This is a genomic window from Xanthomonas sp. BRIP62418 (genome assembly GCF_003993495.1).
Taxonomy (GTDB): domain Bacteria; phylum Pseudomonadota; class Gammaproteobacteria; order Xanthomonadales; family Xanthomonadaceae; genus Xanthomonas; species Xanthomonas euroxanthea.
The window spans coordinates 1-57,671 of sequence record NZ_QEZG01000021.1 but is presented as its reverse complement, the minus strand read 5'-3'; the positions used below and the strand labels follow the sequence as shown (position 1 = coordinate 57,671).

At 66.0% G+C, this 57,671-nt stretch carries 49 protein-coding genes, 1 tRNA gene and 1 other RNA gene (1 of these 51 running past the window's edge); 30 read left to right on the top strand and 21 right to left on the bottom strand.

Annotated features, from left to right (window positions below; genetic code table 11):
- Together EO174_RS01435 and EO174_RS01430 are read right to left on the bottom strand one after the other, a co-directional pair.
- Positions 1–429 carry the 5' portion of a carbonic anhydrase gene (locus tag EO174_RS01435; RefSeq protein ID WP_016902474.1) on the bottom strand. Its footprint begins 252 nt before the window's first position, so 429 of the gene's 681 nt are visible here — the first part of the coding sequence; its start codon is at positions 427–429; its stop codon lies beyond the left edge, outside the window.
- A 113-nt stretch (positions 430–542) separates the two neighbouring features.
- Positions 543–863, bottom strand: a complete 321-nt coding sequence (locus tag EO174_RS01430) for a hypothetical protein (RefSeq protein WP_181116173.1) — start codon at positions 861–863, stop codon at positions 543–545.
- Positions 864–1,199: 336 nt separating this feature from the next.
- Between EO174_RS01430 and EO174_RS01425 the strand changes: the two genes are divergently transcribed.
- The 9 genes from EO174_RS01425 to rnt all read left to right on the top strand — a co-directional run bounded on the left by EO174_RS01425 (position 1,200) and on the right by rnt (position 9,901).
- A complete protein-coding gene (locus EO174_RS01425) occupies positions 1,200–2,450 on the top strand; it encodes an OprO/OprP family phosphate-selective porin (protein ID WP_126941756.1) in 1,251 nt (416 codons plus the stop codon).
- A gap of 193 nt (positions 2,451–2,643) precedes the next feature.
- A complete protein-coding gene (gene pstS, locus EO174_RS01420) occupies positions 2,644–3,663 on the top strand; it encodes a phosphate ABC transporter substrate-binding protein PstS (RefSeq protein ID WP_164740043.1) in 1,020 nt (339 codons plus the stop codon).
- A 187-nt stretch (positions 3,664–3,850) separates the two neighbouring features.
- The gene (pstS, locus tag EO174_RS01415) at positions 3,851–4,942 is read left to right on the top strand and encodes a phosphate ABC transporter substrate-binding protein PstS (RefSeq protein WP_104648424.1); all 1,092 of its coding nucleotides are present in this window, start codon (positions 3,851–3,853) and stop codon (positions 4,940–4,942) included.
- A gap of 112 nt (positions 4,943–5,054) precedes the next feature.
- Complete coding sequence (pstC, locus tag EO174_RS01410; RefSeq protein WP_006450306.1) at positions 5,055–6,029, top strand: phosphate ABC transporter permease subunit PstC; 975 nt, start codon at positions 5,055–5,057, stop codon at positions 6,027–6,029.
- A complete protein-coding gene (gene pstA / locus EO174_RS01405) occupies positions 6,029–6,892 on the top strand; it encodes a phosphate ABC transporter permease PstA (protein WP_039511726.1) in 864 nt (287 codons plus the stop codon). Before pstC ends, pstA begins: the two co-directional genes overlap by 1 nt.
- A 22-nt stretch (positions 6,893–6,914) precedes the next feature.
- The gene (gene pstB, locus EO174_RS01400) at positions 6,915–7,745 is read left to right on the top strand and encodes a phosphate ABC transporter ATP-binding protein PstB (RefSeq protein WP_104582775.1); all 831 of its coding nucleotides are present in this window, start codon (positions 6,915–6,917) and stop codon (positions 7,743–7,745) included.
- 129 nt (positions 7,746–7,874) lie between these two features.
- Positions 7,875–8,585: a phosphate signaling complex protein PhoU gene (phoU, locus tag EO174_RS01395; RefSeq protein WP_005994733.1), complete on the top strand. Its 711-nt coding sequence runs from the start codon at positions 7,875–7,877 to the stop codon at positions 8,583–8,585.
- A 129-nt stretch (positions 8,586–8,714) separates the two neighbouring features.
- Complete coding sequence (locus EO174_RS01390) at positions 8,715–9,113, top strand: RcnB family protein (protein ID WP_104648422.1); 399 nt, start codon at positions 8,715–8,717, stop codon at positions 9,111–9,113.
- Between the two features lie 140 nt (positions 9,114–9,253).
- On the top strand, positions 9,254–9,901 hold the full coding sequence (rnt, locus tag EO174_RS01385; protein ID WP_104582773.1) for a ribonuclease T: 648 nt from the start codon (positions 9,254–9,256) through the stop codon (positions 9,899–9,901).
- A 210-nt stretch (positions 9,902–10,111) separates the two neighbouring features.
- On the opposite strand, the gene EO174_RS01380 is transcribed toward rnt, so the two are convergent.
- The 5 genes from EO174_RS01380 to rnr form a co-directional block, all read right to left on the bottom strand.
- Entirely contained in the window at positions 10,112–13,144 is a 3,033-nt protein-coding gene (locus tag EO174_RS01380; RefSeq protein WP_126941754.1) for a ligand-binding sensor domain-containing diguanylate cyclase, read from the bottom strand.
- Between the two features lie 260 nt (positions 13,145–13,404).
- A non-coding RNA gene (locus EO174_RS01375) (sX9 sRNA) lies at positions 13,405–13,479 on the bottom strand.
- A 67-nt stretch (positions 13,480–13,546) separates the two neighbouring features.
- Positions 13,547–14,296 carry a 23S rRNA (guanosine(2251)-2'-O)-methyltransferase RlmB gene (gene rlmB / locus EO174_RS01370; RefSeq protein ID WP_126941753.1) on the bottom strand — a complete coding sequence of 250 codons (750 nt, stop codon included), beginning with the start codon at positions 14,294–14,296 and terminating at the stop codon, positions 13,547–13,549.
- 173 nt (positions 14,297–14,469) lie between these two features.
- Positions 14,470–14,943: a GFA family protein gene (locus EO174_RS01365; RefSeq protein ID WP_126941751.1), complete on the bottom strand. Its 474-nt coding sequence runs from the start codon at positions 14,941–14,943 to the stop codon at positions 14,470–14,472.
- Positions 14,944–15,080: 137 nt separating this feature from the next.
- Positions 15,081–17,627, bottom strand: a complete 2,547-nt coding sequence (rnr, locus tag EO174_RS01360; RefSeq protein WP_126941749.1) for a ribonuclease R — start codon at positions 17,625–17,627, stop codon at positions 15,081–15,083.
- Between the two features lie 121 nt (positions 17,628–17,748).
- Here rnr and EO174_RS01355 point away from each other — a divergent pair.
- Positions 17,749–17,835: transfer RNA gene (locus EO174_RS01355), tRNA-Leu, on the top strand.
- Positions 17,836–18,055: 220 nt separating this feature from the next.
- On the opposite strand, the gene EO174_RS01350 is transcribed toward EO174_RS01355, so the two are convergent.
- From EO174_RS01350 to EO174_RS01335, 3 genes are all read right to left on the bottom strand, one after another.
- A complete protein-coding gene (locus tag EO174_RS01350) occupies positions 18,056–19,579 on the bottom strand; it encodes a platelet-activating factor acetylhydrolase IB subunit (protein ID WP_164740042.1) in 1,524 nt (507 codons plus the stop codon).
- Positions 19,580–19,913: 334 nt separating this feature from the next.
- A complete protein-coding gene (locus EO174_RS23320) occupies positions 19,914–20,027 on the bottom strand; it encodes an acyl-CoA dehydrogenase family protein (RefSeq protein WP_126941743.1) in 114 nt (37 codons plus the stop codon).
- Positions 20,028–20,053: 26 nt separating this feature from the next.
- Positions 20,054–21,202: an acyl-CoA dehydrogenase family protein gene (locus EO174_RS01335; RefSeq protein WP_119129088.1), complete on the bottom strand. Its 1,149-nt coding sequence runs from the start codon at positions 21,200–21,202 to the stop codon at positions 20,054–20,056.
- A gap of 122 nt (positions 21,203–21,324) precedes the next feature.
- Between EO174_RS01335 and EO174_RS01330 the strand changes: the two genes are divergently transcribed.
- The 3 genes from EO174_RS01330 to metH all read left to right on the top strand — a co-directional run bounded on the left by EO174_RS01330 (position 21,325) and on the right by metH (position 26,457).
- Positions 21,325–22,320 (top strand): metalloregulator ArsR/SmtB family transcription factor, encoded by a 996-nt coding sequence (locus tag EO174_RS01330; protein ID WP_164740041.1) that lies wholly within the window; start codon positions 21,325–21,327, stop codon positions 22,318–22,320.
- Complete coding sequence (locus EO174_RS01325; RefSeq protein WP_126941741.1) at positions 22,317–23,456, top strand: homocysteine S-methyltransferase family protein; 1,140 nt, start codon at positions 22,317–22,319, stop codon at positions 23,454–23,456. Before EO174_RS01330 ends, EO174_RS01325 begins: the two co-directional genes overlap by 4 nt.
- Before the next feature lie 175 nt (positions 23,457–23,631).
- Positions 23,632–26,457, top strand: coding sequence for a methionine synthase (gene metH / locus EO174_RS01320; RefSeq protein ID WP_126941739.1), 2,826 nt, complete (start codon positions 23,632–23,634; stop codon positions 26,455–26,457).
- A 131-nt stretch (positions 26,458–26,588) separates the two neighbouring features.
- Here the strand turns inward: metH and EO174_RS01315 are convergent, their stop codons facing one another.
- From EO174_RS01315 to EO174_RS01270, 10 genes are all read right to left on the bottom strand, one after another.
- Positions 26,589–27,794 (bottom strand): AGE family epimerase/isomerase, encoded by a 1,206-nt coding sequence (locus EO174_RS01315; protein WP_115676657.1) that lies wholly within the window; start codon positions 27,792–27,794, stop codon positions 26,589–26,591.
- Complete coding sequence (locus EO174_RS01310) at positions 27,791–28,777, bottom strand: carbohydrate kinase (protein WP_164740039.1); 987 nt, start codon at positions 28,775–28,777, stop codon at positions 27,791–27,793. Before EO174_RS01310 ends, EO174_RS01315 begins: the two co-directional genes overlap by 4 nt.
- Positions 28,774–30,084 (bottom strand): L-fucose:H+ symporter permease, encoded by a 1,311-nt coding sequence (fucP, locus tag EO174_RS01305; RefSeq protein WP_104648410.1) that lies wholly within the window; start codon positions 30,082–30,084, stop codon positions 28,774–28,776. The genes EO174_RS01310 and fucP overlap by 4 nt, the downstream gene beginning before the upstream one ends.
- A gap of 13 nt (positions 30,085–30,097) precedes the next feature.
- Positions 30,098–31,270 carry a LacI family DNA-binding transcriptional regulator gene (locus EO174_RS01300; protein WP_164740044.1) on the bottom strand — a complete coding sequence of 391 codons (1,173 nt, stop codon included), beginning with the start codon at positions 31,268–31,270 and terminating at the stop codon, positions 30,098–30,100.
- A 105-nt stretch (positions 31,271–31,375) separates the two neighbouring features.
- On the bottom strand, positions 31,376–32,116 hold the full coding sequence (locus EO174_RS01295; RefSeq protein WP_343132540.1) for a transporter: 741 nt from the start codon (positions 32,114–32,116) through the stop codon (positions 31,376–31,378).
- 341 nt (positions 32,117–32,457) lie between these two features.
- A complete protein-coding gene (locus EO174_RS01290) occupies positions 32,458–33,195 on the bottom strand; it encodes a DUF2058 family protein (RefSeq protein WP_343132539.1) in 738 nt (245 codons plus the stop codon).
- 18 nt (positions 33,196–33,213) lie between these two features.
- Complete coding sequence (locus tag EO174_RS01285; RefSeq protein ID WP_024939344.1) at positions 33,214–33,450, bottom strand: SlyX family protein; 237 nt, start codon at positions 33,448–33,450, stop codon at positions 33,214–33,216.
- Entirely contained in the window at positions 33,443–34,792 is a 1,350-nt protein-coding gene (locus EO174_RS01280) for a UDP-glucose/GDP-mannose dehydrogenase family protein (protein ID WP_024939343.1), read from the bottom strand. Before EO174_RS01280 ends, EO174_RS01285 begins: the two co-directional genes overlap by 8 nt.
- Positions 34,793–34,816: 24 nt before the next feature.
- Entirely contained in the window at positions 34,817–35,788 is a 972-nt protein-coding gene (locus tag EO174_RS01275; protein ID WP_016901531.1) for an FKBP-type peptidyl-prolyl cis-trans isomerase, read from the bottom strand.
- Between the two features lie 90 nt (positions 35,789–35,878).
- On the bottom strand, positions 35,879–36,436 hold the full coding sequence (locus EO174_RS01270; protein WP_104648406.1) for a glutathione peroxidase: 558 nt from the start codon (positions 36,434–36,436) through the stop codon (positions 35,879–35,881).
- A 135-nt stretch (positions 36,437–36,571) separates the two neighbouring features.
- Here EO174_RS01270 and EO174_RS01265 point away from each other — a divergent pair, with 135 nt between their 5' ends.
- The 7 genes from EO174_RS01265 to EO174_RS01235 all read left to right on the top strand — a co-directional run bounded on the left by EO174_RS01265 (position 36,572) and on the right by EO174_RS01235 (position 41,066).
- Entirely contained in the window at positions 36,572–36,820 is a 249-nt protein-coding gene (locus EO174_RS01265) for a hypothetical protein (RefSeq protein WP_104582755.1), read from the top strand.
- A 2-nt stretch (positions 36,821–36,822) separates the two neighbouring features.
- Complete coding sequence (locus EO174_RS01260; RefSeq protein WP_003483692.1) at positions 36,823–37,185, top strand: GntR family transcriptional regulator; 363 nt, start codon at positions 36,823–36,825, stop codon at positions 37,183–37,185.
- The gene (locus tag EO174_RS01255; RefSeq protein ID WP_126941733.1) at positions 37,182–38,057 is read left to right on the top strand and encodes an ABC transporter ATP-binding protein; all 876 of its coding nucleotides are present in this window, start codon (positions 37,182–37,184) and stop codon (positions 38,055–38,057) included. The genes EO174_RS01260 and EO174_RS01255 overlap by 4 nt, the downstream gene beginning before the upstream one ends.
- Positions 38,054–39,040, top strand: coding sequence for an ABC transporter permease (locus EO174_RS01250; RefSeq protein ID WP_126941731.1), 987 nt, complete (start codon positions 38,054–38,056; stop codon positions 39,038–39,040). The genes EO174_RS01255 and EO174_RS01250 overlap by 4 nt, the downstream gene beginning before the upstream one ends.
- Positions 39,041–39,050: 10 nt before the next feature.
- Positions 39,051–39,875 carry a DUF4097 family beta strand repeat-containing protein gene (locus EO174_RS01245; protein ID WP_126941729.1) on the top strand — a complete coding sequence of 275 codons (825 nt, stop codon included), beginning with the start codon at positions 39,051–39,053 and terminating at the stop codon, positions 39,873–39,875.
- Positions 39,876–39,909: 34 nt separating this feature from the next.
- A complete protein-coding gene (locus EO174_RS01240; RefSeq protein WP_126941727.1) occupies positions 39,910–40,440 on the top strand; it encodes a DUF2884 family protein in 531 nt (176 codons plus the stop codon).
- A gap of 203 nt (positions 40,441–40,643) precedes the next feature.
- Positions 40,644–41,066, top strand: a complete 423-nt coding sequence (locus tag EO174_RS01235; protein WP_104574109.1) for a hypothetical protein — start codon at positions 40,644–40,646, stop codon at positions 41,064–41,066.
- Between the two features lie 118 nt (positions 41,067–41,184).
- On the opposite strand, the gene EO174_RS01230 is transcribed toward EO174_RS01235, so the two are convergent.
- Complete coding sequence (locus EO174_RS01230; protein ID WP_126941725.1) at positions 41,185–42,591, bottom strand: class II fumarate hydratase; 1,407 nt, start codon at positions 42,589–42,591, stop codon at positions 41,185–41,187.
- A gap of 289 nt (positions 42,592–42,880) precedes the next feature.
- Between EO174_RS01230 and EO174_RS01225 the strand changes: the two genes are divergently transcribed.
- The 10 genes from EO174_RS01225 (at position 42,881) to EO174_RS01180 (ending at position 57,576) form a co-directional block, all read left to right on the top strand.
- Entirely contained in the window at positions 42,881–44,203 is a 1,323-nt protein-coding gene (locus EO174_RS01225) for a hemolysin family protein (RefSeq protein WP_126941723.1), read from the top strand.
- A gap of 36 nt (positions 44,204–44,239) precedes the next feature.
- A complete protein-coding gene (gene purB, locus EO174_RS01220) occupies positions 44,240–45,607 on the top strand; it encodes an adenylosuccinate lyase (protein ID WP_126941721.1) in 1,368 nt (455 codons plus the stop codon).
- Between the two features lie 416 nt (positions 45,608–46,023).
- Complete coding sequence (locus EO174_RS01215; RefSeq protein WP_164739911.1) at positions 46,024–47,502, top strand: cupin domain-containing protein; 1,479 nt, start codon at positions 46,024–46,026, stop codon at positions 47,500–47,502.
- Positions 47,499–48,422, top strand: a complete 924-nt coding sequence (locus EO174_RS01210; RefSeq protein ID WP_126941719.1) for a GNAT family N-acetyltransferase — start codon at positions 47,499–47,501, stop codon at positions 48,420–48,422. The genes EO174_RS01215 and EO174_RS01210 overlap by 4 nt, the downstream gene beginning before the upstream one ends.
- Before the next feature lie 105 nt (positions 48,423–48,527).
- A complete protein-coding gene (locus EO174_RS01205; protein WP_180496936.1) occupies positions 48,528–51,431 on the top strand; it encodes a 2-oxoglutarate dehydrogenase E1 component in 2,904 nt (967 codons plus the stop codon).
- 42 nt (positions 51,432–51,473) lie between these two features.
- Complete coding sequence (gene sucB, locus EO174_RS01200; RefSeq protein WP_104582743.1) at positions 51,474–52,688, top strand: dihydrolipoyllysine-residue succinyltransferase; 1,215 nt, start codon at positions 51,474–51,476, stop codon at positions 52,686–52,688.
- A 111-nt stretch (positions 52,689–52,799) separates the two neighbouring features.
- Positions 52,800–54,242, top strand: a complete 1,443-nt coding sequence (lpdA, locus tag EO174_RS01195) for a dihydrolipoyl dehydrogenase (protein WP_126941717.1) — start codon at positions 52,800–52,802, stop codon at positions 54,240–54,242.
- 218 nt (positions 54,243–54,460) lie between these two features.
- On the top strand, positions 54,461–55,054 hold the full coding sequence (locus tag EO174_RS01190) for a TIGR00730 family Rossman fold protein (RefSeq protein ID WP_126941715.1): 594 nt from the start codon (positions 54,461–54,463) through the stop codon (positions 55,052–55,054).
- A 153-nt stretch (positions 55,055–55,207) separates the two neighbouring features.
- On the top strand, positions 55,208–55,810 hold the full coding sequence (locus EO174_RS01185) for a YigZ family protein (RefSeq protein ID WP_164740038.1): 603 nt from the start codon (positions 55,208–55,210) through the stop codon (positions 55,808–55,810).
- On the top strand, positions 55,807–57,576 hold the full coding sequence (locus EO174_RS01180; RefSeq protein ID WP_104582740.1) for an ABC transporter transmembrane domain-containing protein: 1,770 nt from the start codon (positions 55,807–55,809) through the stop codon (positions 57,574–57,576). The genes EO174_RS01185 and EO174_RS01180 overlap by 4 nt, the downstream gene beginning before the upstream one ends.
- Positions 57,577–57,671 lie beyond the last annotated feature (95 nt).

Below are 57,671 nucleotides of genomic sequence, written 5' to 3'. Positions count from 1 at the left end.
CTGGCTGTGCGGGTCGTGTCCGTGATGGGCCGTGACGTGACGCGCCGCATCGGTGTGCTTGAGCCAGGCCGCCACGGACGGCACGTCCTCCAGCGATTCCGGCTTGAGCACGGCCTTCATCGCGCCGCAGTCGGTATGGCCGCAGATCACGATATGCCGCACGCCCAGTACGGCGATGGCGTACTCGATCGCCGCAACCACGCCGCTGACGTGCTGGGAGTAAGGCGGCACCACATTGCCGATATTGCGATAGACGAACAATTCGCCCGGTTGTGCGGAGAAGATCAGCTCCGGCATGACGCGCGAGTCGGCGCAGGTAATGAACAACGTGTGCGGACTCTGGCCGCCGGCCAGTTCCTGAAAGCGCGCACTCTGGCGCGGATACACTTCCTTACGGAAATGACGAAAACCTTCTAGCAAACTTTCCATGGGAGATACCTCTAGGCAACGAATGGCCATCCGCGGCGCAGGCCGCGAATTGCAAAGACGAACAAATCAAAGGAAGCCGGTGCGCTGCACCGGTTGACGCGACTAACGAAGGATCAGGCGCGCGCTGCGTTGGGAGGACGCAGTTGCGGGATCAGGTCGCGTTTTTGAGTTGCCGGCGCGTAATGCGCGTACCAGGAGGGGAAATAACGTGCGACCACCGGCCATGCCTGGGAGAGCAAGGGGATGTCGTCTGCAGAGTGCGTATCGACCTGGGTCTGTGCGTCCCCATCATCCTGCAGATCATCGGCTGCGTCGCGTTCTTCACCAGCATCCGCCATCACCGCCACGCCATCGCCCACAAGCGCATCGTGGATGCGGTCGTGCGCATCGGCCGCCGACCACGCAGTGAGCGCGAGCAGGCAGGCCAACAGCAATTGGAGGAATCGGGGAAACATGGCCTCGAAACTAACAATTTAGAACGCGCCTGTGCAAGTGGTGCGACGCACAAAGCGCCTGATACGCCGCCGTTCCACCTGGTTGGTTCAGGTCGCAATAAGCTTGAGCTCGCTGAAACGGTGAACCACGCCACTGTCACATCTGTCATACGAGGCAGCCCGTTCAGACTCATGACACACACTGACAAAAGACAAACACGCGTAAATCTTTGTCTTTGTTGACAAAAATCAGATTGCAACGCGATCCGAAGTTGTCACATTAACGCAACTTTCACGCCATAGCCTGCGCTCACTTTCTCAGGTCGCAAGGCACATATGAAACTTTCTCCCACCCTGCTGGGCGCTGCCCTGTTGCTGGCGCTGGCCGCACCCGCCGCGCATGCCGAAATCGCCATCGACGTGATCGGCGGCTCGGAGATGTCGCTGGAAGGCCTGGTCCAGGCTGATGGCAACTGGTTCCACAACGATGTGCAGGATCTCAATGGCCCGATCGGAGCCAATGGCGACAATTCCGAATTCAGCATCCGCCGTGCCGAGCTGGTGCTCAAGGGCAAGGGCCCGGGCAATTTCGAATGGGTGGCCGGTTACGACCCGAGCGTGCTGAAGGAGGTCACCATCCGCGGCACCACCATCCGCAGCACCGGGCGTTTCCTCGACAACAACATCAAGTACAAGTTCGCCGGCAACGCCAACAACTATCTGCAGATCGGCCAGTTCAAGCAGCCCAACAGCCTGGAAGAGCTGTCCAGCACCAAGAACAACGACTTCGTCTCCAAGGCCGCAGTGACCAACACCTACGGCATCTCGCGCCGGCTCGGCGTGGCCTACGGAATGGGCGACAACGACTGGAGCATCACCGCCAGCGCGTTCGGCCGCGAACTGACCCGCAACCAGGCACATGGCAGCGGCTACGGCGCACGCGGCACCTGGGCGCCGATCAACGAGAGCGGCAATGTGCTGCACGTTGGCCTGAGCTACCTGGGGTACGACACCGACGACGACACCCTGCGCCTGCGCGCGCGCCCGGACGCCGACCTGACCACGGTGCGCCTGATCGACAGCGGCGCCATCACCAACGTGGACAGCGTGGGTGTGGCCGGAGCCGAGGCGATGTGGATCACCGGCCCGTTCAAGCTGCAGGGCGAGTTCTTCCAGGAAAACGCCAAGCGCATCGGCAACAACGCCAACGACTACAAGAGTGATGGCTGGTACGTCAGCGGTGTCTGGAACATCACCGGCGAGACCTGGGGCTACAAGGCCGGCGTGCCGACCACCCCGCTGCCGAACGCGCCGGCCTCGGGGATGTGGCAGCTGGCAGTGCGCTACGACACCCTGGACCTCAACGACGGCCACCTGGTCTCCAACGGCACCACCCCGTTCGTGGACGGCGTGCTGGGCGGCAAGATGGACGTGTGGACGGTCGGTGCCAACTGGTACTGGCGCTCCAACTTCAAGTTCGCACTCGACTACGCCAAGGTGGAAAGCACCCGCTACAACAGCGCCACGCGTGGCCTGGTCGACGACAACCCGTCGATCATCGAGGCACGTGCGCAGTTCTATTGGTAAGTGCGCGATCGATCCGGCCGCCCTGCCGCGCTGCTGTGAGCGCGCCATGGCGGCGACCCGCCTGGCCCGGCAATGCGCCCGGCCGCAACGCCGTCATCTGCATGTCATCTCCCGGACACCGCGCGGTCATGCCCCTGCCCTGCAATGGCGCGACCGCGGGACGTCCTCATCCCTTCGCTACAGGAGCTGTTCCGTGATCCACTCTCTGAAGACCCGTCTGGCCGTCGGCGTGCTCACCGCCTCGCTGGCCTTGTGCGCCGAGGCCGCCGATGTCACCGGCGCCGGTGCCTCGTTCATCTACCCGGTGATGTCCAAGTGGTCGGCCGACTACAACGCGGCCACCAAGAAGCAGGTCAACTATCAATCGATCGGTTCGGGCGGCGGCATTGCCCAGATCAAGGCGGCCAGCGTGGACTTCGGCTCGTCCGATGCCCCGCTCAAGCCGGAAGAACTGGCCGCTGCCGGCCTGGCGCAGTTCCCGTCGGTGATCGGCGGCGTGGTGCCGGTGGTCAACGTGCCCGGCGTGGCCGCAGGCGCCCTGAAACTGGACGGCAAGACCCTGGGCGACATCTTCCTGGGCAAGGTCAGCACCTGGAACGACCCGGCGATCGCCGCGCTCAACCCGGGCGTGAAGCTGCCCGAGGGCAAGATCACCGTGGTGCATCGCTCCGACGGTTCGGGCACCAGCTTCAACTTCACCAACTACCTGTCCAAGGTCAACCCGGACTGGAAGAGCAAGGTCGGCGAAGGCACCGCGGTGCAGTGGCCGACCGGCATCGGTGGCAAGGGCAACGAGGGCGTGGCCGCGTACGTGAAGCAGATCAAGGGCGGCATCGGCTATGTCGAGCTGTCGTATGCGCTGCAGAACAAGATGGCCTACACCGCGATGAAGAACGCCGCCGGCAAGTTCGTGCAGCCGTCCGACGAGACCTTCGCCGCCGCCGCCAACAGCGCCGACTGGGGCAACAGCAAGGACTTCTACCTGGTGATGACCAATGCCTCCGGCGACAACGCCTGGCCGATCACCGCGACCAACTTCATCCTGGTGCAGAAGAAGCCCAAAAACCCGGCCGGCCTCAAGAACACGCTGGAGTTCTTCCGCTGGGTCTACAGCAAGGGCGATGCGCAGGCCAAGCAGCTGGACTACGTGCCGCTGCCGGACAGCCTGGTGACCCAGATCGAAGGCTACTGGGCCAAGAACCTGCCCAAGTAACGCCACGCACAGCAACAGGAACGACGCCGTCTCTCTCCCCGGCGTCGGTACCGGGACGCGGCCCCACGGGGGTCGCGTCTTTTTTGTGATGCCTTCTCCAAAAGGCACTGTCATGCACGTGTAACAAAAACATCATTTCATAGCGTGGTCTGCCGGGTCCCCCGGCCAATCCAGCCTCGGAGCTTCCATGAAACTGCAGTCGGCCAGCCTGACCGCCCTGTCCCTCACCATCGCCCTCGCCCTGGCCGCCTGCTCGCCCGGCAAGGATGCGCAGTCCGGCGATACCGCTAAGGGCGCGCCCAGCGCGGGCGCCACCGCCAGTGACAGCAAGAGCGCCGAGATCTCCGGCGCCGGTGCATCCTTCATCTATCCGCTGGTCTCCAAGTGGTCGGCCGACTACAACGCCGCCACCGGCAACAAGGTGAACTATCAGTCGATCGGCTCCGGCGGCGGCATCGCGCAGATCAAGGCCGGCACGGTGGACTTCGGTTCGACCGACAAGCCGCTGGACAGCGCCGAACTGCAGCAGGCCGGCCTGGGCCAGTTCCCGTCGGCGATCGGCGGCGTGGTGCCGGTGGTGAACCTGGAAGGCATCGCACCGGGCAAGCTGCGCCTGACCGGCGCGCTGCTGGGCGACATCTTCCTGGGCAAGGTCACGATGTGGAACGATGCGGCGATCGTGGCGGCCAATCCGGGCGTGACCCTGCCGGCCACCAAGATCAACCTGGTGCATCGCTCCGATGGCTCGGGCACCACCTTCAACTTCTCCAACTACCTGTCCAAGGTCAGCCCGGAGTGGAAGAGCAAGGTCGGCGAAGGCACCTCGGTGCAGTGGCCCGGCGGCGTCGGCGGCAAGGGCAATGAAGGCGTCGCCTCGTACGTGCAGCAGATCAAGGGCTCGATCGGCTATGTCGAACTGGCCTACGCCCTGCAGAACAAGATGCCGTACGCCTCGCTGCAGAATGCCGCCGGCCAGTGGGTGGAGCCGAACGCGGAAAGCTTCGCCGCCGCTGCGGCCAGCGCCGACTGGGCCAACGCCAAGGATTTCAACCTGGTGATCACCAACGCACCGGGCGAGAAGGCCTGGCCGATCACCGCGACCAACTTCATGCTGATGCACAAACAGCCCAAGGATGCGGCGCGCAGCAAGGCGACGCTGGACTTCTTCAAGTGGGCGCTGGACAACGGCCAGGCCCAGGCCAGCGAACTGCATTACGTGCCGCTGCCGCCGGAGCTGGTGCAGCAGATCCAGGCCTACTGGGCCAGCGAGTTCAAGTGATGCCCTGCACCCGCTGTCGTGGCGGGATGCGCTGCGGTGAGGTGCCTGCGGGCGCCTCGCCGTTCCTGCTGTCTCACGCTCCCGCGATTGCGCGGGTGACGAGTCCAATCGAATGAATGCCACCGCCATTCCCGAAGCGATGACCGCCCCGCGCGGCCGCGACCTGCGCGATGCGCGTGCCGATCGCCTGTTCAAGCTTGCGCTGGCCGCCACGGTCGTTTTCGTCCTGTTGGCGCTCGGCAGCGCCGCGCTGTCGATGCTGTGGGGCGGACGCCATGCCTTGCAGATGCAGGGCCTGAGCTTCTTCTATTCCGCCGACTGGAATCCGGTGGAAAACAAATACGGCGCGCTGGCGCCGATCTACGGCACCCTGGTCACCGCCCTGATTGCGATGGTGATTGCGGTGCCGGTGAGTTTCGGCATCGCATTCTTCCTCACCGAGGTGGCGCCGCGCTGGTTGCGTGGCCCGGTCGGCACTGCGATCGAACTGCTGGCCGGCATCCCGTCGATCATCTACGGCATGTGGGGCCTGTTCGTGCTGGTGCCGGTGATGACCGAGCACGTGACGCCCTGGCTCAACGATCACCTGGGCACGCTGCCGCTGATCGGCCCGTTGTTCCAGGGCCCGCCGCTGGGCATCGGTCTGCTGACCGCAGGCTTCGTGCTGGCGATCATGGTGATTCCGTTCATCTCCTCGGTGATGCGCGAAGTGTTCCTGACCGTGCCGACGCGCCTGAAGGAATCGGCGTACGCGCTGGGGTCGACCAAGTGGGAAGTCAGCTGGGACATCGTGCTGCCCTACACCCGCTCCGCAGTGATCGGCGGTGTGTTCCTGGGCCTGGGCCGTGCGCTGGGCGAGACCATGGCGGTGGCGTTCGTGGTCGGCAACACGGTGCGGCTGTCGCCGTCGCTGCTGGAGCCCGGCACCACCATCGCCGCGTTGATCGCCAATGATTTCGGCGAGGCCACCGAAACCTATCGTTCGGCATTGCTGCTGCTGGGGTTTGTGCTGTTTATCGTGACCTTCATCGTGCTGGCGATCGCGCGTTTCATGCTGATGCAGCTGTCGCGTCGGGAGGGCAACTGATGTCCTCGGTCTCGCAATCACTGTACAACCGCCGCCGCGTGACCAACGCGATCGCCCTGCTGCTGTCGTGCGTCACCGCGGTGTTCGGCCTGTTCTTCCTGGCCTGGATCCTGTGGACCCTGTTGTCCAAGGGCGTGCCAGGCATCGACGTCAACCTGTTTACCAAGATGACACCGCCGCCGATGCAGGAAGGCGGCCTGCTCAACGCCTTCTTCGGCAGTGCGGTGATGTGCGGCCTGGCACTGGCGATCGGCACGCCGCTGGGCATTGCCGCCGGTACCTGGCTGGCCGAGTACGGCAATGCACGCAAGGCCGGGCTGGTGGTGCGTTTCGTCAACGACATCCTGTTGTCGGCACCGTCGATCGTGCTGGGCTTGTTCGTCTACACGCTGTACGTGATGCAGACCGGCGGGCGCTTCTCCGCGTTTGCCGGCGCGCTGTCGCTGGCCTTCATCGTGCTGCCGGTGGTGGTGCGCACCACCGACGAAATGCTGCGCCTGGTGCCGGCGCAGATGCGCGAAGCGGCGCTGTCGCTGGGCATTCCGCAATGGAAGGTGACCGTGCAGGTGCTGTATCGCGCCGCCTCGGCCGGCATCCTCACCGGCATCCTGCTGGCCCTGGCCCGCATCAGCGGCGAAACCGCGCCATTGCTGTTCACTGCCTTCGGCAACCAGTACTGGAACAGCAATGTGTTCCAGCCGATGGCCAGCGTGCCGGTGATCATGAATCAGTTCGCCGGCAGCCCCTACGAGACCTGGCAGACCCTGGCCTGGTCCGGCGCGCTGGTGCTGACCGTGTTCGTGCTGCTGGTGAGCCTGGGCGCGCGTGCCCTGCTATTGCGCAACAAGATCTCCAATGACTGACCTCTCCCTCCGGACACCCCACATGAACGATCTCCAAAACGCCATGCCGATGCATCGCATCGCCGTTCCGGCCGCCAAGGGGGCACCGACCGCACAGGCGCCGGTGAAGGTGGCCGCACGCAACCTGGATTTCTATTACGACAAGTACCACGCGCTCAAGGGCATCAACATCGAGATTCCGGAAAAGCGCGTCACCGCGTTGATCGGGCCGTCCGGTTGCGGCAAGTCGACCCTGCTGCGCATCTTCAACCGCATCTATGCGCTGTATCCGAAGATGGAGGCGCGCGGCGAAGTGTTGCTGGACAACGAAAACATCCTCTCGCCGAAGTACCCGATGAACCGGCTGCGCAGCAAGGTCGGCATGGTGTTCCAGAAGCCTGTGCCGTTTCCGATGACGATCTTCGAAAACGTCGCCTACGGCATCCGTCACCACGAAAAACTGTCCAAGGCCGACATGCAGAACCGTGTCGAGCAGGCGCTGCGCCAGGGCGCGCTCTGGGACGAGGTCAAGGACAAGCTGGGGCAAAGCGCGCTGGGCCTGTCCGGCGGCCAGCAGCAGCGGCTGTGCATTGCACGCGCCGTGGCGCTACGGCCGGATGTGTTGCTGCTGGACGAACCGACCTCGGCGCTGGATCCGATTTCCACCAGCCGCATCGAGCAACTGGTGGAAGAGCTCAAGCGCGAATACACCATCGTGATCGTGACCCACAACATGCAGCAGGCCGCGCGCGTGTCCGACTACACCGCCTTCATGTATCTGGGCGACCTGATCGAACACGACCGCACCGAAACGATTTTCTCCCAGCCGTCCAAGCAGCAGACCGAGGACTACATCACCGGTCGTTTCGGTTGATGTAAGGCGGGCGCCGCATCCCGCATCGACGCCGCTTCGCCGCGCCCTTGCCCGGCACGACATCCCCCTCACCTGCGATGTCGCCAAGGTGAAGGCGGACACCCACCACCGCCACGAATCGAGACCACGATGAACCAGCACCTCAACGACCATATCGTCAAAAGCTACGACGAGGAGCAGCACCGTCTTGTCGCCGAGATCGTGCGCATGGGCGACACGGCGGTGGCGCAGCTGGAAGCCGCACTGGATGTGGTGGAACGTCGCGACGACAACGCCGCACATCGCATCGTGGTCAACGACGAGGCGATCGATGCGCTGGAGCATGCGATCAGCCACGACGTGATGCGGCTGGCGTTGCGTGGCCCGATGGCGCGCGACCTGCGCGAGATCCTGGCCGGCCTGCGCATTCCGGCCGATATCGAACGCATCGGCGATTACGCGGCCAATGTCGCCAAGCGCTCGATCGCGCTCAATTCGGCACCGCCGCTGCCGCAGACGGTGGGCCTGCGTGCACTGGGCCAGATGGCGGCCGACGCCGTGCGCGAGGCGGTGCAGGCATACCGCAACAAGGATGCCGATGCGGCCATCCGCGTACGCGATGAAGATGCACGCCTGGATGCGCAATACACCGCGCTGTTTCGCGAGTTGCTGACCTACATGATGGAAGACCCTCGCAACATCACCCCGTGCACGCACCTGCTGTTCATGGCCAAGAACCTGGAGCGCATCGGCGACCACGCCACCAATATCGCCGAGAACGTGTGGTTCCTGGTCCATGGCGAGCAGCCGCTGCCGCCGCGCCTGAAGCGCGACGACACCAGCACCACCGGCGTCATCTGATCCGCCCCCGGCCTGCGACACCTGCAGGCACGCTGCGAACACGCGCAGAGGCCCTGATCATTACGTATTCAGCAAATTGCGCCTAGGGTGCAATCACACAGGCTGTTCCTGTGACGCAGGAGTACGCAGATGAAACGCATCATCGGATCCCTCATGGTTGTGTCGCTGCTGACGTCCGGTGCAGCGTTCGCTGCACCGCAACAGCATGACGACCGCGATCGGCGCGCGCAGCACCACGACGCGCGTGGTCCGGACCGTGGCGATGAGCATCGCGACGACAGGCACGATGACAGGCGTGACCACCGCCCTGGCGCGCACAACGACGACCACCGCAACGATCGTCGTGGCCCGCCCTATCGGCGCGGCGAACGTCTGGCACCGGACCATCGCGGCACGCGCGTGGCCGACTACCGCAAGCATCATTTGCATGCGCCGCAGCGCGGGCACGAGTGGCGCCGCGTGGACAACAACTACGTGCTGATTGCAGTGGCCACCGGCCTGATCGCAAGTGTGGTTGCCGCCCGCTGAGGCCAGTGCTTGCGATGCGAGGTTATCGGGCCCGATCCGTGGCAACACGGGTCGGGCTTTTGTTTGCCCGATCGCCAGTGCGGACGTGCGGGCAAGCTGCCGACTGCCACGATCGGGTCGGTCGTGCGACCTGCTAGGCTATGCCGATGAACGCACCGGTCGACCTGCCACCTGCCCCCTCCTTCCTGCCCATGTCGCGGCGCTTTCGCGGCTACCTGCCCGTGGTGGTGGATGTGGAAACGGGAGGATTCGACTGGAACAGGCACGCCTTGCTGGAAATCGCCTGCGTGCCGATCGAGATGGATGCCGACGGGCGGTTCTTCCCCGGCGAGACCGCCAGCGCACATCTGGTGCCGGCGCCGGGGCTGGAGATCGACCCGAAGTCGCTGGAGATCACCGGCATCGTGCTCGACCATCCGTTCCGTTTCGCCAAGCAGGAAAAGGACGCGCTGGACCACGTGTTCGCACCGGTGCGCGCGGCAGTGAAGAAGTACGGCTGCCAGCGCGCGATCCTGGTCGGGCACAACGCGCATTTCGATCTGAACTTCCTCAACGCTGCGGTTGCGCGCGTCGGCCACAAACGCAATCCATTCCATCCGTTCAGCGTGTTCGACACCGTGACCCTGGCCGGCGTGGCCTACGGGCAGACCGTGCTGGCGCGCGCGGCACAAGCCGCGGGCTTGGACTGGAACGCCGCCGACGCGCATAGCGCGGTCTACGACACCGAACAGACCGCGCGGCTGTTCTGCACGATTGCCAATGCGTGGCCGGGGCCTAGCGCGGGCTGATCGAGCCGGGAATCGGGAATCGGGATTGGGGAATCGCAAGAGCAGCGAGGCTTCCTGCTCGAGAAATCAGCAGTTAGTGGCGCCGCCGTGTGGCCGTGCCCTCATCCGCCCTTCGGGCACCTTCTCCCGCAGGAGAAGGAAAGCGCCAGGCACCTTGCTCTGCGATTCCCGATTCCCGATTCCCGATTCCCGACTCCCCAATCCCAGCACCTAACCCACGCAGATCCGGTCGCGCCCCGCGCTCTTGGCCTGATACAGCGCCTGATCGGCGCGCTGCATCAGCGATGAGCCGGTGTCGTCATCGCGCAACTCGGCCACGCCGGCACTGAAGGTCACCTGCAGGCCGTCCACGCCGCCCCAGTCGTGGCGCGCATGGAACAGCTCGCGGATGCGCTGGCATAGCGCCTGCGCATCGTCCAGCGTCGTATCGGCCAGAAGCAGCGCGAACTCTTCGCCGCCCAGGCGTGCCGGCAGGTCCGATGCGCGCGCGGCGGCCGTCAGCAGCACGCCGACGTCGTGCAGTACCGCATCGCCGCTGGCGTGCGAGTAGTGGTCGTTGATGCGCTTGAAGTGGTCGATGTCCAGAATCGCCAGCACCAACGGGCGCGTGCTGCGGCGTGCGCGGCTGATGTCGCGCGCCAGCGCCTCGTCGAAATGCCGGCGGTTAGGCAGCCCGGTCAGGGCGTCCTCGTGCGCCTGGCGCTCGAACACGTCGGACTTGATGCGCAGCCGCGTCAGCAGCTCGCTTTTTTCCTGGTTGGCCTGCAGCAGGCGCTGTGCCTGCAATTGCAGATCTTCGGTGCGTATGCGCACCAGTTCGGCCAGGCGCGCGTTATGGGTCTTGTAGCGGCGCAACAGGAATCGATACACCAGCGCCAGCAATAAAATCGCACCCAGCACCGCGGCCAGGCGCACGTCCTGGCGCTGCCACCACAGCGGCAGCACCTCGAACGCCCACATCGCCTCGTGCGTGCTCCAGGCACCGCCGGGATGACGGGCTGCCACATGCAGACGGTAGCGTCCCGGCGGCAGGCCGATGAACTCCACGCTGCGTTGCCGGCCACGCTCGATCCAGTCGTTGTCCAGCCCTTCCAGGCGCGTGCGGTACTCGATGCGCTCCGGCAGCAGGAAGCTCATGCCGACGTAGGACACGTTCAGCCGATGCCCGCCCGGTAGCCGTGCCTGCTGCCGCCATGTCAGCGGACGTGCGTCCTGTTGCACGCTCTCGATCACTGCAGGCGGTGCGGGCCGCTCGCGAAAGCGCTGCAGGCGCGCCGGGTCGACCGTGCTCACGCCGCCGGCTGTGACCACCCAGATCGAGCCATCGGCACGCTTGATCATGCTCGGCCCGGAGCTGCCGTTGGCCTGCGCGTTGCCCATGCCGTCGATCTCGCCATAGCGTTCGATGACCAGCCGGCCGCGTCCATCGGCAACCGCGTCGAGCAGCGTCAGTGGCGTGCGCAGCACGCCGCGATTGCTGCTGATCCAGGCGTTGCCGAATCGGTCGTCGACCAGCTGGAACACCGTATCGACCGGCATGCCCTGCTCCAGGCCCACGCGTGCGAGCCTGCCGTTGCGCATGCGGTACAGGCCGCGATCGGTGGAGATCCAGACAGCGTCACCGATGCGCTGAAAACCGAACACACTCCGCGCGCCGCCCTGGGCTTCCAGATCCAGCTGCTGCAGCTTTCCGTTGCGCAGCACCGCCGCGCCGTCGACCGAGCCGATCCACAGCGCGCCATCGATGCTGGCCAGTGCGGTCACGACCCCGTCGGGCAGGCCTTCGACGGCCAGGGACTGGCGCCTGCCGTCGACCAGCTTCACCACCCCGCGCTGCGTGGCCAGCCACACCACGCCGGGGTCTTCGGTCACGATGGCGCGGATATGCCCGCTGGGAATGCCCTCGGCATCGCCGTAATGTTGCAGCAGACGTCCGTTGCGCAAGACGAAGACGCCATCGGCATAGGTGCCCACCCACAGATCGCCGCGCCGATCCAGCGCCAGGCTGAGCACCGAGAGCTTGCGCCCGGATGGTGTGGCCACCGCCACCGGCACGATGCGTCCGTCCGGCAGCATGCGATCCAGGCCGGCGGTGCCGGCGATCCACAGACTGCCGTCGTGGTCTTCCAGCACGGCACGGGCGTAGTCGCCGCTCAGGCCATCGCGCTGGCTGTAGCTGCTGAACAGGGTTTCGCGCAGGCGAAACAGCCCGCCGTTGGCACCGACCCAGATGCTGCCTTCGGCATCCTCGCGCAGGCTGACGATGCGCCCGGTCGGCAGGCTGCGACCGGCCGGCAAGTGCTCCACCCCATGACTGCCGATGCGCAGCAGCCCCTGATTTTCGCTGCCCAGCCACAGGTCGCCGTGGCGATCCTGCAGCATCGCAGTGAAGTGGCCTTGCCCGGGCACACGATGCACCAATTCGGCGGACTCGCCCTGCAGCCGGTACAGCTGCTCGCCGGCGACGACCCACAGCGTGCCGTCCGCTGCGCGGTACGGCCATGCCAGCCCTGGCGGCAGGCCGAATGCGGCCGGGGCACGATGCATGCGCCCGTCCGGTTCGCGGTAGATCAGGCCGTCCAGCGTGCCGATCAGCAGCCGGCCCTGGTCATCGAACGCCATGCGCGGAAAGCTGCTCTGCAGCGGCACGCCATCACGCGGCGGAAAGTACTCAAAGCGCCCATCCGGCCACAGGCAGCCCAGCCCGTGTCCCTCGAACAGCAGCCACATGCGACCACGCGCATCCATGGTCATCGCATGGATCAGCGCCTGCGGCCACTGCCCTTGCCGCTGCCAGTGCCGCCACTGCCCATCGCTGCCATGACGCACCAGATTGCCGCGCGCATCGCTGAGCCACAGCGCACCATCGCGGTCGACGTACAAGGCACCGACGCCGTTGTCGGGCAAGCCCGGACGCGTGCTGCGGTCGATGATGCTGAATTCCAGGCCGTTGTAACGCACCAGCCCTTCCCAGGTGGCGAACCACAGGTAGCCGTCGCGGGTCTGGGCGATATCGCGCAGCGAGTTGTGCGGCAGGCCGTTACGCGAGCTCCAGCTGTCGATTGCGTAATCGCGCAGTGGCGCCGTGCCGGCCGGTGCAGCCAGTGCCGCGAGCGAGCACAGCGCCAGCAGCATGCAGACAACGGCGCCGAGCCAGCGCTGCGGCCGCTTGTCTCCCCGTGCCGACGCCTTGGCATCGCATCCGTTCTCGCCCGTCGACCAGGCCCCCGCCCCATCTCTCATCAGACATAACACGCCGTTCGCTGGCGATATGGTAGGCAAAAACGGGCACGCGCGCCGGTGGATCTCCACATGCCTGGACGAAAGTCATATGCAGCGCGCTACCTGCGCGCCCGGCACTGCAGCGGCAAGTGCACCGGCGCCATGGTTTGCGCAGATCGGCTGCTGCGTGAGTGCGCGGATCGCGCCGCGCCGCACGCGCGATCTCGCCATGCCGATCGACCTGCGCGGTTCGCCATTGGCACGCACGTGCAATTCAAAGTGGTTTGCAACACAGGGCGAACAGTCGCCAGCTGGATGCGGGCGACGCGCAGCAAGCGCAGTGCACGTTGGCGCATGCCGAGTCAGGGCATCGGCCGCTTCCGCGCCCACCTAGCGGTGAGCGCAGTCGTTTCGGTCGCCGCTTCAGGCGCCCAGGCGCTGGCGTACCGCTTCGAACAGGGTCACGCCGGCCGCCACCGACACGTTGAGGCTTTCGATATCGCCCGGCATCGGAATCTTGACCAGGCCGTCGCAGTGCTCGCGGGTGAGACGCCGCAGGCCATCGGCCTCGCCACCAAGCACCAGCCCGACGTTGCCGCGCAGGTCCACGCTGTACAGCGAGGCCTCGGCTTCGCCGGCCAGGCCGTACAGCCACACGCCCTGCTTCTGCAGATCGCGCAGGCAACGCGCCAGATTGGTCACCGCAACCACCGGAATACGGTCGGCCGCACCGGCCGAGGTCTTGCGCACGGTTGCGTTGACCGTGGCCGACTTGTCCTTGGGAATGACCACTGCCGTGACGCCGGCGGCGGCAGCGCTGCGCAGGCATGCACCGAGATTGTGCGGGTCCTGCACGCCGTCGAGGACCAGCAGCAGCGCGCGTCCCTCGGCCGCGGTCACCAGCGCCTCGAGCTCGTTCTCGGCCCACAGGCGCGCTGCCGCATAACGCGCGACCACGCCCTGGTGGCGCACCTGGCCACCGACGCCATCGAGTGCCTGGGTGTTGACCCGGCGCACGTCGATACCCTTGCGGCGGGCCTGCTCCTCGATCTCGATCAGGCGCGGATTCTTGCTGCCGGCCTCGATCAATACCTCGCGCACGTTGTCGGCGTCGTTCTCGACGGACGAGGCGACGGCGTTGACGCCGACGATCCACTGATTCTGCTTGCTCATTGCGCGGGAATACGAAGCGATAAAGGGAGAATGGTAGGGCCTGCGGCCTGCCACGTCACGGCCGGACCCTGGCTACGAGCACCACATGCCAGTCGCGGCGCAACGGAAGTGGCCGTCGCCGCGACGCGCAGTTCAACGCGCCAGCTCGACAAACGCCGTTGCGGCTGCCAGGGTCACGCAGGCCAGCGGTCGGTATCGTGATCCGGATGCTGGCGCGACACCAGTGCAGCCAGAAACGCCGGCGCCTGCGGGTCGTCCTCGGTGCGATGGGCCGGCAACGCGCCCAATGTGTCGACAAACGGCAGTTTGCCCTCGACCCCATACTGGATCACCGGCGGCAGCAACGCGGGCGTGTCGAAGCTGCCGGCGGCAATGGCCAGGCCGTCGGGCGCCTCGTAGGTCAGCGGCGTTCCGCAGTCGGCACAGAATCCACGCTGCACCAGCGACGAAGACGCGAAGCGCCGGGGCTCGCCGCGTGTCCAGGCGAACTCGGCGCCGCGCACCGACACCAGCGGCGCGTAATACGCACCGAAGGCCTTCTGGCACATGCGGCAGTGGCAGATCGAGGCGTCCGACAACCGGCCGCGCACGTGGAAACGCACCGCACCGCATTGGCAACCACCGCTGTACCCGATTGCTGTGTCCATCGTTGCCTCTGTGCCGTTGAAGACGGGTGACCCGTGCGCATTGCGCGCTTTTGCACGCAACACCCTGCACGCGTGGCCAGCGATCCCGACGCATCGCGAGCGGCCGCCAGGCGACGGCTCGCGACAATGCCACCGTGCTAGTGCTGCTTCTTCCTGCGCTTGGCCGGCTGATCGCGCGGCGGCAGCGGCGCTTCGGGCGAATCGCCACGGTCCTCGGCCAGGCGGAAGTCGATCTTGCGTTCTTCCATGCTGGCCTTGAGCACCAACACCCGCACCGGGTCGCCCAGGCGGAATGCGCGGCCGCGGCGCTCGCCACTGAGCGTCTTGCGGATCGGATCGAACTGGTAATAGTCCTGCGGCAACTGGGTGACATGCACCAGGCCGTTGACCTTGGATTCGTTCAATTCCACGAACAGGCCGAATCCGGTCACGCCACTGATCACGCCGTCGAACTGGCCGCCGACATGCTTTTCCATCCACGCGGCGCGATAACGCTCGTCGACTTCGCGTTCGGCTTCGTCGGCACGCCGGCCACGCTCGGAACACTGCAGCGACAACGCCGCCATCTGACGCGGGGTGTAGATGTACTTTTCAGGGCTGGCGCCGGTCAAGGCGTGCTTGATCGCGCGGTGCACCAGTAGGTCCGGATACCGGCGGATCGGCGAGGTGAAGTGCGCATACGCCTCCAGCGCCAGACCGAAGTGACCGTTGTTGTCGGGCGAATACACCGCCAGGCTCTGGCTGCGCAGCAGCACCGACTCCAGCAGCGCCGCATCGGGGCGCGCACGCACCTTCTTCAGCAACTTGGTGTAGTCGCCGGGACGCACCTTGCTCCATGCCGGCAGGCTCAGCTGGAATTCCTTGAGGAACTCCAGCAGGTCTTCGTACTTGCTCTCCGGCGGCCGCTCATGCACGCGGTACGGTGCCGGCACATGCATGCTCAGCAGGTAACGCGCGGCTTCGACGTTGGCGGCGATCATGCATTCTTCGATCAGCTTGTGCGCGTCGTTGCGCACCAGCATGCCGGCCTGGGTGACCTCGCCGGTGTTGTCGAGCACAAAGCGCACCTCGGAGGTTTCGAACTCGATCGCGCCGCGCTGCGTGCGCGCCTTCGACAGCACGTTGTACAGCTGATGCAGGCGCTGCACCTGCGGCAGCAACGGGCCGATGAAGGCCTTGGTATCGGCATCGTCTTCGCCGACCGCCTTCCAGACCTGGTTATAGGTCAGGCGCGCATGCGAGTTCATCACCGCTTCGTAGAAACGCGAGCCGGTGACTTCGCCGTCGCGACCGACCTGCATGTCGCAGACGAAGCACATGCGGTCGACCTTGGGCATCAGCGAGCAGATGCCGTTGGACAGCGTCTCCGGCAGCATCGGCACCACGAAACCCGGGAAGTACACCGAGGTGGCGCGCTTTTGCGCCTCGTCGTCCAGCGGCGTGCCGGGACGCACATAGTTGGACACGTCGGCGATCGCCACCACCAGACGGAAGCCGTCGGCGTTGGGTTCGCAATACACCGCGTCGTCGAAATCCTTGGCGTCCTCGCCGTCGATGGTGACCAGCGGCATCTGCCGCAGATCCACACGCCCGCCGATCATCTGCGGCTCGACCACCAACGGCACCGCCGCGGCTTCGTCCAGCACTTCCTGCGGGAATTCGTGCGGCAGCTCATGGCCATGGATGGCCATTTCCACCACCAGCGACGGCGTCAGCTTGTCGCCGAGCACCGCGATGATCTTGCCGATCGCCGGGCGCCGGGCGTCCGGCGGCGCGATCAGTTCGCACACCACCAGTTGCCCCTCGCGCGCCTCGCCGATGCCGTCCGGTGCGATCTGCACGTTGCGTTGCACGCGCTTGTCGTCCGGGTCGACATAGGCCACGCCATGCTCGTAGAAAAAGCGCCCGAGCATGCGTGACATGCGGCGCTCGAGCACGCGGGCAATCGCACCTTCGCGACGGCCGCGGCGGTCGATGCCGGTGACATTGGCCAGCGCACGATCGCCGTGCATGACCTTGCGCATTTCGTACGGCGGCAGGAACAGGTCGTCCCCACCTTCGTCCGGCTTGAGGAAGCCGAAGCCTTCCGGGTTGGCGATCACCACACCTGCAATCAGGCTGGTCTGCTGCACCGGCGCGTAGCCGCCGCGGCGGTTCTGCACCAGCTGCGCTTCGCGCACCATCGCCGCCAGGCGCTTGCCCAGCGCGTCGATGCGGTCGCTGAGGTTGAGTTGTTCGGCAATTTCCTCGGCGGTCTGCGGGCCGTCGCAGGCGTCGAGCAGCTGCAAGATGGCCTCGCGGCTGGCGATCGGCTCGGCGTAGCGCAGTGCTTCGCGATCGGCATGCGGGTCCTTGAACCCGGCCGCCGGCGCAGGCGCTTCGGTCGGCGCCTGTTGGAAGCGTTCCGGCGGCGGCGCCGGCGGGCCGCTCTTGCGCGGATGCGGTGCACGTGGTGCCGGCGGCGTGGGCAGCGCGGGCGCTACCGGCAGCTCGGGCGAGGCGTTGGCGGCCTTGTCGGCAGCGCGTTTGTTCGCGGACTTGGTCGACGCGCCGGCGGCGGCGCGGACCAGGAAGTCCGGCATCCAGCCCGGCAACTTCTGTTTTTCGGCGGTGGTGGCATCGCCCGGGCTGGTGGACTTGCGGCGACTGGGCCGATCGGAATCTGGGGTGTTTTTCTTTGTCATTGCTTACATGGTACCCCTTGCGGCCGCGACATGGGCAGCACGCCTTGCCCGGCCGGTCGCAATTGCTGCGTGCCAGGCATTGACAAGCCTGCCGGGAGTCTGCAAAATTCGCGGCTCACCTGCCCAGGTGGCGGAATTGGTAGACGCACTAGCTTCAGGTGCTAGCGGGGGCAACTTCGTGGAGGTTCGAGTCCTCTTCTGGGCACCAGTTTAAAAAGACCTCCGAGCAATCGGGGGTCTTCTGGTTTCTGGGGTCTGGAAAGTCGTGATCGGGGACGGTGCGCCAGCGTTACCGGCCGCCGGGAGCCTGCCGTTGATCGGCGGCCGAAGCTTGATTCCGCCTGCGCCGTGCTCGGCAACGCCGCAACAGGCCGGCCTGCTGCTGACGGTGGCGCCCTCTTCGACACCACCGTCAGCAGCGGAGGCCGTTATGGCACCGCCGTAATACCCGCCTCGCGCAGCGCCGTCGCCCAGATCGCATATCCGGTCTCACTGGGATGGGTGCCGTCGGGCATCAGCGCCTCGGGCAAGGTTCCGTCCGGCTGCAGCATCCGAGGGCCGATATCGAGCAGACGCACCGACGGATCCTTGCCGTAACGCGCGGCCAGCAGCCGGTTGGTCTCGGCAATGGGTGCGCGCTGCGCGTCCCCGGCATGGCGACCGCGCGGCATGATCGCCATCAGGATCAGCTGGCTCCTGGGCAAACGACGACGCACCTCGCTCACCACCGCCTCCACGCCCTGTGCGGTCTCGGCCGGCGTGGCCGCGCGCGCTTGCGCGGTGCCGGTGAGGTTGTTGGTACCGATATGCAGCACCACCCAGCGCGGGTCCAGGCCGTCGAGCTCGCCCTGGCGGATCCGCCACAGCACATTCTGGGTGCGATCCCAACCGAAGCCCAGATTCAGTACCGGGCGCCGGCCGTACAACCAGCGCCAGGACTCGGGCCCGCTGACACGCGTGGCCAGCGGCGGGCCCGCCCAGAAATGCGTGATCGAATCGCCGATCATCACCACCTGGGGCGTAAGCGCGCGCGCTTCAGCCAGCGCCGCATGGTGACGTGCATCCCAGTCGTAGGAATCCTGCTCCAGCCGGTCGACCGGAATCAGCGAGGTCGCAAAGTCGCGGCCCAGCTGTGCAACCGGCTTGACCGGCGGCTCGCCGAGCAGGCGCGCCAGAGTCGGTTCGATCGCCTCGGCCAGCATGCGTTGACCCTGCGTGTCCGGATGCAGGGCACCGGCCGGCGGACGGAAGCGGGTGTCGTAGAACAGCTCGCTGCGCAGCTTGCCATCGCGCTGGAAGATCGACCCCACATCCAGATAGGTCACGCGCGGATTGTCGCCGTAGCGCACCGCCAGGCCCTGGTTGATCTGCGCATCGCGGCGCGACTTCTCGCTGGAGATGTCGCTGGGCAGCACGCCCACCAACAGGATCTGCGTGCGCGGCAATTTCTGTTCGATCGCCGCGACCACCGCATCGATGCCGAGCTGGGCCTGCTCTGCGGTCTGGCCGAGATGGCCGGTGTTGTTGGTACCGATCAGCACCAGCGCGACCTTGGGTTGCAGACCGTCGACCTCGCCATTGGCCAGCCGCCACAGCACGTTCTCGGTGCCGTCGCCGCTGAAGCCCAGGTTGAGCGCGCCACGGCTGCCGTAGAAGGTCTGCCAGGTCGGCTGGAAATCTTCGTCAGGCGCCTTGGCTTTTTCGTAGTTCTGGGTGATCGAATCGCCGATCAACAGCAGCGGGGTGTCAGGGTGCTGGCGCACCTGCTCCAGCACCTGCGCATGTCGCTGCGCCCACCACGCCTCCTGCAGGCGGTCGGTGGGCACGATCGAAGGTGGCGGCGTCTGTGCGCTTGCCGCGGCGCAGACCAGCAACAGGCCACAACACACCAGCACCGGCGCGATGGCAGACAGCAAAAGACGAGGAAACACAGCGTGCAAAGACCGGAGCATGCGCGCACCAGAGGCTGGAGAAGCCACGATTGTGATCCGCGCGCGCCGCGCACCACAAGCGTGGACGCAGCCACCCGCCATGTCAGGCTGCGACGTGCTTGTGGTATGTCGGCGCCAGGCCACTGATACGGCGCATCTGTGATGCCGGATCGCTCATGCTTGCGTAGGAGCGCGCTTACGCGCGATGCGGCGTTATCGGTAACGCTTCATCGCGCGCAAGCGCGCTGTTACCTGGCAGTGGGAAGCAATCGCCTCCATCAAGGCACCGGATCGAGCACTGCGTGCCTCGGGCCAATGGAATCGGCACCCGGCGGCGCGCTGCCGAACTAGTTATTCAGCGCAGGCCGGTCTCGCCGCGCGCGATCACCAGGCGCTGGATTTCCGAGGTGCCTTCGTAGATTTCGGTGATCTTGGCGTCACGGAGAACGCTCCAGCGTTGCCGCGCCATGCGGCAGCGCTGGAGCGCGGCCGACCTCAGCGCAGGCCGGTCTCACCACGCGCAATCACCAGGCGCTGGATTTCCGAGGTGCCCTCGTAGATTTCGGTGATCTTGGCGTCGCGGAAGTAACGCTCCAGCGGCATTTCCTTGGAATAGCCCATGCCGCCGTGGATCTGTACCGCCTGATGGGTGATCCACATCGCCGCCTCCGAGGCGGTGAGCTTGGCCACGGCCGCTTCGGTGCCGAACTTCTGGCCCTGCCCCTTCAACCAGGCCGCGCGTAGCGTCAGCAGCAACGCTGCATCCAGCTTGCACTTCATGTCGGCGATCTTGGCCTGGGTCATCTGGAAGGTACCGATGGCCGCGCCGAACGCCTTGCGCTCCTTGACATACGCCAGCGTGGCTTCGTACGCCGCACGCGCGATGCCAACCGCCTGCGAGGCGATGCCGATGCGCCCGGCATCGAGCACGCTCATGGCGGTCTTGAAGCCCTCGCCCTCCACGCCCAGCACTTCATCAGGCTGGGCGATGTAATCGGCGAACTCGATCTCGCAGGTGGCCGAGGCGCGAATGCCGAGCTTGGGCTCGGTCTTGCCGCGATGGAAACCGGCGCGATCGGCATCGACCATAAAGGCGGTGATGCCGCGCGCGCCCTTGTCCGGCTCGGTCACCGCAAACAACACGATGTACTTGGCGACCGGGCCGGAGGTGATCCAGCTCTTCTTGCCGTTGATCACGAAGCTGCCATCGGCCTGCTTGACCGCGCGGCACCGCATGGCCGACGCATCCGAGCCGGACTGCGGCTCGGTCAACGCGAATGCGCCAATCTGCGCACCTTCGGCAATCGCGCGCACGTACAGCTGTTTCTGCGCTTCGCTGCCGTTCTTCAGGATACCGGTGCAGAACAGCGAGTTGTTGACCGACACGATGGTGGAATGCGCGCCGTCGGCAGCAGCGATCTCGATCATCGCCAGTGCATAGCTGATCGGGTCCATGCCGGCGCCACCGTACTCGGCCGGCACCTCGATGCCCATCAGGCCGTTCTCGCCGAGCAGGCGGATGTTCTCCAGCGGGAACTCGCCGCTGCGATCGAACTGTTCCGCGCTGGGCGCGATCTTTTCCTGGGCGATGCGGCGCGCCACATCCTGGATCATCAATTGTTCTTCGGTAAAGCTGAAATCCACGTGGCACCCCTCCAGGCCTAGGCTGAGCGCCCATTGTAGCCCCAACCATTCGCATGCGTATGTAGTTGACCCCACACCCTGCCCGGTCGAAAATATCTCCATATCGCGATATAGAGATATTCATGGATCTGGAAGACTGGTCGGCGCGCCTGAAGGTATTTGCCGACGCCACCCGCGTCCGCCTGCTGACCTTGCTGGAGCAGGAAGAACTCACCGTGGCCGAGCTGTCGGCGATCACCCGCCTGGCGCAGCCGCGCGTGTCCACGCATCTGGCCAAGCTCAAGGAAGCGGGGCTGGTGCGCGACCGCCGCGCCGGCGTGTCGGCCTATTACCGTTTCGACGAGGTGTCGCTGGACCCGGCGCAGCGGGCCCTTTGGCTGGCGCTGAGCACCGGCAGCGACGATCCGCTGCTGCGCCAGGACGCCGAGCGGGTGGCCGCGGTGCTGGCCAACCGCGCCGCCGACCAGAACTGGGCCGATTCGGTGGCCGGCGACATGGAGCGGCATTATTCCCCCGGTCGCACCTGGGAAGCGCTGGCGCGTACCGCCCTGCCCTTGCTGGAAACCGGCGACGTGCTCGACATCGCCTCCGGCGACGGCGTGCTGGCCGAGCTGGTGGCACCGCATGCCACCCGCTACATCTGCATCGACACCAGCGCGCGCGTGGTCGCCGCGGCCAGCGAGCGCCTGCGCAAGCTGCGTAATGTGGAAGTGCGCGAAGGCGACATGCATGCGCTGCCGTTTCCCGATGCCAGCTTCGACCTGGTGGTGCTGATGCATGCGCTCACCTACGCAGCCAAGCCCGCGCAGGCGGTGGCCGAATCCGCGCGCGTGCTGCGCCCCGGCGGCCGGCTGCTGCTATGCAGTCTGGCCAAGCACGAACACCGCGCCGCGGTGCATGCCTATGGCCACGTCAATCTCGGCTTTGCGGCCAAGGAACTGCGCAAGTTCGCCGAGAAAGCCGGGCTGGACGTGTCCAGCCTGGAGACGGTGACGCGCGAGAAGCGCCCGCCGCATTTCGAGGTGATTTCATTGATTGCGGTGAAGCCGGGAATCGGGAGTCGGGAATCGGGATTGGTTGAAAGCAAAGGCGCTGCTTTGCGGAGAGCTGAATCATGACGAATGTATCCAATCCCCAACCTCCAATTCCGTTTGCACTGCCCTGGCTGCATCCCGAGCGCGCCGCCAAACTCACAGCCGCGCTTGCCGAACGCATCCTCATCATCGATGGCGCAATGGGCACCATGATCCAGCGTCACGGGCTGCAGGAGCCCGACTATCGCGGCACCCGTTTTGCCGACGGGTACGACAGCATGCAGGTACACGTGCATGGCCCGGGCTGCGATCACGCACACGCGCCGCAAGGCCACGACCTGAAAGGCAACAACGACCTGCTGTTGCTGTCGCGCCCGGAGATCATCGCCGGCATCCACCGCGCCTATCTGGACGCCGGGGCCGACCTGCTGGAAACCAACACCTTCAACGCTACCTCGGTGAGCCAGGCCGACTATCACCTGGAACATCTGGTCTACGAATTGAACAAGGCCGGCGCACAGGTCGCTCGCGCGTGCTGCGACGAGGTCGAGGCGCTGACCCCGCACAAGCCGCGTTTTGTGATCGGCGTGCTCGGCCCCACCAGCCGCACCGCCTCGATCAGCCCGGACGTCAACGACCCCGGCTATCGCAACACCAGCTTCGACGCATTGCGCGACACCTATCGCGAGGCCATCGACGGCCTGATCGACGGCGGTGCCGACACGCTGATGGTGGAAACCATCTTCGACACGCTCAACGCCAAGGCCGCAATGTATGCGATCGAGGAAGTGTTCGAAGCGCGCGGCGGGCGCCTGCCGGTGATGATCTCCGGCACCATCACCGACGCATCCGGACGCACCCTGTCCGGGCAGACGGCCGAAGCGTTCTATGCCTCGGTCGCGCACGGCAAGCCGCTGTCGGTGGGCCTGAACTGCGCGCTGGGCGCCAAGGATCTACGCCCGCATGTGGAAACCTTGTCGCAGATCGCCGACGCCTATGTCAGCGCGCATCCCAACGCCGGCCTGCCGAATGCCTTCGGCGAATACGACGAAACCCCGGAAGAAATGGCGCAGACTTTGCGCGAGTTCGCGCAGGCCGGCCTGCTCAACCTGGTCGGCGGCTGCTGCGGCACCTCGCCGGATCACATCCGCGCCATCGCCGAGGCAGTGGCCGACCTGCCGCCGCGGCAGTTGCCTGACGCGCAGGAGCTGGCCGCGTGATGCGGCAGGCACACCCTCATCCGCCCTTCGGGCACCTTCTCCCGCAAGCGGGAGAAGGGCAGCGCATGGCTTGGCTTGCCACGAAGACGCTCCGTGCGCAGCACAGCACCCTTCTCCCGCCTGCGGGAGAAGGTGGCGCGCAGCGCCGGATGAGGGCCGCAGTGTCTCGCGCCCCATGGCCAGGCCGCGAGGAACGCCCACGCACCAACACCAATCGCGCCGCCGTCAACGTCCAGCAGAGCCTCGCATGAGCACTCCCCGCTACACACGCCTGTCCGGCCTGGAACCGCTGGTCATCACGCCGGACCTGTTGTTCGTCAACGTGGGCGAGCGCACCAACGTCACCGGCAGCGCGCAGTTCCGCAAGCTGATCAAGGAGGGGCGCTACGAAGAAGCAGTGGAAGTGGCGCGCCAGCAGGTCGCCAACGGCGCGCAGATCCTCGACGTCAACATGGACGAGGGCCTGATCGATTCGGAAAAGGCGATGACGCGCTTTCTCAACCTGATCATGTCCGAACCTGACATCGCGCGCATTCCGGTGATGGTGGATTCGTCCAAGTGGAGCGTGATCGAAGCCGGCCTGAAGTGCCTGCAAGGCAAGAGCGTGGTCAATTCGATCTCGCTCAAGGAGGGCGAAGCGCAGTTCATCGAACAGGCACGCAAGGTGCTGCGCTACGGCGCCGCCGCGGTGGTGATGGCCTTCGATGAAGTGGGCCAGGCCGACACCTGCGCGCGCAAGGTCGAGATCTGCACCCGCGCCTACAAGGTGCTGACCGAACAGGTGGGCTTCCCGCCGGAAGACATCATCTTCGACCCGAACATCTTTGCCGTGGCCACCGGCATCGAGGAGCACGACAACTACGCGGTGGACTTCATCGAAGCCACCCGCCAGATCAAGCGCACATTGCCGCATTGCCATATTTCCGGCGGCGTTTCCAACGTGTCGTTCTCGTTCCGCGGCAACGAGATGGTGCGCCAGGCGATCCACTCGGTGTTCCTGTTCCATGCGATCAAGGCCGGCATGGACATGGGCATCGTCAACGCCGGCGGCATGCCGATCTACGACGAGCTGGACCCGGAACTGCGCGAACGCGTGGAGGATGTGATCCTCAACCGGCGCAAGGACGGCACCGAGCGGCTGCTGGACATCGCCGAACGCTACAAGGGCAGCAAGGGCGCGGCGAAAGTCGAGGATCTGGCCTGGCGCGAGAAGCCGGTGCGCGCACGGCTGGCGCATGCGCTGGTGCATGGCATCGACGCATTCGTGGAAACCGATACGGAGGAAGCGCGCCAGCAATCCACCCGCCCGCTGGATGTGATCGAAGGGCCGCTGATGGACGGCATGAACGTGGTCGGCGACCTGTTCGGTGCCGGCAAGATGTTCCTGCCGCAGGTGGTCAAGTCCGCGCGCGTGATGAAGAAGGCGGTGGCGTATCTGCTGCCGTTCATCGAAGCGGAAAAACTGCGTACCGGCGATGTGGGCAAGTCCAACGGCAAGATCATCATGGCCACCGTCAAGGGCGATGTACATGACATCGGCAAGAACATCGTCGGCGTGGTGTTGGCCTGCAACAACTTCGATGTGGTGGATCTGGGCGTGATGGTGTCGGCGCAGGTGATCCTGGACCGGGCGCGTGCGGAAAATGCCGACCTGATCGGCCTGTCCGGCCTGATCACGCCGTCGCTGGAAGAGATGTCGCATGTCGCGCGCGAGATGCAGCGACAAGGTTTCGAGATTCCGCTGTTGATCGGTGGCGCCACCACTTCGCGCGCGCACACCGCATTGAAGATCGACCCGCATTACACCGCCCCCACCGTGTGGGTGAAGGACGCCTCGCGTGCGGTGGGCGTTGCGCAATCGCTGATCTCGCGCGACCTGCGCCAGGCCTTTGTCGCCGCCAACGATGCCGACTACGCGGAGATCCGCGCGCGCCATCGCAATCGCGGCGACGCCAAGCGCCTGGTGCCGCTGGAAAAGGCACGCGCACAGCGTTTCGATGGCGACTGGGACAGCTACACACCGCCCGCCCCGCGCCAGCCCGGCCTGCACGTGTTCGACGATTACCCGCTGCAGGAGTTGATCGAGCTGATCGACTGGACCCCGTTCTTCCAGGCCTGGGAACTGGCAGGCAAGTTTCCGGCGATCCTCAGCGACGCGGTGGTCGGCAGCCAGGCCAGCGAGTTGTACCGCGACGCACGCAAGATGCTGCGCACCATCGTCGCGGAAAAATGGCTGACCGCCAAGGCCGTGTTCGGGCTATGGCCGGCCAATAGTGTGGGCGATGACGTGGAAGTGATCCTGCCGGACCATCGGGATTCGGCAAGCGGGATTGGGGATTCGCAGCAGCCCAGCCAATCCCCAATCCCGAATGCCCAATCCCGGCATTCACTGCACTTCTTACGCCAGCAGGTCGACAAACCCATCGGCCGCCCCGACTTCTGCCTGGCCGATTTCATCGCGCCCAAAAGCAGCGGCAAACAAGACTGGATCGGCGCGTTTGCGGTCACCGTCGGCATCGGGATCGACCCGCATGTGGCGCGCTTTGAAGCCGCGCACGACGACTACAACGCGATCTTGCTCAAGGCCCTGGCCGACCGCCTGGCCGAGGCGTTGGCCGAGCGCCTGCATCAACGCGTGCGTACCGAGTTCTGGGGCTATGTGGACGACGAGACGCTGGACAATGAGGCACTGATCGCCGAACGCTATCGCGGCATTCGCCCGGCACCGGGGTACCCGGCCTGCCCCGAGCATAGCGAAAAGCGCACCCTGTTCGACCTGCTCGATGCCGAGCGCCACACCTCAATCACGCTGACCGAAAGTTTCGCGATGCTGCCTACCGCAGCGGTTTCCGGCTATTACTTCAGCCACCCCAGGAGCCAGTACTTCGTGGTCGGGCGCCTGGGCAAGGAACAGGTGGCCGACTACGCCAGGCGCAAGGGCATCACCTTGGCAGTGGCCGAGCGCTGGCTGGCATCGAACCTGGATTACGACCCGGAATAAGGGCCGCCGCAAACCCCGTAGGAGCGCACCCGGGCGCGACAGGGCGTTACCAGTAATGCCCTGTCGCGCCCGGGTGCGCTCCTACGGTGGGGCCGCCGACCTTCGACGGCGCCGCTTCGATCACACCAACATCAGGCAGCCGGGCGCAACACGTTCAGGACCTCGTAGCACGCGCCCATGGTGTGGTAATCGGTCTTGCCGGCGGGGCTTTTTTCATCGCTGTACTTGCGGTTGTCCGCATCCAGGATGCGATACCACGCGCCATAGCGGTGGTCGACCATGTGTTCCCAGGAATACGCCCACAGCTTGTCGTACCACTGCCAGTAGCGCTCCTGGCCGCTGCGCTGGGCCAGCAACGCCGCCGCCGCCAGCGATTCGGCCTGCACCCAGAAGTACTTGTCGTCGTCGCAGACCTTGCCGTCCGGGTCGAAGCCGTAATACAGCCCGCCACGCTGCGCATCCCAGGAGCGCTCCACCGCCACATCGAACAGATGCTGCGCGGTCGGCAGCAACCAGTCGCTCGGCGCGTAGCGATCCAGCAGCATCAGCAGCTTGGCCCATTCGGTCTGATGGCCGGGCTGGAACCCCCAGGGGCGGAACAGGTGCTTGGGATTGTCGCGGTTGTAGTCCCAGTCGATGTTCCACTGCGGATCGTAGTGTTCCCACACCAGGCCATCGGCCTTGGCCGCCTGACGCCGGGTCATGGTGTCGGCCAGCGACAGCGCGCGGTCCAGATAACGTTGCTCGCCACTGGCTTCGTACGCGGCGATCATCGCCTCGCACATGTGCATGTTGGCGTTCTGGCCGCGGTAGCTGGTGAAGTTGAACTGCGCATCGGCTTCATCGCGGTACAGGCCGAATTCCGGCTCCCAGAAATACGTTTCCAGCAGCTGCCAGGTTTCGTCCATCCATGCCCGCGCGTCTTCGATGCCGGCCTTCAGGCCGCACGAATACGCCAGCAGCACGAACGCCACGCCGTAGCAGTGATTCATGTCGTCTTCGACCACGCCATCGCGCAGGGTCCAGGCATAGCCGCCGGTGGCGGGATTGCGGTGCACGTTGCGCAGGTAATCCAGGCCGTGATGCACCGCCTGCAGGTACTGCGCATCGCCGAATTCGCGATACGCCATCGCGTAGTTGAAGACAAAGCGCGTACTGCTGACCAGATGTCGGTGCCCGGCATCGTAGATCGCGCCATCATCGCGGAAATACTGGAAGAATCCGCCCGCCGGGTCGATCGCGCGCGGATGGTAGAACGCCATGGTGTCGGCGATATGCTGACGCAGCACATCGGCCGAACGGAAATCGGGTGCGGGGGTCGCAGGCAAACGGCTCATGGTTGTTCCTGGATCAGGGAATGGACTTCATCGACGCTCGGCATCGCCGCAAACGCGCCCTTGCGCGTCACCGCCAGCGCACCGACCGCCGCGGCAAAGCGGATCACCGCGGTCATCGCAACCGCATCGCCACACAGCTGCTCCAGCGTGGACGCGCGCGCAGCCAGCTGAAACAGCAGGCCGCCGACGAATGCATCGCCCGCTGCCGTGCTGTCACGCACCTGCACGTCGAAGGCCGGCACCTGGCCGGAATCGGTGCGTGTCTGCCAATGCACCGGCCCGCCGCCGTCGGTGACCAGCAACCAGTTGGCCTGGCCCTGCCAGAGCTTGCGGGTGACCGCGCTGGCATCGCCATCGAGCGTGCCGGCCAGGTAATCGAGTTCCTCGCGCGAGAGCTTGACCACGTCGGCCAGTGCCAACGCCTCCCACAGCAACGCGGCCGGGTCCACATCCTGCGGCCACAACATCGGGCGCAGGTTGAGATCCAGGCTGACGATGGCGCCATCGGCGCGAGCGCGGCGCATGCCGTCCAGCGTGCACTGCGCGATCGCAGGTTCGGTCATGCTGTTGGAGCACACATGCAGCACGGCGGCCTGCGTGAAGGCGTCCGCGGCGAAATGCTCGGGGCGGAACAACAGGTCCGCCGCAGGCGGACGATAGAAACTGAAACTGCGCTCGCCGGCTTCATCCAGGGCCACGAAGGCCAGCGCGGTCTTGGCTTGATCAGTGCGCACGATGCCATCGGTGGCGACGCCGGCGTGCTGCAGACTCTGCAGCAAGAAGTCGCCGAACATGTCGCGCCCCAGCATGCCGACAAAATGCGCCGCGCCACCCAGCCGCGCCACCGCAACCGCGACATTGGCCGGCGCACCGCCGGCGTATTGCGCAAACGTACGTGCCTCGTCGGGGCCGGCGGATGGCAATGCCAGCATGTCGATCAAGGCCTCGCCGAAACAGACCACCCGGTTCTTGGCCGCACTCATGCGTGCGCCTCCGCCAGTGCGCCACGCAGGCGCGAGCCCCAGATGCCATAGAACACGATGTACAGGTAGCACACCAGCGGCAGCACAAACGACTCGTGCAAGCCGATGCTGTCGGCCAGCAGACCTTGCAGATACGGCACGATGGCGCCGCCGACAATGGCCATGATCAACAGGCTCGACGCGCGACCGGTCAGCGGGCCAAGCCGCTCGATGCCCAGGGTAAAGATGGTCGGGAACATGATCGAATTGAACAGGCCGATCGCCACCAGCGCATACACCGCCAGCATGCCGCCACTGGCCATGGTCAGCACCAGCAGCAGCGCGTTGATCCCGGCGAACACCGACAACAGCACGCGCGGCGACAACTTGGCCAGCAGCGCCGAGCCGATGAAGCGGCCGATCATTGCCAGCGTCCAGTAGGCCGACACGTAGTGGGTCGCCTCGCGCTCGGTGAACCCGCCGATCTGCGGCAACGAGAAATAGTTGACCATCAGGCTGCCGATCGCCACTTCCGCGCCGACATAGAAGAAGATCGCCAGCACACCGAAGCGCACGTGCGGATGCGCCAGGGCATCCAGCAGCGAATGCCTGCTTTCGTCCTTCTGCGCGCCCGCGTCGGTCAATGCCGGCAGACGGAACAGGAACACGAAGATCGCCAGCAGGAACAGCACGATGCCCAGACCGATGTACGGCCCCTGCACGGCCTGCGCTTCCTGTACGCGATAGGCCAGCTGCTCGGCCTCGGGCAGCACCTTGAGCTGGTCGCCGCTCATCACCGTGTTGGACAGGATCAGCCAGCCACCGAACAGCGGTGCGATCGCAGTCCCCAGCGAATTGAGCGCCTGCGCCAGCGTCAACCGGCTGGAGGCACTGCGCTCCGGACCCAGCAGCGCAACATATGGGTTGGCGGCCACCTGCAGGATGGTGATGCCGGTTGCCAGCACGAACAGTGCGCCGAGAAATGCGCCATAGACGCGCAGTTCCGCCGCAGGCCAGAAGCCCAACGCACCGACCGCGGCAACCGCCAGCCCGGCCACGATGCCTTGCTTGTAGCCAAGCCTGGCCACTAACCAGCCAGCCGGCAACGACATCAGGAAGTACGCGCCGAAGAAGGTGAACTGCACCAGCATCGCCTGCGCGAAGTTGAGTTCGAACACCGCCTTCAGATGCGGAATCAGGATGTCGTTGAGGCAGGTGAGAAAGCCCCACATGAAAAAGATCGTGGTGACGACCGACAACGCAACGCCGTTGTTGACGGGCGCCTTGTTGCCACTTGGCACTGTGGATTGCGTGGAAAGGGAAACCATAGGAATTGCCTGGTCAGCGGCCTGGGGCCTTGGTGGGGGAATGTGCGGGGGAATCGCTGGGGGAGTGAAGCGAAACGATGGAACTCGACGCGCCGGCGCTGCTGGCGCGGATCTTCAATTCGACCGCGGCGGTCAGGCGTTGCGATGCAAGGTCGGGACTGCCGATACGCTGCAGCACCAGCTGCGCCGCCTGGCGGCCGCGCGCGCGCGGATCGGCGGCCAGGGTGGTCAACGCGGGCGTAAACAATGCGGCTTCGGCGATATCGTCGAAGCCGGTCACCGCGAAGTCGCGCCCCGGCACGATGCCGTGCATCGCCAGCGCGGCCATCAGGCCCAAGGCGACACTGTCGTTGTAGCAGACTGCCGCGGTTGCGCGATCGTGTTCGGCACGATCCAGCATGCGACCGGCGCACAGCGCAGCCTCCTGCCGGTTCGGTGCGGATTCGACATAGTGCGCGGGCAGGCCGGCATCGGCCATCGCGCGCGCATAACCGGCACGGCGTTGCCGGCAGGAACTGGATTCGGCATGGCCGCCGAAGAACACGATGCGCCGATGGCCTTGCGCAATCAGATGCGTGCAGGCAAGCAACGCACCCTGCTCGTTGTCCAGCGCCAGCAGATCCCAGCCCGCGCCCTCCACTTCGCGGTTGAACAACACCACGTTGTGTTGACGCCCAAGCACCTGGGTCAAGGCCTGCGCCTGGCTGCCTTCGGCCGGCGACAGGATGATGCCGGCAGGCGTGTGCTCCATCAGCGAGGTCAGCACCGCCTGCTGGCGCTGCGTCGATTCGCCGGTGCTGCCGAGCAGGGTCACATAACCGGCTGCGCCCAGCGCCTCGTCCACGCCTGCGGCAAATTCGGCAAAGAACGGGTTGGACAGATCGTTGATGACCAGCGCGATACTGGATGACGTGCGGCGGCGCAGATTGGCGGCGGCACGGTTATAGACGTAGTGCTGCCGATCCAGCTCGGCCTCCACGCGCGCGCGCGTGGCCGCGTGCACCAGCGGGCTGCCGCGCAGCACCAACGACACCGTCGCACGCGACACGCCGATGGCGCCGGCGATATCGCGCAAGGTCACCGCACCGCGTCCGCCGCGACGGGCATCGCCGTCCTCCGCAGCGGAGGGAGTCGGTTTGGCACGCGTCACGCTGCCGACCTTGCAATGGAAGAAGTGCGCATGCATCTGGCGTCGATTGGATCGATCCAATTAGGCCTTTTCCGCACACCCAATGCATGCGGCAGTGCAACATAGTCAGCAGCTGCGCCGATCCTAACTGCAATCGCCTCCTTACTGGAATGCGATCGACAGGCCGATCCCGCCCTGCCAGTCCGGGCTTTCGGAGGTCAGCCCGCGCAGCACCGAGACATCCAGTTGCATCGCGTGCGGCAACTGCCAGGCACCACCGGCGCCGGCCACGCGCGAGTGCTCGCTGCCGGTGTCGAAACCCGCTTCTACGTAGCTGCTGAAATGCTCGCCTGAGAAGAACGTGTAGTTGGGCGAGAAGGTCCAGGTATACCCCTCGCTGTCGCGTGCGTAGTTCACGTACAGCGCCAGGGCGCGCTGCTGCGCCAGATCCCAGGACGCGGTCACGCCCAGTTCGCGCGCATAGCCGTCGCTGAAGGCCGGGCTGCCGGTCGGCACGCTGTAGCTGCCGAGCGCGGCCCAGTGAAAGCTGTCCGACTGCGACGGCAATGCCACCTTCAGGCCGATATGGCTATCGCCCCCGCCACGCACACGCTCACCGCCACCGTGCTGCCAGTTGTAGCTGTCGCTACCCACCTGCAGCTCCACATTCTGGAACAGCCCCAGGCGCAGTAGCGTATCGGCGGTGTACTGCGTGGTGCGTTGCCCGTCGCTGCGATCGGTACTCGCGTCCGGCAGGCCCTGCTCCCAGGCGAACGCGCCGGGCTGCAGCACTTCGGCAGCAAACGGAATACCGGGACGGTCGAACGCCGGTGCATCCTCCGCCTGTGCAGCGGCCTGCTGACTCACCACGCACAACCCAAGCATCACCGCGGCCGGCCCCATGGCACGCGTCGCCTGCAAACCCGAAGCGCCGCGCGCGGTGGATGCACGCGATGCAACAACGCAGGACTTCAACATTTTCGACAACATGGACATACACGGCACCATCGGCAGGGAATGAGCGGCAACACAACAGGCACCATGCCCGGAGGCGTCGACCGGTGAGGCCGCGATGGTGCCGTGCGCGCCGTGACCGGCCCGTGTATCGCCCACACCGCGTCTGCTGCATGGCTCGGCCGGACCGCGCGCAGCAACGATCAGGTGCGCACCACGCAAGGCAACGCACCAAACAACATGGGCACCCATCAGGTGCCCATGACCAACAACACCTAGCGCACGCAGGGTTACCAGACCAGGTCGTCGGGCACCTGATACTGGGGGTCGGCATACGGGTCTTCGCCTGCAGGCGCATTCGGATCCACCTTCAATGCCACCGATGGCGCGAACACCGCTTCGGCTTCTGCCAGTACCTCGGCGGTGACCAACAGATAGCGGCCGTTGAGCTGCAGCACACCCAGCTCACCGACGTTGAGCGCCTTGAGCTGATCGGCAGTCACGTAGATACGCTTGATCTTGCCGCCATACGGGAAATGCCGGGCGATGTCCGCCTCGGCATGATTCAGCCCCTTGTCCTTGAGCAGCTCTTCGAGCTTGGCCTTGGCTTCGCGACGCAGGCGCGCTTCTTCCTGCTTCAGCCGCTCGGCTTCGATGCGCTCGTCCTTCTCGCGTTGCGCGCGGATCGCATAGGCCTTGGCCAGATCGATGTCTTCGCGCGTGCGTGCCGGCCTGGGTCCGCGACGCTCGGCAGTGGGCTGCTGCGGACGCGGCGATGCCGCCGGCTTGCCATCGTTGCGACGATCGGGCCGGCCATCGTGTTTGCGCTCGCCCCTGCCGTCGGTCGCCGCAGCGGCATGCGGCCGCTGCGGTCCCCTGCCCTGGCCTCCCGGCTTGTTGACGCCGGGCGCAGGCCTGCCACCGTTGCCATGTTGACGCGCGGCAGGCCGTGCGTCGGGTTTGCGTTCGGGCTTGGGTGCGGACTTGAAGCCCAACCCAAGCAACTGGTCACGTAAGGTATCGCTCATGGCGGTGGCAATCTGCAATCAATAGTGCGGAGGCGGCGGTTCATCCGCAGCGTCGGCAAACAACGTGGAGCGCACCTTGCCCAGATCCTCGAGCAGGTGGCGGATCAGCTCGGCGTTGCGGGCGCCCGTCAAACGGGCGTCCGCAAGTGCTTCACTCAGTTCGTTGAGCGCCTGCTCCTGAAAGGACAGGCGCGTTTCCAGTTCAACCAACCGCGCGTCCAGTTCCTGGTCGCGCGGCGAGAGTTGCTCATGCATGCAACGAACGGCCTCGTCCGATGGCGTAGTAGGCCAGACCTGCGGCTTCGATTTCCTGCGGGTCGTAAAGGTTGCGACCGTCGAACACGACGTCGTCCTTCAAGGCCTGCTTGATCTTGCCGAAATCCGGGCTGCGGAACTGCTTCCACTCGGTGACCACGACCAGGGCATCGGCGCCTTCCAGCGCGGCAAATGCCTCGTCGCAGAAGGTCAGGTCGTCGCGCTCGCCGAAGATGCGCTTGGCTTCATGGGTCGCTTCCGGGTCGTAGGCACGCACGGTGGCACCGGCTTCCCACAACTGCTCCATCAAACGCCGGCTGGACGCGGCACGCATGTCGTCGGTATTGGGCTTGAATGCCAGGCCCCAGACCGCGAAGGTCTTGCCGGCAATGCTGCCGGTGCCTTCGGCGCCGTAATGACGCTGCACCAGTTCGAACAGGTGACCCTTCTGCGCATTGTTGACGCTTTCCACCGCGTTGAGCAGGGTCGGCTCCATGCCGTACTGCTCGGCGGTCTTGGCCAATGCCTGCACATCCTTCGGGAAGCACGAGCCGCCATAGCCGGCGCCGGGATAGATGAAGTGCCAGCCAATGCGCGGGTCCGACCCGATGCCGTTACGCACGTGCTCGACGTCCGCACCGACACGCTCGGCAATGTTGGCGATCTCGTTCATGAAACTGATCTTGGTCGCCAGCATCGCGTTGGCCGCGTACTTGGTCAGCTCGGCCGACCGTACGTCCATCTCCACGATGCGATCCCGGTTGCGGTTGAACGGCGCATACAGACGGCGCATGCGTGCAATGGCTGCCGGCTTCTTGGCACCAATGACGATGCGGTCCGGACGCATGCAGTCGGCCACGGCGTCGCCTTCCTTGAGGAACTCGGGGTTGGAGACCACGTCGAATTCATGGTCCACGCCGCGTGCGTCCAGCTCTTCCTGGATCGCGACCCGCACCTTGTCGGCAGTGCCGACCGGCACGGTGGACTTGTTGACGACCACCGACGGGCCGTCGATATGCCGGCCGACGGTACGCGCAACCGCCAGCACGTACTGCAGGTCGGCACTGCCATCCTCGTCCGGGGGCGTGCCCACGGCGATGAAGGTGATTTCGCCGTGCGCAATCGCCTCGGCCGCATCGGTGGTGAAGCGCAACCGGCCAGAGGCGTGGTTGGCTTTCACCATCGGCTCCAGGCCGGGTTCATAGATGGGAATCACCCCACGATTGAGACCATCAACTTTCGCCTGGTCGATATCCACGCAGATAACGTGATGACCTACTTCCGCCAGACAGGTACCGGTGACAAGACCAACATAGCCGGTACCAAAGATCGCAACTCGCATGGGTGGGGGTACTCCTGTGGGGGATCAGGGAAGGATACCCATCAGTTCGACATCGAACGTCAACGTTGCGTCTGGTCCGATCGGCCCCCCCTGCGTGCCGTTCGGGCCATAGGCCAAGTTGGATGGAATCCAGAAACGATACTTCGAACCGACCGGCATCAAGGCGACGCCCTCGGTCCAACCTGCAATGACTTGATTCAGACCGAACTCGGCCGGCTGGCCGCGCTGGTAGGAGCTGTCGAAGACCTGCCCGTTGAGCAGCTTGCCTTCGTAGTTCACGCGCACCGTGTTGGTGGGCATCGGACGCTCGCCGCTGCCCTGGCGCAGCACCATGTACTGCAGGCCCGATGCGGTGGTGATCACGCCCTTTTCGGTCTTGTTCTTGGCCAGGAAGGCATTGCCTTCCTCGCGGTTCTTGGCGCCGGCAGCGCCCTGCTTGGCAGAGGCGAACGCCTGCATGGTAGCCGCGGCTTCCTGCTGGGTCAGGCGCGTGGTGCCCTTGGCGAACACGGTGCGGACGGCTTCCATCAGGATCGACAGGTCGATCTCGTCCTTGATGCCGGCCAGCGAAGGACCGACTGCGCGATCGCCCAGCATCAGGCCGACATTTTCCTTGGACGGCGCGGCCGGCGCGCTGCCCGGGGCCATGCCCGGAACCTGCTGCCCGTTACGTGCCGCCAGCGCGGTGCGCAATGCGGTATCGGTGGCCTGGGTCTGCTCGTCGGACAACAGCGGCTTGCCGCCCTTGAATGCATTCTCGATGGCGCGTTGCAGTGCGCTCACATCGATGTCCTGGGCAATCGGCTCGAACGAACGTGCCACATCCATACCGATGGCGTAGCTGACGTTGTCGCGCGTGCTCTTCTCAGACGATGCATTCAAAACTGGCTTCTCCTTGGTGGCCGCTGCGGCCGGTTGCTGCGACATCGCCGGCATCGATGCCGACAGTGCCACCATCAGTAGCGACGCCGCCGCGCCGCGCTTTCCCATCTTCATTCGATGCACTTCCCGAAAGTGAAAAGACACGCCGACGCCGGCGCTGAATGCGCATTGTCGCATGTGCGCGTGGCGTTGCGAGCGCCGCGCTCAGCGCGACGGCGCGTTGAGCTCGCGTTCGATTGCCGCCAGCACGCTCGGATCATCCGGTTTGATCTTGCTAGGGAACTGCGCCACCACGCGTCCATCGCGACCAATCAGGTATTTGTGGAAGTTCCAGCCCGGCGCCACGCCCGTGGCCTGCGTCAACCGCTGATACAGCGGCGTGGCCTGCGCGCCCAGCACATGCACCTTCTCAAACATCGGGAACTTGACGCCATAGGTCAGCGTGCAGAATTCCTGGATCTGCTTCTCAGATCCCGGTTCCTGCCCCTGGAAATCGTTGGACGGAAAGCCCAACACCGAAAAACCGCGACTGCCGAAGCGCTGGTTCAGCGCCTCCAGCCCTTCGTACTGCGGGGTGTAGCCGCATTTGCTGGCGGTATTGACCACCATCAGGACCTTGCCGCCGTAGGTACGGTTCAGGTTGATCGGCGCCTTGCCGGCCAGCGGCCGGTAGTCCAGATCCAGCACCGGCGCGCCTGCGGCCAGCGCCGCGGCGGAAAAAAAGCCAGCGAATACAACCACCAGCAGACGTTTGAGCAACATGGGCGATCCCTTTCGATAGGTCCGGGCCACCCGCGGGTGCGGGGTGCCATCAGTTGGGTATGACAGGCAGTTGACTGCCTGCGTGTCGGTGTTATAGTTGAATACAACACCAGTCATCCAACGCAGGGGGAAAGCATGAACAGCACACGCTTCACGCGACCAGCTCCATTGCTGCTGTTCGGCAGCGCCCTGTTCGTCATTGGTTGCCTGGGAGCCGCTTCCAGTCAGGTTACGGAGTCCGGCGCCGATTATGGCGTGTCGGAGGCGGTTACGGAAAACGCGACGACTCCCCCCGAAGCGCGCACCCGGCCCGGCCGGCACCTGCGCGCTTCGCTGTCGATGCCCTATTTCTCCTTCGCGCAGGTCCTGCGTCCACGGAGCTGACCATGAACGACATCCAATGGAGCGACGGCGCTCCCATCTACCGCCAACTCAAGGAACGGGTGATTGCCATGATGCTCGATGGAATCCTCAAGCCGGGCGACGCACTGCCCTCGGTACGGCAGGTGGCGGCCGACTACCAACTCAACCCCATCACCGTCTCGCGTGCCTACCAGGAACTGGCCGACGAGAACCTGGTGGAGAAACGCCGCGGCCTGGGCATGTTCATGACCCCGGAGGCCGCGCAGAAATTGCGCGGCAGCGAACGCGAGCGTTTCCTGAATGAAGAATGGCCCGCGGTGCTGGAACGCATCCAGCGCCTGGGACTGTCCATCGACGATCTGTTGCCACAGGGAAAAACACCATGACCGCCGTCTCCTCCGACCATGTGGTCGACGCACGTGGCCTGCGCAAGGCCTACAAGCATCGGCTCGCGCTGGACAACACCAGCTTCACCATCGCGGCCGGGCGCATCGTCGGCCTGATCGGCCCCAACGGCGCCGGCAAGACCACCGCGCTCAAGGCGGTGCTGGGGCTGACCGATTTCGACGGCGAGCTGAGCGTGCTCGGCATGGATCCGCGCACCCAGCGCAACGCGCTGATGAACGAGGTCTGCTTCATTGCCGACGTGGCAGTGCTGCCACGCTGGCTGCGGGTTGGCGAGGCGATCGACTTCGTCGCCGGCGTGCATCCGCGCTTTGATCGCGCCAAGTGCGAACGTTTCCTGGCCAATACGCAGCTCAACCGCAAATCGCGGGTGCGCGAACTGTCCAAGGGCATGATCGTGCAGCTGCACCTGGCGCTGGTGATGGCCATCGACGCGCGCATCCTGGTGCTGGACGAGCCCACCCTGGGCCTGGACATCCTGTATCGCAAGCAGTTCTACCAGCGCCTGCTGGAGGACTACTTCGACGAGCAGAAGACCATCATCGTCACCACCCACCAGGTCGAGGAAATCGAACACATCCTCACCGATGTGATGTTCATCCGCGACGGCCGCATCGTACTGACCGCCGACATGGAGAACGTGGCCGAGCGTTACACCGAAGTATTGGTGAGTGCCGAGCATCTCGACGCCGCCAGAGGCCTGACGCCGATCGACGAGCGCGGCCTGCCGTTCGGCAAGACCGTGATGCTGTTCGATGGCGTGCCCAAGGCGCAGCTCGCCCGTTTTGGCGAAACCCGCAATCCCGGCCTTGCCGACCTGTTCGTTGCGGTCATGAAGGGGACCTACGCATGAAGACACTCACCCACCAAGCTTCTCCCGCACGCACGTTCGGCTGGCTGCTCAAGCGCGAGTACTGGGAACACCGCGGCGGTTTCGTCTGGGCGCAGGTCATCACCGGCGGCATCGCGGTGTTCTTCGCGCTGCTGGGCGCGGTGATCGGCGCGATCAGCGCGCGTCGCAACATGATCGGCGACAGCATCACGATGGACGATCTGGCCGAGTACACGCGCACGCTGGGCCAGGTCGGCGACGGCCTGCTGCTGGGCGGCATCGGGATCGCCTCGGTGGTGCTGGCATTCGTGGTGTTCTTCTATTCGCTGGGCAGCCTGTACGACGACCGCCGCGACCGCAGCGTGCTGTTCTGGAAGTCGCTGCCGGTGTCCGATGTGCAGACGGTGCTGTCCAAGGCGGCCTGGGCGTTGTTGCTGGCGCCGCTGATCGCCATCGCGATCGGCGTGCTGGTCGGCCTGGCGCTATGGCTGATCGCCATCGTGGGCGCCCTGATCGCCGGCGTCCCCAGCCCCTGGGCACTGGCAACCCATTCGCATCCCTTCTCGCTGCTGTGGCTGTTGCTGAAGACCGTGCCGATGAGCCTGCTGTGGGCGTTGCCGACCGTGGGCTGGCTGATGTTCTGCTCGGCCTGGGCCACCAGCAAGCCGTTCCTGTGGGCGGTGCTGTTCCCGCTGCTGGCCTGCGTGATGTTGAGCATCCTCTCGGCGATGCCGGGTGTCTCGCTGCCGATCGGCTGGATCTGGTACATCGTCGGCTACCGCGGCCTGCTCAGCGCCCTGCCCGGCACCTGGTCGCCACGTGCGGTCAGCGGCAACCTCGACAGCAGCGCGATGCAGAACCCCAGCGACCTGGTGCAATGGGCGCTGCAGCACACCAACAGCGCACTGGTCTACGGCAATCCGGACATCTGGATCGGCGCCGCCATCGGCGTGGTGCTGATCGCGGCCTCCATCTACCTGCGCCGTCGGCGCTCCGAAGCCTGAAGGACATCCCATGCGTCGTCTGCTGAGTCTGGCCATCCTGTGCGCAGTGCCCGGCGCTGCGTTTGCCGAGGAGCAATGCACATTCTCCGAACCGCGCAGCCTGGAGTTGAAACTGAGCGGAGTGAAGTCGGTGCTGTTCGAGGTCGCCTCCAACGACCTGCATCTGGACGCCGCGCCAGGCAACGGCGGCCGTCTGAGCGGCCGCGCCTGTGCCGCCAGGGCCGACCTGCTCGAGGGCCTGACGGTCACCCAGAAGCGCGTCGGCGACAAGCTGGTGGTGACGCTGGCCGATGACCGCCCGTCGCGCATCTCCATCGGCGACAGCTACGCGTACCTGGACCTGCGTGGCAACGTGCCGGACTCGCTGCTGGTGCAGTTCGACGTGGGCTCCGGCGACGCCGAGATCAGCGGCGCGGCTGCAGTGAGTGCCGATGTCGGCTCCGGCGACATGGCCATCCACCGCACCAAGGGCCGGGTGACCGCCAAGGTCGGTTCCGGCGACATCGAACTGGAGGACATGGGGGCATTGCGCGTGCTGGCAGTCGGCTCCGGCGATCTCAAGGCGCGCCGGATTCGCGGCGCGGCAGAGGTCGGCAAGGTCGGCTCCGGCGACGTCAAGCTGCGCGGCGTTGCCGGCCACGTCAGGCTCGGCACGGTCGGCTCCGGCGATGTCGATATCGACGATGTACAGGGCGATGTCGGCGTGGAAGCGGTCAACTCCGGCGCCCTGAGCGTGCACAAGGTGCGCGGCGACGTCAGCGTGGCGCGCAAGGGCAGCGGCGACATCGACGTCAGCGATGTTGCCGGCACCACCCGCGTACCGACCGACAACTGACCACTGCATTGACCATTACTGAGGGGGACTGCTGATGAAACTGTTGATTTGTGCGGTATTGGCGGGTGCGCTGTTGGTCGGTTGCGGCAAGTCCGAACCCACCGTCGTGGTGTCGGGCAAGGCCAACGCGCGCGGGGTGAGCTTCAACGGCAAGAGCCTGACGCTCCACCGCGACGGTCTGCCTGCCGCCACCATCGGCGCGGATGGCGCGCTCAGCATCGCCGGCAAGCCGGTGAGCCTGAACGATGCGCAGCGCCAGGCGATGCGCACTTTCTATGTGCAGATCCAGGGCGTCGCCGAAAAAGGCATCGACATCGGCACGCAGGGCGCGGCCTTCGGTGCACACGCCGCCGGCGAAGCGCTCAAGGGCGTGCTCAGCGGCAACACCGACCAGATCGGCGACAAGATCCAGGCGCAGGCGGAAACCTTCAAACGCAATACGATGCAGATCTGCGACCAGCTGGCCACGCTGCGCAACGCGCAGGACGCCGCCGCGCAACTGGTGCCGGCATTCGCGCCGTACTCGACCCTGACCCAACACGACGTCGACGACTGCCGCAAGTAAGCGCGGCACCGACCGCCGCTGCGCCCGTCGATGGGGGCGCAGCGGCGGACCGGAACCAGCTGGAGCGTCGTGTCGATTCTGCGCGCACGCCAGGCAACCGATACCGGCCTGCGACATCTTGTCAGAGGCGCCATGTGCCGCCGGCACTGATCGGCTGCCGGAGCGGGATTACACTAATGCGCTCCCCAGACCCCAGCGACCCCATGAACAAGTTCGTGATGCTTTGCATGGCGCTCCTGCTATGCGCCCTGACCGCCTGTGGCGACCAGTCGTCGCGGCGCGCCGAACGCGGCAAGCCGCGCGTTGCCATCACCACCCAGTCGGTGATGATCCGCCGCCCACCGGCCGCCAATGCGGAAATCACACCGGACGGCACGCTGAAGATCGACGATATCGCGCTGCCGCAGAAGGAACCGACGCGCGCCAAATTGCAGTTGCTGTTCGGGCATCTGCAGATGCTGCGCCAGCAGGCCGTCAACGAGGCCGGCGCGGATCCGGAGTACAAGTCGATCAAGCTGACCGCCACGCCGGAGATCCAGCGGCTCAGCGGCGAATTGCTGGACGAGATCCCGTCGCTGCAACCGTATCGCGAGAGCTTCGGCAACGTGCAGGCCGAGCGGCACTGAGTCCTGGCGACGCCGCGGACTCGCGCAAGCCCGTGTAGGAGCGCACCTGGGCGCGACGGGGCTGTATCGACAACGCCCGTCGCGCCCAGGTGCGCTCCTACACACACGCTGTCAGTGATCAGCCACCGCCGCCGCTGCTGCCAGCCTGGATGCCACCGCGGGTCAGCGCTGCCGGATCCAGCAAACGGCGCAGATCCGCCTCAGTGAGCCCGCTGTCTTCCAGCGCCACGTCCAGTACCGGACGCTGCTCCTTGTAGGCACGCTTGGCGATCGCGGCGGCCTTCTCGTAGCCGATGATCGGGTTGAGCGCGGTGACCAGGATCGGATTGCGGTCCAGCGCCTCGCGCACGCGCTCCTGGCGCACCTTCAACCCGGCAATCGCGCTATCGGCCAGCAGCCGCGCCACATTGCCCAGCAAATTGATCGAATCCAGCAGGTTGTAAGCGATCAACGGCAGCGTCACGTTCAACTGGAAGTTGCCGGTCTGCCCGGCCACGGTGATCGCGGTGTGGTGGCCGATCACCTGTGCGCAGGCCATCACGGTGGCTTCGGGAATCACCGGGTTGACCTTGCCCGGCATGATCGAACTTCCCGGCTGCAACGCCGGCAACTCGATCTCGCCCAGCCCGGCCAGGGGGCCGGCATTCATCCAGCGCAGATCGTTGGCAATCTTGATCAAGGCCACCGCCAGCGCATTGAGCTGGCCGGACAACTCCACCGCATCGTCCTGCGCGGCCAGGCCTTCGAACTTGTTGTCGGCACTCTCGAACTTGACCTTGCTCAAGCCCGACAAGGCCTTGGCCACCTTGCCGCCGAAACGCGGATCGGCATTGATGCCGGTGCCGATCGCGGTGCCGCCCAGCGGCAGCCGCCGCAGGCGCTTGAGGGAATCGTCGATGCGCTCCTGCGCCGAACTCAGCTGCGCCGACCATGCACCGAATTCCTGGCCGAAGGTCAGCGGCATCGCATCCATCAGATGCGTGCGCCCGGTCTTGACGACCTTGTCCAGTCCCTTGGCGCGCTTGTCGATGGTCTTGCGCAGATGCTTGAGCGCCGGTTGCAGGTGTTCCTGCACCGCAAGCAGCGCAGACACGCGGATCGCGGTGGGGACCACGTCGTTGGAACTCTGCCCGAGATTGACGTGATCGTTGGGATGCACCGCGTCCTTGCCGGCGCGCGTGGCCAGCGTGGCGATCACCTCGTTGGCATTCATGTTGGACGAGGTGCCCGAGCCGGTCTGATAGACGTCAATCGGGAACTGCGCGTCATAGGTGCCGTCGGCCACCTGCAGCGCCGCGTCCTGCACGGCCTTGCCGATCGACTTGGGCAGCAGCCCGAGCTCGGCGTTGACGCCGGCCGCGGCGGCCTTGATCAAGCCCAGCGCGCGGATGAAGCCGCGCGGCATCGGCTGGCCGGAGACCGGAAAATTCTGCACGGCACGCTGGGTCTGCGCGCCCCACAAGGCATCGGCGGGCACCTGCAATTGCCCCATGCTGTCGTGTTCGGTCCTGAAACGTTCGCTCATCTGCACTCTCCGCACATGGTTGGTCTGTGGTGATGGATGGCTGGCAGCGGGCGCACCCACGCTGGCGAGACTGCCTACGATACTCGCTTGCGGCGTTGCGACCGTGTCGTCGCAAGCCGTGGGCTAGACTGCCCATCGATCCATACGAGGTACCACGCTGCCATGGGCGACGACCCTGACTGTAGCAACGCATTGTTTGCGTCCTTGCTGCCCGCACACCGCCCGACCCCTCACGCGCAACGGCGGACACGCGGCATAACCGCCGCTGCACGGCACCGAGGCCGACGCCATGCTGGGTAATGTGCTGCTGTTATTCGTCGCGTTGCTGCTGGTGCTGCTGAACGGCTTCTTCGTGGCCGCCGAGTTCGCGCTGGTCAAGCTGCGCCACACGCAGGCGGTGGGCCTGGCGCAAACCAACGGGTGGCGTGGGCGTCTGTTGCTCGGGGTGCATGCGCACCTGGATGCCTACCTGTCGGCCTGCCAGCTCGGCATCACGCTGGCCTCGCTCGGCCTGGGCTGGGTCGGCGAGCCGGCGTTCGCGCACCTGCTGCAGCCGCTGTTCGACAGCGCCGGCCTGTCGCCGGAAGCGGCGCAGTTCACCGCGCTGGCGATCGCCTTCAGCCTGATTTCGTTTCTGCACATCGTGCTGGGCGAACTGGCACCCAAGACCATGGCGATCCGCCGCCCGGAGCGGATGTCGCTATGGACCGCCGCGCCGCTCTACGTGTTCTATTGGCTGATGTATCCGGCGATCTGGGTGCTCAATACCAGCGCCAACCGCCTGCTGCGGGTACTGGGCTGGGGCGATGTGGAACATCAGTCGCATCGCTATTCGCGCGAGGAGCTGATGCTGATCGTCGGCCGCCAGGATCCGAACGCGGCCACGCCCGATCACGGGCTGGCCCTGATGAGCCACGCGCTGGAATTGCCCGACCTGGTCGCCGGCGACCTGATGCGCCCGCGCGAGCACATGCGCAGCCTGCGCGAGGGCATGACGCTGGAATCGGTGCTGGCCGAGTTCAGCGAGTCGCGCTACAGCCGCTACCCCTGGTTCGACGCCGATGGCGAGCAGGTGCTGGGCATTCTGCATACCAAGGATCTGCTGGTGGCGATGGCGCGCAGCGAGGACCTGGACGATCTGCGTCCGTTGCTGCGCCCGCCCACCCTGCTGACCTTGGAAACCCCGATCCCCAGCGCGCTGGAGCAGTTCCGCACCGGCACCACCCATCTGGCGCTGTGCGTGGAAGACCAGGGCCGCATCCTGGGCTTTTTCACCCTGGAAGACCTGCTGGAGGTGGTGGTCGGCGAGATCGAGGACGAGCACCGCCACGTGGTGCGCGACGCCCCGATCCGCAGCCAGGACGGCTCGCTGCTGGTGGCCGGCAGCACCTCGATCTTCCGCCTGGAGCGCCTGCTCGGCCGGGACCTGAGCGCACCGGACCACGTCAATTCGGTCGGCGGGCTGATCGTGCACCGGCTGCAGCGGCTGCCCGAAGAAGGCGAGACCCTGGAACTGGACGGCCACGCACTGACGGTGCGGCGCATGGCCGGGCACCGGATCCAGGCGATCACGGTGCGGCCGATCGGCGAAGCCGGCGCCGGGGCGGCGTAGAATACGCACCCCCGCCAGCCTCCCAGTGCCCTGCCCATGTCGGATTCCGCCCTGCTCGCCCTGTCCCCGCTCGACGGCCGCTACGCTTCCAAAGTGGATGCGCTGCGCCCGATCTTCTCCGAATACGGCCTGATCAGGGCACGGGTCAAGGTCGAGATCGAATGGCTGCTGGCACTGGCCGCCGAGCCTGGCATCGCCGAGCTGACGCCATTCTCGGCCGCCGCCACCCAGACCCTGCGCCGCCTGGCCGACGATTTCAGCGTGAGCGATGCCGCACGCGTCAAGCAGATCGAGCGCACCACCAACCACGACGTCAAGGCGGTGGAGTACTTCATCAAGGAACAGCTCAAGGACGATGCCGAGCTGGGCCCGGCGCTGGAATTCGTGCATTTCGCCTGCACCAGCGAGGACATCAACAATCTCAGCTACGGCCTGATGCTGGAAGAGGCACGCCGCGAGGTGCTGCTGCCGACGCTGGACGGCATCACCGCCACGCTGCGCAGCCTCGCCCATGCCCAGGCCGGCCAGCCGATGCTCTCACGCACGCATGGCCAAACCGCCTCGCCCACCACGCTGGGCAAGGAAATCGCCAACGTGGTCGCGCGCCTGGAGCGTCAGCGCAAGCAGATCGCCGCGGTCGAGCTGACCGGCAAGATCAACGGTGCGGTCGGCAACTACAACGCGCACCTGGTGTCGTACCCGGAGCTGGACTGGGCCGCGTTCGCGCAGCGCTTCGTCGAGAGCCTGGGCCTGGTGTTCAACCCCTACACCACCCAGATCGAGCCGCACGACAACGTGGCCGAGATCGGCGACGCCAGCCGTCGCGTCAACACCATCCTGATCGACCTGTCGCGCGACATCTGGGGCTACATCTCGCTGGGCTACTTCAAGCAGAAGCTCAAGGAGGGCGAAGTCGGCTCCTCGACCATGCCGCACAAGATCAACCCGATCGACTTCGAAAATGCCGAAGGCAATTTCGGCATCGCCAACGCCTTGTTCGAGCATTTCTCGGCCAAGCTGCCGATCAGCCGCTGGCAGCGCGATCTCACCGACTCCACCGTCCTGCGTGCGCTCGGTACCGCATTCGGCCACACCCAGGTCGCGCTGGATTCGCTGGCCAAGGGCCTGGGCAAGCTGACCGTCAATCCGCAGCGCCTGGATGCGGACCTGGACGCGGCCTGGGAAGTGCTGGCCGAAGCCGTGCAGACAGTGATGCGCCGCCACGGCCTGCCCAACCCGTACGAACAGCTCAAGGCACTGACCCGCGGCCAGGGCATCACCGCCGCGTCCATGCAGGCTTTTGTCGAGAGCCTGCAGCTGCCGGAGCAGGACAAGCAGCGCCTGCGGGCGTTGACGCCGGGCGCCTACACCGGCCTGGCCGAGCAGCTGGCGCGCGCGATCTGAACCAGCGGCAGTCAACGACAGGCATCGCGACGTTCCATCCAGCCGTCAGGAGGAGTGCCATGGCATTGCGCTCACTGCTGTCCGTATCCCTGCTGGCATCGGTCGCCTGCGGGAGGCAGGCCGCTGCCGCTTCCACCGCTGCCGCGTCGCAAGCGCTGGCAGGCGTGTCGACCACACGGTTGCATCGGTGCCTTCGCCCAGCGACAGCCAGCTCTCCATCCACTGACCCGCCGATGCCGGCATCCCCCGTGCATGCCGGCCACGCATGGCAGGCACAGGTGCACTGAAATCACCGCCACAGCCGCCAGCAAGGCATCGCATGGCGGGCTGGGCGACAATAAGCCACTCCGCCGGCCGCACAGCGCCGGCCCTCCTGTCGGACCCGTGACATCATGAAAAAGACCGCCGCAAAAAAGATCGCCGCCAGGAAAGGCGCGCCGCTGCCCTTCGAGGTCCACGCCACCGGCGACCAGCCCCTGGGCATGCCGGTCGAGCGCTTCCTGCGCAACTACTGGCACAAGCACCCGCTGCTGATCCGCAACGCGTTTGCGGACTTCCAGTCCCCGCTGCAGCCCGAAGACCTGGCCGGCCTGGCCTGCGAAGACGGCGTGCTGGCACGCCTGATCAGCCACGACCGCGCCACCGACGGCTGGGACGTACGCACCGGCCCGTTCCAGGAAACCGACTTCCCCGGCCTGCCCGACCATGACTGGACCCTGCTGGTACAGGATGTGGACAAGTGGGACGCCGACGTGCGCGCGCTGCTGGAACAGTTCCGCTTCCTGCCGCGCTGGCGCATCGACGACATCATGATCAGCTTTGCCGCCACCGGCGGCTCGGTCGGCGCGCATGTCGACCATTACGATGTCTTCCTGCTGCAGGGCCAGGGCCACCGCCGCTGGCAGATCGACGCACGCGCGCAACAGGGCCGCAAGGCCGCGCCGCTGGCGTTCCGCGACGATGTCGAGCTCAAGCTGCTGCGCGACTTCAAGCCCACCCACGACTGGGTGCTGGGCCCGGGCGACATGCTGTACCTGCCGCCGCTGGTGCCGCACCACGGCGTGGCCGAGGACGCCTGCCTGACCTTCTCCATCGGCACCCGCGCGCCGTCGTCGGCCGAGCTGATCGGCGACTATCTGGATACGCTGATCGCCGATGCCGACGAGGCCGTGCGCTATCACGACGAAGACCTCAAGGTGCCGGCCGACCCGTACGAGATCGACGTCACCGCGATGAACCGCGTGGTCGAAGCGCTCAACGCCCTGCGCATGAACGACCCGGATCGGCTGGGCGACTGGTTCGGCCGCTTCATGACCACCTACCGCGCCTCCGGCGACGTGGTGCCGGCCCCCGAACCGATCCCGCGCGAGGCGGTCGAGCAGGCGCTGGAAGAGGGCGTGCTGCTGCACCGTCACCCCTGGTCGCGGCTGGCCTGGCGGCGCGCCAAGCGTGGCGCCACCCTGTTCTGCAGCGGCCTGGAGTTCGCGCTGTCGGCCAAGGACGCCGCGCGCCTGGCCGCGGCCGAAGAGATCGACGGCACGCTGTATGCGCAGTTGTCCAACCGCGGCCGCGAGGTGGTGCTGGAGCTGCTGGCGCAGGGCCACTACCAGCGCGCCCATGAGGACGCGGAAGACGACATCCAGGACATCGACGACGACCAGGCCCATGGCCTGAGCCTGTCGGCCGACCAGGACGACGCCGAGGCCGACGCGCCGGACGCAGACGACGAGATCGATGCGGAGGCCGACGTCGAGCAGGTCGCCGATACCGCCGACGGCCCGACCCAGGCTGATGAGGACGAACCAGCTGCCGACGCCGACCAGGACGACGACAGCGAGCTCGCCGACGACGCGGCAACGGACGCTGGCGACGACGGGTCCGACAACCGCGCATGAGCCCCCAGGCCGGCCCGCGGATCGTCTCGCTGGACCCGGCGTCCGACGCCGCGGCCCTGCGTGCGCTGCGCCTGGCCTGCGGCAGTGGCGACAGCGGCGCTGCCGAATGGGACGCACTGGACCCGCTCAGCCTGCACCTGGCCCTGCGCAGCGAGGACGGCCAGCTGATCGGCTCGGTGCGGCTGACCGCGGATCGGCGCATCGACAGACTCGGCATCCTGCCGGGCTGGCGCCGCCGCGGCCTGGCCGACCAGTTGCTCGCAGCCGCCGTCGCCACCGCGCAACAACGCGGCTGGCCCGGCGTACGGGCCCGCGTCAATGCAGATGCCGGGGCGGTGTTCGCACGCCTGGGCTTCCTGCCGGACACCTCTTCCGACCCGAGTCCCGATCGCGCCGCAACGGCGGGCGATCGGCCTGACAGGCCGCTGCATCGCCGTCTCGACGGCCCGATGGCGGTGGACGACCTGCGCGCGGCGCAGGCCGCCACCACCGGCCTGCTGTGCGCCGCACGCCGCCAGGTCCTGATCTATACGCGGGCACTGGATCCGCCGCTGTTCGACAACGCCGCAGTGCTCGATGCGCTGCGCCGCTTCGCCACCGCCCGCCACGACAAGCGCGTGCAGGTGCTGGTGCAGGACACCGCCATTGCCAGCGCCAGCAGCAGCGCGCTGCTGCGGCTGGCCCAGCGCCTGCCCAGCGTGTTCCGCTTCCGCGCGGTCAGCGATCCGGTCGACAGCAGCTATGCGTCGGCCTATGTGGTGGGCGATGACGCCTACTACTTTCGTCCAACAGGCCATCGCTTCGACGATGGCGAAACCTGGCTGTCGGGCGCGGCGCGCAGCCGCCAGCTGGAGCGCGAATTCGCGCAGATATGGGAGCGCAGCGCGCTCTGGAACGAACCGCGCGCACTCGGCATCTGAGACCGCAGCGCCTTTCGCGCCTGGGCGCCAGGCGGCCGCACCTACCCGCTCGGTCAGCTTGCAGACGCCCCCTCACTGGCGCAAGGGGGTATAATTTTTCGAGATTTGAGACCGACCGATGGGGCATCTCGCCCTGCCGCTTCCGCACAATCATCCCCACAGCAGACCCGACTTACCATCGTGGATAATCTCCTAAAGCAGTTCGCACAGTCATCGCAGCTCGCCGGCGGCAACGCCGCCTATATCGAGGATCTGTACGAGCAGTACCTCGTCGCCCCGGACAGTGTCGACCCGAAGTGGAAGAGCTATTTCGATGGCTTCAAGGGTCGCGATGCCGGTGATGTGCCGCACTCGGCGGCCATTGCCCACATCCTCGCCGCCTCCAAACAGGCCGCCAATGCCGGAACCGGCGCAGGCGCCAGTGACGAGCGCGAGCGCAACGTCGGCCGCCTGATCACCGCCTATCGTGCGCGTGGTCACCTCGGCGCGCAGCTCGACCCGCTCGGCCTGACCCCGCCGGTCAACCCGCCCGATCTGGACCTGCCATTCCACAGCCTGTCGCAGGCGGATATGGACAGTGAGTTCAGCACCGGCGGTGTCGGTGGCCAGCCGCGCATGAAGCTGAAGGATCTGCTGACCCGCCTGAAGGCGACCTACGCCAGCACCATCGGCGCAGAGTTCATGCACATCCAGGAATTCGACCAGCGCCAGTGGATCTACAAGCGTCTGGAAGATGCCGGCGGCAAGATCGCCGGCGACGCGGCCAGCCGCAAGCGCACGCTGGAGCGGCTCACCGCTGCCGAAGGCCTGGAGCGCTACCTGCACACCAAGTACGTCGGCCAGAAGCGCTTCTCGCTGGAAGGCGGCGACGCGCTGATCCCGATGATGGACGAGATCATTCGCCAGTCCGGCAACGATCAGGTCAAGGACATCGTGATCGGCATGGCCCACCGCGGTCGCCTCAACGTGCTGGTCAATACGCTGGGCAAGAACCCGCGCAAGCTGTTCGACGAGTTCGAAGGCAAGTTCGAGCACGCCCACGACGACCGCGCGCACACCGGCGACGTCAAGTACCACATGGGCTTCTCGGCCGATATCGCGGTCGGTGGCGACAAGCAGGTGCATCTGGCACTGGCATTCAATCCCTCGCACCTGGAAATCGTCGACCCGGTCGTGGTCGGCAGCGTGCGGTCGCGCCAGGAACGCTTCGGCGATGCCGAGCGCAAGACCGTGCTGCCGATTCTGATCCACGGCGATGCCGCATTCGCCGGCCAGGGCGTGGTGATGGAGCTGTTCCAGATGTCGCAGGCGCGCGGTTTCGCCGTCGGCGGCACCGTGCACATCGTGGTCAACAACCAGATCGGCTTCACCACCAGCGCCCGCGACGACGCCCGCTCCACGCTGTACTGCACCGACGTGGCCAAGATGATCGGCGCACCGGTCTTCCACGTGAACGGGGACGACCCGGATGCGGTGATGTTCGTGTCCAAGCTGGCCTACGAATTCCGCCAGCAGTTCAAGAAGGACGTGGTCATCGACCTGGTCTGCTACCGCCGTTGGGGCCATAACGAGGCCGACGAGCCGGCAGCGACCCAGCCGGTGATGTACCAGACCATCCGCAAGCACAAGACCACCCGCGAGCTGTACGCCGCCAAGCTGGAAAGCGACGGCGTGCTGAGCGCCGACGAGGCCAAGGCGCTGGTCGACGGCTACCGCAACAAGCTCGATTCGGGCGAATACACCACCGAACTGGCGACGCGCAAGCCGGACGAATTCGCCATCGACTGGTCCAAGTACCTGGTCGGCACCGCTGCCGATCCGGTCGACACCCGCGTCAAGCGCGAGCAGCTGGATCGCCTAGCCAAGCTGATCACCACGATCCCGGAAGGCGTGGAGCTGCATGCCCGCGTGGCCAAGATCTACGAAGACCGCGTCAAGATGGCCGCTGGCGACCAGGCTGGCGACTGGGGCTTTGCCGAGAACCTGGCCTACGCCACCTTGCTGGCCGAAGGCCACAAGCTGCGCCTGGTCGGCCAGGACGCCGGTCGCGGCACGTTCTTCCACCGTCACGCGATCCTGCATGACCAGAAGACCGACAGCTACTACCTGCCGCTGCGCCAGCTGGTGCAGAACCCCGAGGACGCCACCATCATCGACTCGCTGCTCAGCGAAGAAGCGGTGATGGGCTTCGAGTACGGCTACTCCACCACCGACCCGAATGCACTGTGCATCTGGGAAGCGCAGTTCGGCGATTTCGCCAACGGCGCGCAGGTGGTGATCGACCAGTTCATCGCCGCCGGCGAAGCCAAGTGGGGCCGCATCGCGGGCCTGTCGCTGTTCCTGCCGCACGGCTACGAAGGCCAGGGCCCGGAGCACAGCTCCGCGCGTCTGGAGCGCTTCCTGCAGCTGTGCGCGTTGGAGAACATGCTGGTCTGCGTGCCGACCACCCCGGCGCAGTGCTTCCACATGATCCGCCGGCAGATGCGCATGACCACCCGCAAGCCGCTGGTGGTGATGACGCCCAAGTCGCTGCTGCGCCACAAGCTGGCGGTGTCGAGCCTGGAAGAACTGGCGGAAGGCGAGTTCCAGCATCTGATCCCCGACGCCAAGGCCGATGCCGGCAAGGTCAAGCGCGTGGTGCTGTGCTCGGGCAAGGTCTATTACGACCTGCTCGAAGACCAGACCAAGCGTGGCCAGGACGACGTCGCCATCCTGCGCGTGGAGCAGCTGTATCCGTTCCCGCGTGCGCAGCTGGCCGCCGAGCTCAAGGCCTATGCCAACGCCACCGACGTGGTGTGGTGCCAGGAAGAACCGCAGAACCAGGGTGCGTGGTACCAGATCCGCCACCATCTGAACTTCTGCCTGGCCAGCGGCCAGAGCCTGCATTACGCCGGCCGTGCCCGTTCGCCCTCGCCTGCCGCCGGCCATATGGCCGACCACATCGTCGAACAGCAGAAGCTGGTCGCCGATGCGCTACTCAATCCGTTCAACGACCAAGTCGCTGAATAACTCCTCTTCCCCAAAGAACGAAAACCCTAGGACGCTCCCCGAATGGCCACCGAAGTCAAAGTTCCGGTACTGCCCGAATCCGTTTCCGACGCCACCATCGCCAGCTGGCACAAGAAGGCCGGTGAAGCGGTCAAGCGCGACGAGAATCTGGTCGACCTGGAAACCGACAAGGTCGTGTTGGAAGTTCCTTCGCCGGTCGACGGCGTGCTGAAGGAAATCAAGTTCGAAGCCGGCAGCACCGTCACCAGCAACCAGATCCTGGCGATCATCGAGGAAGGCGCCGTGGCTGCGGCCGCACCGGCCGAGGAGAAGAAGGCCGATGCACCGGCACCTGCCGCTGCTGCACCGGCCGCCGCGCCGGCCCCGGCTGCCGCCGCTGCGCCTGCCGCTGCATCCAAGTCCGCTGCCGATGCGCTGCCGCCGGGTGCGCGTTTTTCCGCGATCACCCAGGGCGTGGATCCGGCCCAGGTGGAAGGCACCGGCCGTCGTGGCGCGGTGACCAAGGAAGACATCGTCAACTTCGCCAAGGCCGGCGGCGTGGGCAAGGCGTCCGGCGCCCGTCCGGAAGAGCGCGTGCCGATGACCCGCGTGCGCAAGACCATCGCCAAGCGCCTGATGGAGTCCAAGAACTCCACCGCGATGCTGACCACCTTCAACGAAGTGAACCTGGCCAAGGTGTCGGCCGCGCGCAAGGAACTGCAGGACGAGTTCCAGAAGGCGCACGGCATCAAGCTCGGCTTCATGAGCTTCTTCGTCAAGGCGGCCGCCAACGCGCTGCAGCGCTTCCCGCTGGTCAACGCCTCGATCGACGGCGACGACATCATCTATCACGGCTATAGCGACATCTCGATCGCCGTGTCGACCGACAAGGGCCTGGTCACGCCGGTGCTGCGTAACGTCGAGCGCCAGTCGTTTGCCGACGTCGAGCAGGGCATCGCCGACTACGCCGCCAAGGCGCGCGCCGGCAAGCTGGGCCTGGACGACCTGCAGGGCGGCACGTTCACCATCACCAACGGCGGCACCTTCGGCTCGCTGCTGTCCACGCCGATCATCAACCCGCCGCAGAGCGCCATCCTGGGCATGCACGCGATCAAGGAACGTCCGATCGCCGAGAACGGCCAGGTCGTGATCGCGCCGATGATGTACCTGGCGCTGTCCTACGACCACCGCATCATCGACGGCAAGGATTCGGTGCAGTTCCTGGTCGACATCAAGAATCAGCTGGAAAACCCGGGCCGGATGTTGTTCGGTCTGTGATGAAAGCCGGGATTGGGGATTCGGGATTGGGGATTGGCGAGAGCTACCCCTTCCTGAGCACCCCGCCTTTGCGAATCCCCAATCCCCAATTCCCAATCTCGTGAGCGAAGAATGAGCGAACAAGAACAATTCGACGTCGTCGTCATCGGTGCCGGCCCGGCCGGTTATCACGCTGCGATTCGCGCGGCCCAGCTGGGCATGAAGGTCGCCTGCATCGACGCGGCCATCGGCAAGGATGGCAAGCCTGCACTGGGCGGCACCTGCCTGCGCGTGGGCTGCATTCCGTCCAAGGCGCTGCTGGATTCCTCGCGCCAGTTCTGGAACATGGGCCACCTGTTCGGCGACCACGGCATCAGCTTCAACGACGCCAAGATGGACGTGCCCACCATGATCAGCCGCAAGGACAAGATCGTGAAGCAGTTCACCGGCGGCATCGCGATGCTGTTCAAGGCGAACAAGATCACCCCGTTTTACGGCTTCGGCCAGCTGCTGCCGGGCAACATCGTCAAGGTCGCCCAGCACGAAGGCGGCGAGATCGAGCTCAAGGGCACCAACGTAATCCTGGCGCCGGGTTCGGAATCGATCGAGCTGCCGTTCGCCAAGTTCGAAGGCGACACCATCGTCGACAACGTCGGCGGCCTGGATTTCACCGCCGTTCCCAAGCGTCTGGCAGTGATCGGCGCCGGCGTGATCGGCCTGGAGCTGGGCAGCGTGTGGAAGCGCCTGGGCGCCGAGGTCACCATCCTCGAGGCACTGCCGGACTTCCTGGCGCTGGCTGATGCCGAAGTGGCCAAGACCGCGCTGAAGGAATTCAAGAAGCAGGGTCTGGACATCAAGCTCGGTGCCAAGGTCAGCAAGACCGAGATCACCGGCAGCGGCGATGCCAAGCAGGTGGTGGTCAGCTACACCGACGCTGCCGGCGAGCAGACCCTGACCGTGGACAAGTTGCTGGTGGCCGTGGGCCGCAAGGCCGCGACCAAGAACCTGCTGGCTGAGGGCACCGGCGTCAAGCTCAACGAGCGTGGCCAGATCGAAGTGGACGGGCATTGCCACACCGGCGTCGATGGCGTGTGGGCGATCGGCGACTGCGTGCGCGGCCCGATGCTGGCGCACAAGGGCTTCGAGGAAGGCATCGCGGTGGCCGAGCTGATCGCCGGCCTGCCCGGCCACGTCAACTTCGACACCATCCCGTGGGTCATCTACACCGAGCCGGAGATTGCCTGGGTCGGCAAGACCGAGCAGCAGCTCAAGGCCGAAGGCGTCGCCTACAAGGCCGGCAGCTTCCCGTTCGCGGCGATCGGCCGTGCGGTGGCCATGGGCGAGCCGGCCGGCTTCGTCAAGGTCATCGCCGACGCCGAGACCGACCGTGTGCTGGGCATGCACCTGGTCGGCGTGGGCGTGTCCGAGCTGGTGCACGAAGGCGTGCTGACGATGGAATTCAACGGCTCGGCCGATGACCTGGCCCGCATCTGCCACGCGCACCCGACGCTGTCCGAGGCGGTTCACGATGCCGCGATGGCAGTGAGCAAGCGCGCGATCCATAAGGCTAACTGACCGGGATTGGTGGATTCGGGATTGGGGATTCGCAAGTGCGATTCCCGGTCCCGGCCCTCTCCGGCAATGACATGGCGCCGGGTGAAAACCCGGCGTTATGTTTTTCAAGCCCGGCAAGAACTCAGACAATCAGCGCACCCCTCCGCCGACGGCAGCACGTGCAATCAGCGCAGCGCCACCTCGCTTTTACCAATCCCCAATCCCAACTCCCCAATCCCATGAAAAGCATCTGCGTCTACTGCGGTTCCAATGCCGGCAACAAACCCGCCTACGCCGAGCGTGCCACTGCGTTGGGGCAGCGCATCGCCGAGCAGGGACTGCGGTTGGTGTATGGCGGGGGCAACGTCGGCCTGATGGGCACCGTGGCCAATGCGGTGCTGGCAGCCGGTGGCGAGGTGACCGGCGTGATTCCGCAGCAGCTGGCCGATTGGGAAGTGGCGCACCGTGGGCTGACCACGCTGGAAATCGTCGGCTCCATGCATGCGCGCAAGATGCGCATGTTCGAGCTGTCCGATGCGTTCGTCGCCCTGCCCGGCGGCTTCGGCACCATGGAGGAGATCTTCGAGATGCTGACCTGGCGGCAGCTGGGCATTGGCAACAAGCCCTGTGCGTTCCTGGATATCGAAGACTTCTACGCGCCGCTGATCGGCATGATCGACCGCATGGTGGAAGAACGCTTCCTGCATCCGGACCAGCGCACCGACCTGTGGTACGGCGCCGACATCGAGCAGATGCTGGAGTGGATGCAGCACTACACGCCGGCGCAGGCCTCCAAGTGGATCGACGAGAAGCGCCGCTCCACCCTGGTGTAAAACGGCAGCGCCTGCGCTAATCGCACCCCCGGGGACTGCGCGCGCCCATCGCGCGCCCAGCCCGTCTCAATGCATCATCGAACACCCTCGATCTGCCGGCTTGCAACGGCAGTCACGACGGCCGCAGCGTCCGGCACGACCGGCTCGCATAGAATGGCGACGATGCTCGATACCCTCGCCGCTGACGCGCACCACAGCCTGGACATCAAGCACAGTCGCTTTGTGGCCAATGCTGCGGCACTGGACTCTCCCGCGCAGGCGCTGGAGATCGTGCAGCGCGTGTCCGTCGCCGATGCCACCCACAATTGCTGGGCCTATCGCTACGGGCAGGACTACCGGTCCAGTGACGATGGCGAGCCCAGCGGCACCGCCGGGCGGCCAATCCTCGCGGCCATCGATGGCCAGGGCTACGACCGCGTGGTCGTGGTGGTCACCCGTTGGTATGGCGGCATCAAGCTCGGTGCGGGCGGCCTGGTGCGTGCCTACGGCGGCGCCGCGGCCGAATGCCTGCGGTTGGCGACGCGACAGCCGTTGATTGCGTTGTCGCTGCTCGATCTGCAGTGTCAGTTCGACGACCTGGGCCTGGTGCATGCGGCCTTGAGCGCCTTCCGCGCCGACAAGCTGGATGAACGTTTCGACGCGCAGGGCGCCGCGCTGCGCGTGCAACTGCCTGCCGATCAGCTGGCCAGCTTGAAAACACGCCTGTGCGACGCCACTCGCAACCGTGTCCATCTCTCATCACCGGAAGCCGCATGAACCAGCCAGCCGCCGCCAGGCCCAACCCATTGCGGAAGCTTGGCAGCCTGCGCACCCTGTGGCCGTTCGTGCAGCGCCAGCGTGGCCTGTTCGCCGCCTGGCTGATCGCACTGGCCATTTCCTCGGCCGCCACATTGAGCCTGCCGGCGGCAGTCAAGCAGATGATCGACCATGGGTTTTCCGGCGGCTCGCAGATCAACCACGCCTTCGCGCTGCTGTTCGCCGTGGCGGTGGTGCTGGCGGTGGCAACGGCCGCGCGCTTCTATTTCGTCGCGCTGCTGGGCGAAAAGGTGGTCGCCGATCTGCGCGGCCGCCTGTATGCGCATCTGATCGGGCTGGACGCCGGCTTTCATGATCGCAGCCGCAGTGGCGAGCTGGTCTCGCGGCTGTCGGCCGACAGCGAGCTGCTGCGCGGGGTGATCGGCACCACCATGTCGGTGGCGCTGCGCAGCTCGGTCACGGTGATCGGCAGCATGGTGATGCTGTTCGTCACCAGCCCGCGGCTGGCCGGCTTCACCCTGGTCGGCATTCCGCTGGCGGTGCTGCCGATCGTGCTGGGCGCACGCCGCCTGCAGAAGATCTCGCGCGCCAGCCAGGACCGCGTGGCCGATGCCAACACGCTGGCGGCCGAAACGCTGGGCGCGGTGCGCACCGTGCAGGCGCATGCGCGCGAGCGCTACGAGAGCCAGCGTTTCAGCCAGGCCCTGTTCGCCGCGATCGATACCGCACGGCTGCGTATCCGCACCCAGGCCATGGTCACTGCGGTGGCAATCATGCTGATCTTCGGCGCCATCGTCGGTGTGCTGTGGCTGGGCGCGCACGATGTGATCGCCGGACGCATGACGCCCGGCACGCTGGGACAGTTCGTGCTGTACGCACTGATCGGCGGCGGCTCGGTGGGTGCGCTGGCCGAGGTCTGGAACGAGTTGCAGCGCGCGGCCGGCGGCATGGGCCGGGTCGGCGAATTGCTCGACGAGCAGCCGGCAATCGTCGCGCCGGCCACGCCGCAGCCCTTGCCGCAGCCGCTGCGTGGTGCGATCCATTTCGACCAGGTGGTATTTCATTATCCGCAGCGCCCCGATGCGCCGGCGCTGGACGGCTTCGACCTGCATGTCCATCCGGGCGAAACCGTGGCGCTGGTCGGGCCCTCCGGTGCAGGCAAGAGCACGGTGCTGGCGATGTTGCTGCGCTTCCACGACCCGGTCAGCGGCAGACTGCGCATCGACGAGGTAGACCTGCGCCAGACCGACCCGGTGCTGCTGCGCGAACGGATTGCATTGGTGCCGCAGCAACCCACGCTGTTTGCCGCCAGCGCCGCCGACAACATCCGCTACGGGCGCCTGGACGCCAGCGACGCGGAGGTGCAAGCCGCCGCGGCGGCCGCCGAGGCCGATGGGTTCATCCGCGCCCTGCCGCAGGGCTACGCCAGCGAACTCGGCGAACGCGGCACACGCCTGTCGGGCGGCCAGCAACAGCGTGTGGCGATCGCGCGCGCCCTGCTCAAGGACGCGCCGATCCTGCTGCTGGACGAGGCCACCAGCGCGCTGGATGCGCAGAGCGAACGCGCGGTGCAGCAGGCGCTGGACCGCTTGATGGAAGGCCGCACCACGCTGGTCATCGCCCATCGCCTGGCCACCGTGCTCAAAGCCGACCGCATCGTGGTGATGGAGGCCGGCCGCATCGTCGCGCAGGGCACGCATGCGCAATTGATCGCCGAAGGCGGCCTGTACGCCGAACTGGCGCGGCTGCAGTTCATCGATCAGTGACGCCTGGGTGACACCGGCATGTGCTGTCATGCCGGGGTATCCGCGGCAGCGGCCCGGGCCGACCCTGCGCCCCCACGCGCCCCACCCCTGACGAC

What these genes read in the sequence shown, in the direction of transcription:
- EO174_RS01390 (WP_104648422.1), top strand. Translation starts at nt 8,715, where the DNA reads ATGAAACGCATCATCGGATCCCTCATGGTTGTGTCGCTGCTGACGTCC.
- pstB (WP_104582775.1), top strand. Translation starts at nt 6,915, where the DNA reads ATGAACGATCTCCAAAACGCCATGCCGATGCATCGCATCGCCGTTCCG.
- EO174_RS01280 (WP_024939343.1), bottom strand. Translation starts at nt 34,792, where the DNA reads ATGCGAGTTGCGATCTTTGGTACCGGCTATGTTGGTCTTGTCACCGGT.
- EO174_RS01295 (WP_343132540.1), bottom strand. Translation starts at nt 32,116, where the DNA reads ATGGGGCCGGCCGCGGTGATGCTTGGGTTGTGCGTGGTGAGTCAGCAG.
- fucP (WP_104648410.1), bottom strand. Translation starts at nt 30,084, where the DNA reads ATGGTTTCCCTTTCCACGCAATCCACAGTGCCAAGTGGCAACAAGGCG.
- rnt (WP_104582773.1), top strand. Translation starts at nt 9,254, where the DNA reads ATGCCGATGAACGCACCGGTCGACCTGCCACCTGCCCCCTCCTTCCTG.
- EO174_RS01300 (WP_164740044.1), bottom strand. Translation starts at nt 31,270, where the DNA reads ATGCATGCGCACTTCTTCCATTGCAAGGTCGGCAGCGTGACGCGTGCC.
- EO174_RS01350 (WP_164740042.1), bottom strand. Translation starts at nt 19,579, where the DNA reads ATGCTCCGGTCTTTGCACGCTGTGTTTCCTCGTCTTTTGCTGTCTGCC.
- rnr (WP_126941749.1), bottom strand. Translation starts at nt 17,627, where the DNA reads ATGACAAAGAAAAACACCCCAGATTCCGATCGGCCCAGTCGCCGCAAG.
- EO174_RS01240 (WP_126941727.1), top strand. Translation starts at nt 39,910, where the DNA reads ATGAAACTGTTGATTTGTGCGGTATTGGCGGGTGCGCTGTTGGTCGGT.
- EO174_RS01310 (WP_164740039.1), bottom strand. Translation starts at nt 28,777, where the DNA reads ATGAGTGCGGCCAAGAACCGGGTGGTCTGTTTCGGCGAGGCCTTGATC.
- pstA (WP_039511726.1), top strand. Translation starts at nt 6,029, where the DNA reads ATGTCCTCGGTCTCGCAATCACTGTACAACCGCCGCCGCGTGACCAAC.
- EO174_RS01250 (WP_126941731.1), top strand. Translation starts at nt 38,054, where the DNA reads ATGAAGACACTCACCCACCAAGCTTCTCCCGCACGCACGTTCGGCTGG.
- EO174_RS01365 (WP_126941751.1), bottom strand. Translation starts at nt 14,943, where the DNA reads ATGGACACAGCAATCGGGTACAGCGGTGGTTGCCAATGCGGTGCGGTG.
- EO174_RS01255 (WP_126941733.1), top strand. Translation starts at nt 37,182, where the DNA reads ATGACCGCCGTCTCCTCCGACCATGTGGTCGACGCACGTGGCCTGCGC.
- EO174_RS01180 (WP_104582740.1), top strand. Translation starts at nt 55,807, where the DNA reads ATGAACCAGCCAGCCGCCGCCAGGCCCAACCCATTGCGGAAGCTTGGC.
- EO174_RS01265 (WP_104582755.1), top strand. Translation starts at nt 36,572, where the DNA reads ATGAACAGCACACGCTTCACGCGACCAGCTCCATTGCTGCTGTTCGGC.
- EO174_RS01425 (WP_126941756.1), top strand. Translation starts at nt 1,200, where the DNA reads ATGAAACTTTCTCCCACCCTGCTGGGCGCTGCCCTGTTGCTGGCGCTG.
- pstS (WP_104648424.1), top strand. Translation starts at nt 3,851, where the DNA reads ATGAAACTGCAGTCGGCCAGCCTGACCGCCCTGTCCCTCACCATCGCC.
- EO174_RS01245 (WP_126941729.1), top strand. Translation starts at nt 39,051, where the DNA reads ATGCGTCGTCTGCTGAGTCTGGCCATCCTGTGCGCAGTGCCCGGCGCT.
- lpdA (WP_126941717.1), top strand. Translation starts at nt 52,800, where the DNA reads ATGAGCGAACAAGAACAATTCGACGTCGTCGTCATCGGTGCCGGCCCG.
- EO174_RS01380 (WP_126941754.1), bottom strand. Translation starts at nt 13,144, where the DNA reads ATGAGAGATGGGGCGGGGGCCTGGTCGACGGGCGAGAACGGATGCGAT.
- EO174_RS01235 (WP_104574109.1), top strand. Translation starts at nt 40,644, where the DNA reads ATGAACAAGTTCGTGATGCTTTGCATGGCGCTCCTGCTATGCGCCCTG.
- pstC (WP_006450306.1), top strand. Translation starts at nt 5,055, where the DNA reads ATGAATGCCACCGCCATTCCCGAAGCGATGACCGCCCCGCGCGGCCGC.
- EO174_RS01225 (WP_126941723.1), top strand. Translation starts at nt 42,881, where the DNA reads ATGCTGGGTAATGTGCTGCTGTTATTCGTCGCGTTGCTGCTGGTGCTG.
- EO174_RS01330 (WP_164740041.1), top strand. Translation starts at nt 21,325, where the DNA reads ATGGATCTGGAAGACTGGTCGGCGCGCCTGAAGGTATTTGCCGACGCC.
- EO174_RS01210 (WP_126941719.1), top strand. Translation starts at nt 47,499, where the DNA reads ATGAGCCCCCAGGCCGGCCCGCGGATCGTCTCGCTGGACCCGGCGTCC.
- purB (WP_126941721.1), top strand. Translation starts at nt 44,240, where the DNA reads ATGTCGGATTCCGCCCTGCTCGCCCTGTCCCCGCTCGACGGCCGCTAC.
- rlmB (WP_126941753.1), bottom strand. Translation starts at nt 14,296, where the DNA reads ATGAGCAAGCAGAATCAGTGGATCGTCGGCGTCAACGCCGTCGCCTCG.
- EO174_RS01275 (WP_016901531.1), bottom strand. Translation starts at nt 35,788, where the DNA reads ATGAAGATGGGAAAGCGCGGCGCGGCGGCGTCGCTACTGATGGTGGCA.
- EO174_RS01315 (WP_115676657.1), bottom strand. Translation starts at nt 27,794, where the DNA reads ATGAGCCGTTTGCCTGCGACCCCCGCACCCGATTTCCGTTCGGCCGAT.
- phoU (WP_005994733.1), top strand. Translation starts at nt 7,875, where the DNA reads ATGAACCAGCACCTCAACGACCATATCGTCAAAAGCTACGACGAGGAG.
- EO174_RS01285 (WP_024939344.1), bottom strand. Translation starts at nt 33,450, where the DNA reads ATGCATGAGCAACTCTCGCCGCGCGACCAGGAACTGGACGCGCGGTTG.
- EO174_RS01270 (WP_104648406.1), bottom strand. Translation starts at nt 36,436, where the DNA reads ATGTTGCTCAAACGTCTGCTGGTGGTTGTATTCGCTGGCTTTTTTTCC.
- sucB (WP_104582743.1), top strand. Translation starts at nt 51,474, where the DNA reads ATGGCCACCGAAGTCAAAGTTCCGGTACTGCCCGAATCCGTTTCCGAC.
- EO174_RS01185 (WP_164740038.1), top strand. Translation starts at nt 55,208, where the DNA reads ATGGCGACGATGCTCGATACCCTCGCCGCTGACGCGCACCACAGCCTG.
- EO174_RS01190 (WP_126941715.1), top strand. Translation starts at nt 54,461, where the DNA reads ATGAAAAGCATCTGCGTCTACTGCGGTTCCAATGCCGGCAACAAACCC.
- EO174_RS01325 (WP_126941741.1), top strand. Translation starts at nt 22,317, where the DNA reads ATGACGAATGTATCCAATCCCCAACCTCCAATTCCGTTTGCACTGCCC.
- metH (WP_126941739.1), top strand. Translation starts at nt 23,632, where the DNA reads ATGGCCAGGCCGCGAGGAACGCCCACGCACCAACACCAATCGCGCCGC.
- EO174_RS23320 (WP_126941743.1), bottom strand. Translation starts at nt 20,027, where the DNA reads ATGGCGCGGCAACGCTGGAGCGTTCTCCGTGACGCCAAGATCACCGAA.
- EO174_RS01230 (WP_126941725.1), bottom strand. Translation starts at nt 42,591, where the DNA reads ATGAGCGAACGTTTCAGGACCGAACACGACAGCATGGGGCAATTGCAG.
- EO174_RS01290 (WP_343132539.1), bottom strand. Translation starts at nt 33,195, where the DNA reads ATGAGCGATACCTTACGTGACCAGTTGCTTGGGTTGGGCTTCAAGTCC.
- EO174_RS01260 (WP_003483692.1), top strand. Translation starts at nt 36,823, where the DNA reads ATGAACGACATCCAATGGAGCGACGGCGCTCCCATCTACCGCCAACTC.